This is a genomic window from Streptacidiphilus sp. EB129, assembly GCF_041262645.1.
GTDB lineage: Bacteria > Actinomycetota > Actinomycetes > Streptomycetales > Streptomycetaceae > Streptacidiphilus.
The window spans coordinates 451,883-509,553 of the sequence record NZ_JBGCCS010000001.1 but is presented as its reverse complement, the minus strand read 5'-3'; the positions used below and the strand labels follow the sequence as shown (position 1 = coordinate 509,553).

The following is a 57,671-nucleotide window of genomic DNA, read 5'->3' as shown; positions in this document are numbered from 1 at the left end:
CGTGGTCACCGAGGGGCCCTTCCCGGAGACCAAGGAGTGGGTGGCCGGCTGGTGGATCGTCGACTGCGAGGCACCCGAGCGGGCAGTGGAGATCGCCGCCGCCGTGTCGGCGGCGCCCGGTCCCGGCGGGGCGCCGCTGAACATGCCGATCGAGGTGCGCCAGGTGATGTCGGCCCCGACCGAGGAGCTGTGACCCCTGACTGATCCGGAGGCGCCCGTCGAGACCGCGCCCGTCGAGACCGCGCCCGTCGAAGACCTGCTGCGCGAGCTGGCGCCGCAGGTCGTCGGCGTGCTCACCCGGCGGTTCGGGGACTTCACCGCCGCCGAGGACGCCGTCCAGGAGGCGCTGCTGGCCGCCGCCGTCCAGTGGCCCGGAGAGGGGATCCCCGGCAACCCGCGCGGCTGGCTGATCCAGGTCGCCCAGCGCCGGATGACCGAGGAGGTGCGCAGCGAGCAGGCCCGCCGCCGCCGGGAGGACCGGGTGGCCCGGCAGGTACCGGCCGACCGGCGGGCGGCGCCCGCGGCGGACACCGTCGACACGGCGGGGCAGGACGACACGCTGACCCTGCTCTTCCTGTGCTGCCATCCGGTGCTGGCCCCTGCCTCGGCCCTCGCGCTCGCCCTGCGCTGCGTCGGCGGGCTGACCACGGCCGAGATCGCCCGCGCGTTCATGGTGCCCGAGGCGACCATGGGACAGCGGATCAGCCGGGCCAAGCAGCGCATCAAGGCGTCCGGCGTGCCGTTCCGGCTGCCGGAGACGGACGGCTGGGCGGAGCGGCTCGACGCGGTGCTGCACGTCCTCTACCTGATCTTCAACGAGGGCTACGCCACCAGCGTGGGCGACCATCTGCAACGGGTCGAGCTGTCCCGGGAGGCGATCCGGCTGACCCGGGCCGTCCACGCGCTGCTGCCCGACGACAGCGAGGTCACCGGGCTGCTGGCGCTGATGCTGCTCACCCACGCCCGCAGCCCGGCCCGGACCGGACCCGGCGGCGAGCTGATCCCGCTGGCCGAGCAGGACCGCGGACGGTGGGACGGCGCGGCCGTCACCGAGGGGATCGCGCTGATCACCGCCGCGCTGCCGAGGGGCCCGGTGGGTCCGTACCAGGTCCAGGCGGCCGTCGCCGCCGTCCACGACGAGGCCGCCACCGCCGCGGACACCGACTGGCCGCAGATCCTCGCCCTCTACGGGGTGCTGGAAGGCATCTCGAAAAACCCGGTGGTCTCGCTCAACCGGGTGGTCGCCACCGCCATGGTGCACGGCCCGCAGGCCGGCCTGGACGCGCTGGAAGCCCTCGCGCCGGACCCTCGCCTGACGGGCCATCACCGGGTCACCGTGGTGCGGGCCCATCTCCTGGAGATGGCCGGTGACCGGACGGCGGCGGCCGAACTGTTCCGCGCCGCCTCCCGGGCCACCGCCAGCCTGCCCGAGCGGCACCATCTCGCCATACGGGCCGCCAGACTGACCGACCCCGGCCCGTCTGCCTGAACATCCGGCCGCGAGGATCGCCCAACTCGCGTGGTTCCCACATGACTTCGCAGAGGATAGGCTCTGGCCGCCTTCACCGAGCCCGCACAGGGGGAACAGTTGCTTCCGGTTCCACATCCACGCATCGCCCGCTTACTGGTGACATCCGCCCTCGCGGCGGCGTCCATCGGCGGCGCCGCGTTACCGGCCCACGGTGCCGTCGCAGCACCCGGCTTCGTCCAGCAGGTGTCCGTTCATCACCACGACGGGGCCGCCTCGGTCTCGGCGACGCCCAGCGCGCCCGTCACCGCCGGAGACCGGCTGGTCGTCGCCGTGACGGTGTGGAGTGCGACCTCGGCAACAGCCGCCAGGGTCTCCGACACGGCCGGAAACACATACACCGAGCTTGCCCACGTGGTCGGGTCCGACAACACCGAACTGAGCGTGTGGAGCGCGCCGGTCACCGCGGGCGGCGGCACCCGACCGACCGTCACGGCGAGCACCACCTCGGGGGGCGACCTGGGCCTGACCGCCCTGGAGTACTCAGGCCTCTCGGCCGCCACCGACGCCTCGGTGCTGGACGTGCACGCCCAGGCCACCGGGACCACCTCGGGTGCGGACCAGGTCGCCTCGGGCGCCACCCCCGCGGCGACCGGGAGCAACGAGCTGGCGCTCGGCTTCTACGCCGACTCCGGCTTCGGTGACACCCTGGGCGCCGGGAGCGGCTTCACCCAGCGGGTGAACGTGTCCCCCACTTCCGACGTGGAGTTCCTCGGCGAGGACCAGACCGTCCAGGCCGGTGCCACCCCCGACGCGGGCTTCGGCACCGGCGGCGGCACCGTCTGGCTCGCGACGACCGTGGTGCTCAAGTCCCAGGCCGGCGGCGCGCCCTCGGCCCCCGGAGCCCCGACGATCACCGGCGTGAGTCCGGGTGACACCAGGGCGACGCTCTCCTGGACCGCGCCCCCGGACGACGGCTCGCCGATCACCTCCTACACCGTCACCCCGTACGCGGGCGGCGTCGCCCAGCCCGCCACCCTGCTGACCGGGTCGCCGCCCGCGACGTCGACCGTGGTGACCGGCCTCACCGACGGAACCGGCTACACGTTCACGGTCGGCGCCGCCAACGCGGTGGGCAGCGGGCCGGCGTCGGCACCGTCCCAACCGGTCACCCCGAGCGCCACAGCCAACGGTGTGTGGGGACCGCTGCAGAACTGGCCGGTGGTGGCGGTGCACTCGATCGTGCTGGACAGCGGCAAACTGCTGCAGTGGGACGGCTGGGAGACCCCGGAGCCGACCGAGGTCTACGACCCGGTGGCGAAGACCTTCACCACCGTCACCGCACCGTCGAGCATCTTCTGCGCCGGCAACGCGAAACTGCCGGACGGGCGGGTGCTCGTGGCCGGCGGCTACGGCCAGACCAGCACCGGCAAGCTGGGCATCGTCGACACCAACATCTTCGACCCGGCCAGCCAGACCTGGTCCAAGGTGGCCGACATGCACCAGCCGCGCTGGTATCCGGACCTCACCGAGCTGGCGGACGGCCGCTACGTGGCGATCAGCGGCAACTCGTCCGACTCGTCCACCTGGTCCGACACCCCCGAGGTCTACGACCCGGTCAGGAACACCTGGACCCAGCTCACCTCGATCAGCACCTCGCAGGTGCACGAGGAGGAGTATCCCTTCTCCTACCTGGCGCCGAACGGCAAGGTCTTCACCATCGGCCCGTCCGAGGACGTCTCCTACTGGCTCGACGCCAACGCCCAGACCTGGACCCCCGTCGGGCAGAGCGGCCTCAGGAACGGCTCGTCGGTGATGTACCAGCCCGGCAAAATCCTCTACAGCGGCGGCGCACCCAGCGTCACCGCCACCACCCCGTCGGTGGCCGGAGCCGCGACGATCGACCTGAACGCCCCCAACCCGGTGTGGAAACCGATCGCGCCGATGAACTACGCGCGGGTCTACCACACCCTGACCATGCTGCCCGACGGCCGGGTGCTCGCGGTCGGCGGCGAGCCGACCTCGTCCCAGACGCAGGTCACCAGCGGTGTGCTGCCGGCCGAGATCTGGGACCCGGCCACCGGACAGTGGACCACCATCGGCCCGATCGCGACGGCCCGCAACTACCACTCCACCGCCGTCCTCCAGCCCGACGGCACGGTCCTGATCGCGGGTGGCGGCCACGAGGAGTCGAGCAGCGACCCCGGCCAGTACTCCGCCCAGGTCTACTCGCCCTCGTACCTCTTCAACGGCCCGCGTCCGACCATCAGTTCGGCAGCCGCCTCGGCCCACTACGGTGACGTCCAGACCGTGGTCACCCCGGACGCCGCGTCGGTCTCGGCGGTGAACCTGGTCTCCTTCGGGGCGGACACCCACCAGGCGGACATGGACCAGCACTTCGTGCCGCTCTCGTTCACCGCCGGCCAGGCCCCGGGCACGCTGAACGTGACGATGCCGCAGTCCGGCGCCTACGCTCCGCCCGGCGACTACATGCTCTTCATCGTCACCAGGAACGGCGTGCCGTCCGTCGCGCACACCATCCATGTGAGCGCCCCGGCGTCGGGGACCGGCCCGAGCACTCCCACCGGCGTCACCGCCACGCCCGGCGACGGGTCCGCCACCGTCGCCTGGACCGCGTCCAGCGACGGCGGCGTGCCGATCACGTCCTACACCGTGACGCCCTCCGCGGGCGGCGTCGCCCTGCCGGCCACCACGGTGACCGGCAACCCGGCGGCGACCTCCACCAGGGTGACCGGGCTGAGCGACGGCACGAGCTACACCTTCACCGTCACGGCCACCGACGCGAACGGAACATCCCCGCCGTCCACGGCCTCGAACACCGTGACACCGTCCGCCACGGCGCCGACACCGGCCTTCGTCCAGCAGGCGACGACCCACCTCGGCTCCGCGTCCTCGGCAGCGGTCTCGCTGGGCAAGCCCGTCACCGTGGGCGACCGGATGGTCGTCGAGGTGGGCGTCTGGAGTTCCACCTCCGCCACCACCAGCGCGGTCACGGACTCCGCGGGCAACACCTACACGGAGTTCGCGCACTCCACCGCGTCCGACGGAACCGAGACCAGCGTCTGGAGCGCCCCGCTCTCCGCGGCCACGGGCACGCCGCTGACCGTCTCGGCCACCGCCAGCGCACCGGCCGACATCGGCGTCGCAGCCCTGGAGTACTCCGGTCTGTCGACGGCGCCCGGCACCGGCGCCCTCGACGTGCAGGCTCACGCCACCGGCACCACGGGGTCGGCGGCCGTGAACGTCTCATCGGGGGCACCGGCGGCGGCCACGGCCGCCGACGGGGAACTCGCGCTGGGCTTCTACGCCGATTCCGGATTCGGTGACACGCTCGGTCACGGCTCCGGATTCACCGCCCGGGCCGGCGTCTTCCCCACCGGCGACATGGAGCTCTACGTCGAGGACGCCATCGCCGCCGCGGGGACCAGGCCGAACGCCGCCTTCCTGACCGGTGCCGGAACCGTCTGGCTCGCCGGGGTGCTGGTCTTCAGACACGCCTGACCGGGTTCAGAGCCGTGGGGGGGGGCCCCCCCCCCGGGGGGGGGGGGGGGGGGCCGGCCCGGGGGGGGGGGGGGCCCGCCGCGCCGCCCCCCCGCCGGCCGCCCGCGGGGGGGGGGGGCGGGGGGGGGCGGGGGGGGGGGGCCCCCCCCCCCCCCCCGCCGGGGGGGGCCCGGGGGCCCCCCCCCCCGGGGGGGGGGGGGGGCCCCCCCCCCGCCCCGGCGATGCACGGAACGCGCCGTCCTGCCGCGCCCGGCCTATCATCTGACTGTGGCCACCTGGACCGATGTGCGCCGGATCGCGCTGGCGCTCCCCGAGACGACGGAGCAGTCCTCACGCGGAACCACGCACTGGCGTGTCAGGGACCGGAACTTCGTCTGGGAACGACCGCTCCACCGGGTGGACCGCGAGGCCCTCGGCGAGGCCGCACCCGACGGTCCGGTGATCGGCGTGCGGGTCGCGGACCTCGGGGTGAAGGAAGCCGTACTGGCCGAGGACTCGGACGTCTTCTTCACGATCCCGCACTTCGACGGCTTCCCGGCCGTCCTCGTCCTGCTGGACCTGATCGAGGTCGCGGAACTGGACGAGCTCATCGTCGAGGCCTGGCTCACCCGCGCCCCGGCCCGTCTGGCCAAGGAGTACCTCGCCTCGTCGCAGCCGACGTAGCCGGCTCCGCCGTAGCCCGCTCAGTCGTCGGCCGGCTCCGCCGCCGACCTGGCCCGACGCAGTGACGGACGACGCCGTCGCCGGCGCCGTCCGCGTCATCAGCCGATCAGCGGGCCTCCGCCGCTGTCAGCGTGCGCCCTCCACCGTCCCACCCTGTCGCCGCGGCAGCTTCCAGCCGGGGCGGACGAAGTGGCAGGTGTAGCCGTTGGGGTAACGCTCCAGGTAGTCCTGGTGCTCGGGCTCGGCCTCCCAGAAGGGCCCGGCGGGAGACACCTCGGTGACCACCGTGCCGGGCCACAGCCCCGAGGCGTCGACGTCCGCGATCGTGTCGTACGCGACCCGCTTCTGCTCGTCGTCCTGGTAGAAGATCGCCGACCGGTAGCTGCTGCCGACGTCGTTGCCCTGGCGATTCTTCGTGCTGGGGTCGTGGATCTGGAAGAAGAACTCCAGGATCCCGCGGAAGTCGGTGACGGCGGGGTCGTAGGTGATCTCGATCGACTCGGCGTGCGTGCCGTGGTTACGGTACGTGGCATTGGGCACGTCGCCGCCGCTGTAGCCGACCCGGGTCGCGGTCACCCCCGGCTGCCTGCGGACCAGATCCTGCATCCCCCAAAAGCAGCCACCCGCCAGAACAGCCTTCTGCGTCTGCACGGCCACTACCTCCTCAAACCGATGGTGTCTGGTACTGCCAACACGGACGTACGGGCGATCATTCCACGCCCGCGGCAGGCTCCCCGCCGTCCCCGGTGCCGCCCGGGCCGCCGGGACGAGAGCGACGCCGGGGTCGTTCCGCGCTGAAATCAGTGCGAAGTGTCTTGACAGAGTGACGCGTTGGGTTCAGCTTGTTGGCATGTCCTGAACGTAGACAACGTTGTCAGGAAGGTAGCATGATCCCCCAACCGCGTGGAACCCACCGCTTCGTCTTACCCCTGCTGACAGCCGGTGCCCTGCTCGTCACCGGCGCCACCACAGCTCCCGCCCTCGCCGCGGCACCCGCCAGGGCCTCGGCGAAGCCGGCAGCACTGGTCACCGCACCCGCCTCGCTGGTGAACCCGTTCATCGGCACCTCCAACTCCGCCGACGACTTCCCCGGTGCGGACCTGCCGTTCGGCATGGTGCAGTGGAGCCCCGACACCCCGTCCCGTCCCGACGGCGGCGGCTACGAGTACAACGACTCCTCGATCACCGGCTTCAGCCTCACCCACCTCGCCGGGCCCGGCTGCGGCGCCGGCGGCGACATCCCCGTGCTGCCCACCGTCGGCGCCATCGACACCGGCGCCACGGACGCCTTCTCGCACACCGGCGAGTCGGCCGCCCCCGGCTCGTACACGGTGTCGCTCGGCAACGGGGTGAAGACGGAACTCGCCGCCACCACCCGCAGCGGCATGGCCCGGTTCACCTTCCCCTCCTCCACCCAGTCCAATCTCGTCTTCAAACTGGCGGGCAGTCAGAACGGTGACTCCAACACCCAGTTCACGACGGTGAACAGCAGCGAGGTCAGCGGCCAGGTCACCAGCGGCAAGTTCTGCGGCGCGGGCAACTCCTACACGGTCTACTTCGACATGGTCTTCGACCACCCCTTCGCCGGCCACGGCACAGCGGCCGTGCGGGCCACGCCCAGCAGCACCCCGCCCCAGACCGGGGTCTCGCCCCACGTCCCCGAGGCGAAGAACAAGCCGGTGCTGCACGGCGCCCGGCCCCGCAGCTCCAGGCCCGCCGCCCCGCAGGCCGCGGCGAACGACGGCTATGTCACCTTCGACACCACGGCCGACGCGGTCGTCCAGGCCAAGGTCGGCATCTCCTACGTCTCCACGGCCGACGCGGTCGCCAACCGCACCGCCGAGAACCCGAACTGGGACTTCGACGGCGTCAGGAGCGCCGGACTCGCCTCCTGGAACTCCCTGCTCGGCCGGGTCAGCACGGCCGGTGGCAGCGCCGCCCAGCAGGCGGTCTTCTACACCGCGCTCTACCACTCCCTGCTGCACCCCAACGTGGTCAGTGACAGCAACGGCCAGTACCCCGGCTTCGACGCGAAGACCCACACCGTCGACGCGGGCCACAGTGCCGCCTACGCCAACTACTCGGGCTGGGACATCTACCGGTCCCAGGCCCAGCTCGAAGCCCTGGTCGACCCGCAGGCCGCCTCGGACACGGCCCAGTCCATGATCGACGACTATGCGCAGACCGGCCAGTTCCCCAAGTGGTCCGAGAACAACGGCGAGAGCTATGTGATGGTCGGGGATCCGGCCGACGAGATCATCGCCGACTACCACGCGTTCGGGGCGACGAACTTCGACACCGCCACCGCGCTGACCGACATGGTCGCCGAGGGCACCGGCGCCAACAACAACCGCCCCGGCCTCAACTACCTGGAGCAGCTGGGCTACCTGCCCAGCGACGGCAGCTACGGCTGCTGCAACTTCTACGGCCCGGCCTCCACCACCCTGGAGTACAACTCGGCGGACTTCGCGATCTCGGCGCTGGCCGGCGCCCTGGGCGACACCGCCCACCAGAGCTCCTTCGCCGACCGCGCGCAGGACTGGCGCAACCTCTTCGACTACGGCAGCGGTTTCGTCCAGCCGCGCGACCAGCGCGGCCCGTGGACCTCCGGGTTCTCGGCGACCTCCGGCAACAACTTCGTCGAGGGCGACTCCTGGCAGTACACCGCGATGGTGCCGTTCAACCTGCACGGCCTGGTCGGCGCCATGGGCGGCGACGCCGCGTTCGGCACCTTCCTCGACACCGACCTCTCCTCGTTCACCGGCGGCGGTGGACACACCGATCTGGGCAACGAGCCGAGCCTCGACATCCCCTGGGAGTACGACTACATCGGCCGCCCGTACCGCACCCAGCAGGTGGTGCGCCAGGTCCAGGACCAGATCTGGACCGACAGCGCCGGCGGCCTGGCCGGGAACGACGACCTCGGCGAGATGAGCTCCTGGTACGTGTGGTCCGCGCTGGGCATGTACCCGGAGACCCCCGGAACCGCCGACCTGGCGCTCGGGTCACCGCAGTTCACCCAGGCCGTGGTCACCCTGCCCTCCGGCGGCACCCTGACCGTCAACGGGAACGGCGCGGCCGACAACGCACCCTATGTCCAGTCCGCCACCTGGAACGGCGCGGCCTGGAACAACGCCTACGCCCCGACCGGCGCGATCAGCGACGGCGGCACGCTCGGCTTCACCCTGGGCACCACCGCCAACACCTCCTGGGCCTCGGCCGCCTCGGCCGCACCGCCCTCCTACCCGGGCGCACCGACCTACACCGACGCCGGGGTCTCGGCCGACGCCGCGTCCGCCACGGCGAACTTCGACGGCGGCGGCTGGAGTTACTCCGCCACCGCGCTGTCCGACGCCGGTATCAGCCCCGGCAGCACGGTCAGCGCGGGCGGGACCTCCTTCACCTGGCCGGCGCCCGCCCCCGGCCAGCCCGACAACTACCTCGCCAACGGGCAGAGCGTTCCGGCGTCCGGGTCGGGCTCGATCTCCTTCCTGGGCGCCGCGAGCAACGGCCCGTCCTCCGGGACCGCGACCGTCGTCTACACCGACGGCAGCAGCCAGTCCGTGCCGCTGGCCTTCTCCGACTGGACCCTGAACGGCGGCTCGGCAACGGCCCTGCCCGGCAGCACGGTCGCGGCGACCCTGGCCTATCGCAACCAGGCCGGCGCCGGCTCCGACGCCGTCAAGACCTACCTGTTCGCCTCCGCGCCGGTCGGTCTGACGGCGGGAAAGACCGTCGCGAGCGTACGGCTGCCCTCGGACGTCGGCACGGGTGGGCTGCATGTCTTCGCGATCGGCTTCGGCGCCGCCGTCACCGCGCACGTCGGACCGATCGTCTCCGGCGTCTCCGCCGGCCTCTGCGTGGACGACCTGCACAGCGCGACCAGCAACGGCAACCCGGTCGACCTCTACACCTGCAACGGAACCGGCGCCCAGCAGTGGACCGTCGGGACCGACGGCACGCTGCGGGCCCTCGGCGGCTGCCTGGACGTCACCAGCAGCGGAACCGGCAACGGCACCAAGGTCCAGTGGTACGGCTGCAACGGGACCGGCGCCCAGACCTGGCAGCCCGGCGCGGCCGGATCACTGGTCAACCCGGCCTCCGGCAAGTGCCTCGACGACCCGGGATCCAGCACCGTCCCCGGCACCCAGCTCCAGATCTACACCTGCAACGCCACCAACGCGCAGAACTGGACCCTGCCCTGACCACCAGGTGAGGGCGGATCCCGCGGTCGATGCGGCCGCGTCGTTCCAGGCAGAGTCCGGCCCGCTGGTCAGCGTGCTGAGGCGCTTCCTGCGAGCAGCGCGGCCGTCTCCTCGTCCGCCGGAAGGAAGGCCTCAAGTCTGAGTTCGGCCACCGTCACGTCGACGGCGGTGGCGAAGGTGCTGATCGTGGTCATCAGCCTGAGCTCCCCGCCCGGGGAGCTCAGGCGCAGTGGTACCGCGAAGCCGAGGTGGTCGCCGCCCGGCTCCTGGTCGGGGACGTAGGACTGAAGCTCCGTCAGCAGTTCGGCCAGCGCGGCGTCGGGGTTGCGCAGCGTCTCCCGCCGCAGGCCGTCCAGGACGTGGCGGGCCCATTCGGCGAAGTTCGCGATGCGCGGAGCCAGGCCCTGCGGATGCAGGGCGAGCCGGTAGACGTTCAGGGGTGGCCGCAGCAGGTCTGCTGAGGCACCCGCGGTGAGCAGTCCGAAGGCGTCGTTGGCCGCGACCAGGTCGCCGCGGCGGTCGATGACGAGGGCCGGATAGGGCTGATGCCCCGTCAGGATGTGGGTCAGGGCGGTGAGCACCGGGGCGAGGCGCCCGCTGTCCAGGCCGCTCTGCGGATAGGCCGGGGCATAGCCCGCCGTGAGCAGCAGGTCGTTGCGCTCGCGCAGCGGCAGTTCCAGGGACTCCGCCAGCCGCACGACCATGTCGCGGCCGGGGACCGACCGGCCGCTCTCGATGAAGCTCAGATGGCGCTGGGTGGTCCCGGCGCGCAGGGCCAGGTCGAGCTGGCTGAGCCGCCTGCGGGACCGGTGCCCGCGCAGGGCCGTGGGGAAGTCCATGCCTTCGTTCTAGTCCCTGCTGGGCGTGTCCGCGATTCCTTCCAGGGAATTGTCGGTGTGAGCGGCACGAAGCAGGCTGACGGCATGGACAACGAGATGCGTACAGGTGTGCTCCTTCCGACCGGCAGGGCCCAGTGGGGCGCGGGGGCGGATCCGCGAGAGCTGATCGGCTTCGCGCGCCGGGTCGAGGAGCTCGGCTTCGACTCGATCTGGGTCAACGACTCCCTGCTGAGCCCCCGCATCGAGGCGCTGACGATGCTCTCCGCCCTGGCCACGGTGACCGAGCGGGTCACCCTGGGCACCGCGGCCCTGATGCCGGTGCTGCGCCGGCCGGTGCAGGCCGCGCAGGCGCTCGCCTCGATCGACCTGCTCTCCGGCGGGCGGCTGGTGGTGACGGTGGGCGCGGGCTTCCCGGGTCGGCTCGGACAGCCGCTGCACGAGCTGTCCGAGGTCCCCTGGGAACGGCGCTTCACGCGGCTGGACGAGACCGTGGAGCTGTGGCGCGGGCTGTGGTCCCCCCAGGGGCCGGGCCTTCCCGGGGAGCGGGCGTTCCACGGGAAGATCCTGAACTTCGACGCCCTCCCCGAGGGCATCGCACCGTTCCGGGCCGGCGGTCCGCCGATCTGGCTGGGCGGCGCGACGCCCGCCGCGCTGGCCCGTACCGGTCGCCACTACGACGGCTGGCTGCCCTACCCGCCGGACCCGGAGGACTACCGCACCGGCCTGGCCGCGGTCCGGCAGGCCGCCACGGAGGCCGGCCGGACCTCCGAGGCGGTCACCTCGGCGCTGTTCGCGACCGTGCTGGTCACCGACGCGGCCGACGGCGGCCGGGGCGCGCTGGCGGAGTACAGCAGGGTCAACTACGGCATGCCGCTGGAGACCCTGGAGACCATCCAGACACTGATCGCGGGTACCCCCGACCACGTGGCGGCCGCGCTGGGCCGCTACCGGGCCGCCGGGGCCCGGCATGTCGTGTGCCGGATCGCCGGTCTCGACCTCGCCACGCAGCGCGACCAGGTCGAGCGGCTGGCCGAACTCCTGGAGCCGGCCCCCACGGGCGGGGCCGGCGCACCCCAGCCGGCGGGTGCGCTCGGCTGACGGGCCGTCAGTAGACCTCAGAACGTGGCGGACTGGCCCTGCTGGGCGGCCTGCGCCTGCGCGGGAATCATGCCGTCCACGAACGCGGCGGCCGGGAAGGTGGCGATCAGCTGGTCGAACTCGCCGCGCCAGAAGGCGTGCACATTGAGGCGGGTCGCCTTGCTCTCGTTCGGGAAGACGACGTACAGCTTGCTCCACACCCGCGCCCGGTTGACCTGGCTGACCGGGAACATCTCGCGGGGGAAGACCGCGACCACGTCGCCGGGGCGATTGGTGAAGCGGCTCGCGGAGTTGACCACGACCGAGGTGTTGGTCAGCGTCAGGAAGTACATCCTGCGGGTCAGCGCGATGATCAGCCCGAGGAGCGGGATCTCGTCGAACACCGCGTTCAGCCACGGGCTCGGGCCGGTCTCCACGTGCACGCAGGCGATGAAAACCTCTCCGGGAGGCGCGACCTGCGAGAGCTTCTCGATGACCTGCTGCTTCTGCTTGGCCCGACGAATGGCCATGTCCCCACCCCATCTGATGAACTGCTGAAATGCCCCGCGGCTGTCGTCAGCGCGCTCAGGGTCGGCAGAGGTTACCAGCTCATCGGCGGGTTCGGCTGCGGCGGTGTCGGACAACTCCGGGAACCGGGGAACACGGTCGGCGGGGCGGCCATCGGCCGCCCACGAACGGCCCGGACCGCTCGGCTCAGACCCTGCGGGACACCGGCCGGGTGGCCGTGCTGGACCCGGCCGGCCAGGGGCGGTCGGCGTGGCGTGCGATCTCCCCGGCGATCGCCGCCCACAGATGCTGCGGGATCTCGTGGCCCATCCCGGCGTAGAGCACGGACTGCGCGTCGGGCACCTGGCGGACCAGGGCCGCCGCGGCCGAGGGCCGGATCAGCGGATCGTCCGCGCCCTGGACGGCCAGCAGCGGTGCGGTGACCTCACCGGCACGCCGCAGCAGCCCGGCGCCCCGGCCCATGGCGGCCAGTTGTCGCCGGGCCGCGCCCGGATCGCCGGGCGCGGCCGCCCGTACCGCCCGCGCGGTGGCGAACGCCCACTGCTCGTCGAACGGGTGCGCGGGCGAGGCCAGCATCCTGGCCATCCCGGCCTGGAGTCGCAGATCCTCCTGGGCGGTGGCCGGATGCCGCGCGGTCAGGAGCGCGAGCCGGAGCAGGCCGAACGGACGGACCTGGCGTGCGACGGCGCCGAACCCGGCGGGCAGACCCATGAGGGTGACGATCGTCCGGACCCGCTCCGGATAGCGGACCGCCAGACCCAGTGCCAGGCTCGCGCCGAGAGAAGCCCCGACGACGTGCGCGCTGGGCCAGCCCAGGGCATCGAGTACGGCGGCCTCGTCGTCCACCATGTCCATCGCCGTGTACCGCGAAAGGCACCGACCGGACAGGCCGCTGTCGCGGTTGTCGAAGCGGGCGACCAGGAATCCGTGCTCGGCCAGCAGGGTGCAGAATCCGTCGGGCCACCACTGCATCGGCGAGTCCAGGCCCATCACCAGCAGCAGCGGGCGGCCGTCCCGGGGCCCGAGCGTCTCGAAGGCGATCCGTACCGCTCCGTTGCGCGTGGTGCCCACGGTCACGGCCGGCTCCGGCGCGTCGCGGTGGTCCCGGACGCGGCGACCTCCGCCGCGATGGTCCCGACCGCGGTGGTCTTGACGGTGACCCAGTGCCCCATGCGACCACGCTAACCGCTGGGGACGTGCCGGTCGCCGCGGGCTGAGCCACCCGTGCCACCCCCTCAGCCGCCGGCCGGGTGATCGGCCGCCACGGGAAGGCCTTCGGGCATGATGGGCGCATGAGCGTAGTGAAGATCAATGTGCTGACCGTCCCCGTCGAGCAGCGCGAGGTGCTGGAGCAGCGCTTCGGTGCGCGGGCCGGGGCGGTGGAGTCCAGTGACGGCTTCGAATGGTTCGAGCTGCTCCGCCCGGTGGAGGGTACCGACTCGTACCTCGTCTACACCCGGTGGCGCAGCGAGGAGGACTTCCAGGCGTGGATGTCCGGGCCCATGCAGGCCGCGCACCGGGGCGGCGGCGCGGCCGGCGGGGCCGAGCAGCCCAGGCCGGCCGCTTCGGGCTCGACCCTGTGGTCCTTCGAGGTGGTCCAGCAGGCCGCGCCGAAGGCGGGCTGACCCAGCGGCCGCAATTTGGTCTAGTCCTATTGACGCATGCTCATGAACGCTGTTTGGTAGTGGTCACGCCAGGCCTGAGCCGGAACGACCCCCACACCCCCACTGCCCGACGACAGCGAAGTCGAGCGGCGCCGACGGCACCTGTCACCGTCGACACCGTCGGCCCGTTCGACGTGCCCACCCCCATGCCGCGTCGGGCACCCCCGAAGGGATCTATGTCATGCATATGGCGAGATTCGCGGCTGCGGCCGGCGCTCTGGCGCTGGCGGTCACCGGCGCCGTCGGGGCGTTCGCGCCCACCAGCAGTTCCGCAGCATCGAGCGTCTACTCCGTGGCCCCCTACACCGACATGTCGAACGGTCAGGAGGGGCTCCTCGACACCGCCATCACCCAGCACGGCCTGAAGGCCTACACCGCGGCCTTCGTGCTCGGCGAGGGCTGCAACCAGATCTGGGGCGACACCCTGCCGATCGGTGCCGACTCCTACACCGACCCCGAGATCGCCAGGGCGAAGTCCGAGGGCGCGTCGGTGATCATCTCCTCGGGTGGTGCCAGCGGTGAGCCGCTGGCCTGGACCTGCTCCACGCAGAGCAGCATCGACGCCGGCTACCAGGCCGTCATCAACGACTACGGCGTCAACCGGCTCGACTTCGACGTCGAGGGCGCGGCGGTCGCGGACACGGCGGCCGCGGCGCGCCAGATGACGGCGATGAAGGACCTCAAGGCGGCCAACCCCAGCCTGCAGTTCTCGATGACCCTGCCGGTGCTGACCAGCGGTCTCACCCAGGACGGCGTCAACATCCTGCAGGCCGCGAAGAACGCCGGGATCCGCATCGACGTGGTCAACATCATGACCATGGACTACTACGCGGGCACCTCGACCGAGATGGGCTCCGCGGCGGTCTCCGCGGCCCAGGCCACGCTCGCACAGATGCGGGCGGTGGACCCCGGGTACGGCTACGCCAACCTCGGTATCACGCCGATGATCGGCAAGAACGACGACGGCTCGACCTTCACCGTGGCCGACGCCCAGACCGTCGAGAACTTCGCCGCCCAGCAGGGCGTGGGCCGTCTGGCGTTCTGGTCGGCCAACCGTGACCAGCCGTGCAGCGGCAGCGCCAACTCCCTGTCCACCTGCAGCGAGATCAGCCAGAACGCGCTGGCGTTCACCGACGCGTTCGTCCCGTACGAGGGCACCTCGGGCGGTGGCGGCGGAGGTGGCGGCGGCGCGAGCGACTTTTCGCTGTCGCTCGCCCCGGGTTCCGGGTCGGTCGCGCAGGGCGGGTCGGGCAGCGCCACCGTCAGCACGGCGGTGACCGCCGGCACCGCCGAGTCGGTGAGCCTGTCCGCCGGCGGTGCGCCCTCCGGCGTCACCGTCTCGTTCAGCCCGGGCTCGGTCACCTCCGGCGGCAGCGCGACGCTGACCGCGACCGTCGGCTCCTCGGTGGCCCCGGGCACCTACCCGATCAGCGTCACCGGCACGGCGGCCTCCGGCAGCCACACCGCGACGTACTCCCTGAGCGTCACCGCGAGCGGCGGGGGCGGCGGCGGGGGCGGCGGCTCGCTGAGCAACGGGGGCTTCGAGTCGGGCAGCCTCAGTCCGTGGACCTGCCAGAGCGGCAGCACCGTGGTCTCCGGCCCGGTCCACTCCGGCAGCCACGCGCTCCAGGTCACCCCGGGCTCCAGCACCACCGGTGAGTGCGACCAGACGGTCACCCTGCAGCCCAACCACAGCTACACGCTCAGCGGCTGGGTCCAGGGCTCGTACGCCTACCTGGGCGTCAGCGGTGGTGCGAGTGCCAGCACCTGGTCCAGCAACGCCGACTGGAACCAGCTGACGGTCAACTTCAGCACCGGCAGCGGCGGGACCGTGACCGTCTTCGTTCACGGCTGGTACGCCCAGGGGAACGTCTACGCGGACGACCTCACCCTGAGCTAGCGCATGAGCAGGACGGGGCCCGTCGGACGCCGAGGTGGCATCCAACGGGCCCCTGCCCGGGCGGTCTTGACGCTGCGACAGCCCCGGTGCTTCACTCCCTCATCAGAGAGAGCGCTCTCTCGCACCCTCCGAACTGCCTTCAGAACTGCTGTCCGCACCGCCCTCCCCGCCCACCACCTCCCGGGAGTGCCATGTCCCTCACCCCCAACCGCCGTACTCTGCTGCGCGGTTCGGCCGCTCTGGCCGCCGCGCTGCCGCTGGCCGGCGTCCTCTCCCCCGGCACCGCCGTCGCCGCCTCACCCGCCCGCGGCGGCGACTCCCTCGGCCCCAACGTCCTGGTGTTCGACCCAGCGATGGGCGACGCCGCGATCCAGGCCCAGGTCGACGCCGTGTTCCAGACCCAGCAGTCCAACCAGTTCGGCACCGAGCGGTACGCGCTGGCCTTCCGGCCCGGCGTCTACCACGTCGACGTCAACGTCGGCTTCTACACCCATGTGCTCGGGCTCGGCGCCTCCCCCGACGATGTCGTGATCAACGGTCATGTCACCGTCGACGCCCAGTGGCTGGGCGGCAACGGCACCCAGAACTTCTGGCGCGCCGCCGAGAACCTGTGCATCGTCCCGCCGGACGGCCTGGAGCGCTGGGCGGTCGCCCAGGCAGGGCCGATGCGCCGCACCCACGTCCGGGGCAGTCTGACCCTGTGGCCCAGCCCGCCCGGCAACCGCTGGTCCAGCGGCGGATTCCTGGCCGACAGCGTGGTGGACGGCCAGGTGGACTCGGGATCGCAGCAGCAGTGGCTGTCGCGCAACGACAGCTTCGGCAGCTGGACCGGCTCGAACTGGAACATGGTCTTCGTCGGCACCCAGGGCGCTCCCGCCCAGAGCTTCCCCACCCCGGCCTGGACGACGGTCGACCGGACCCCGGCCGTCCGCGAGAAGCCCTTCCTCACCCTCGGCGCCGACGGCTCGTACCGCGTCTTCGTCCCGGCGCTGCGCCGCGACTGCGCCGGAACGACCTGGGCGTCCGGCCCGGCCGCCGGGCACAGCATCCCGCTGTCCCGCTTCCACGTGGCCCGGCCCGGCGACTCCGCCGACAGCATCAACCACGCCCTCGCCCAGGGCCGCCACCTCCTGCTCACCCCCGGCGTCTACCCCCTCTCCGCCCCGATCCGGGTGTCCCGCCCGGGCACCGTCGTACTCGGCCTGGGTCTGGCCACCCTCCAGGCCACGCACGGCACTTCACTCATCGAGGTGGCCGACGTCGACGGCGTCTCGGTCGCCGGCGTGCTCCTCGAAGCCGCCTCCGCCGACTCGCCCTGCCTGCTCCGCGTCGGTCACGGCCGCAGCCGCACCAGCCACGCCGCCGACCCCACCGTGCTGTTCGACGTCTACGCCCGTATCGGCGGGGCGGTCGCCGGCGGCGCCACGGTCAGCGTCCAGCTCGACAGCAACGACGTGATCTGTGACAACCTCTGGCTCTGGCGCGCCGACCACGGCCTGGACGGCACCGTCGGCTGGGCGGTCAACCCGGCCGACACCGGCTTCCTGGTCAACGGCGACCGGGTGACCGCCTACGGCCTCGCCGTCGAGCACTACCAGAAGTACGAGGTACTCTGGCGCGGCAACCACGGCCGCACCTACTTCTTCCAGAACGAGCACCCGTACGACGTGCCCACCCAGTCCGCCTGGGTCCACGGCAGTACCAACGGCTACGCCGCCTACAAGGTCGCCGACTCCGTCACCGACCACCGGGCCTGGGGACTGGGCAGCTACTGCTACTTCGACCTGCAGGCCGGCATCTACACCGACCGCGCCTACGAGGTCCCCGACACCCCCGGCGTCGTCTTCACCGACCTGATGACCGTCTGCCTCAACGGCCCGGGCGGCGGCGGCATCCTGCACTGCATCAACAACAGCGGCGACCCGGTGCAGAACGGCTTCGGCACCTACGACATGAAGGGCTACACGAACGGCGTCGCCGGCTGACGGGACCGGCCACGTCCGCCGCCGACAGTCGCCGGACGTGGCCGGCCTCTCGTGCTCCGCCGGGCTGGTTTAACGGCCGTCAGACGCGGTCGACTTCCGCCCGCAGGGCGTTGTAGTCGGCGAACGCCGACTCGACGTCGGCGCGGGTCAGGCCGTAGCGGGACAGGTCGTAGCGGTGCGGGTGGGTGCCCCTGGGGCGGGCGGTGACCCCGGGGAGCCGGGCCGCGTCGGCGTCGGTCCACCGGGCACCGATGGAGGCGTAGAGCTTCGGGGCGCCCGAAGCCGGGTCGGACCCGAGCCAGGAGTACGGGACGTCCACCAGCGCCTCGCCGGGGATCGCGGCACGGGCCGCCAGGCCCCGCGCGGTGGAGCGGCTCAGCAGTTCGAGCCAGGTGGCGCCGATGCCGTGCAGGTCGACGGGGTGGACGGTGATGGCCATGCCGTGCTCGACCAGGCTGCAGAACGACGCCACGACGGCGACCGGGTCGCGGTGGGTCCACACGATCGTCGCGTCGGGGAAGACGGTGCGCAGCGCGTCGAGGTTCTCGGTGTGCATGGGCGACTTCAGCATCCACCGGCGGCGGGGACGGCCGTACTGCAGGACCTGGAAGACCTGCTTGAGGTAGCGGTAGTCGGGGACGAAGTCCCGTTCGTAGTGCCGTGCCCGGTAGGCGGGGATGCGGGCCTGGGACAGCGGCATCACCGTGTGCGGAAGCGCGAACGTGCACTCGTCCGGGCCCTCGGCGCGCAGGGGGTGGATGTCGCGGAAGCCCGGGGCGAAGCGGTCGATGTCGCCGACCATCCGGCGCGCGGTGGTGACCGCCTTCTGCCGTTGCCTGGGCGGTAGTTCGAGGTCGGGGGTGAGCAGTTCCCAGAGCAGGGGACATCGGTGCTGCTCCGAGAGGGACAGCACGCCATGGGTGAGCGTGGTGGCGGTGCGCGGCAGGCCCACGACGAACACCGGCCTCTCGACGGGTTCCTGCTCGATCGCGGGCTGCTCGGCGATCAGCCGCCGGATCCGGGCCCGGCCGGCGAGATGCCTGCGGACGTGCGTCTGCGCGGACATCCAGCCGACCGGGGTGAGGTGCTCGTCCCCCGCCCAGTGGCGCAGCAGGAACCGGAAGTCATCGACGAACCGCTGGTCCCCGTCCGCCTGCCCGGTCGTGGCGACCAGCCGGTCGAAGGTCCGGTCCGGCGTACGGCGGGAGGCGAAGCCCGGCCTGAGCAGCAGATTGGCCAGGGTGAGGGCGAGAGGGGCGGAGGGCACGGGGGCGTGTTCCCTTCGGAGGCGAGGCGCGTGGGAGAGCGTCTTTCATCGCAACTGACCCGCTGTGCTCATGACACGTATGCATGGCACATACTGCCCTCCCGGCCGACCCCCGGCAACCGTGCCAGGGCCGCCCGGTCACCGGACCGGGCGGCCCATCGGTCGTCACCACCGTCGGCCGAAGCCGTCAGCGCTCCGCCGCCAGCACTCTGCCGTCAGCGGTGTGCCGTGTACTGCACGACCTGCTGGTAGGTCGGCCGGTTCTGCCAGTTCGCGTTGGGATCGGTCACGCCGCCCAGCGGACGCTGGACGATGGAGTCGGCGCACCACTGGTCGCCCGCGGAGCAGGTGCTGTCAGCGGGGTAGACCTGGGCGGGTGTCTCCGCCGCGGCCTGCTGCAGCGTGCTCAGCAGGATCTGCCGGCACTGGGCGAGGTTGCCGCCGCCGCAGTACGACTGGGCGAGACCGTCCGTCGGGTTCTGCCCCAGCACGCCGCGCAGGTCCAGGTCGACGTAGGACCACCAGCCGAACTGGAAGGACGAACCCTTGTGCGGGATCGACTCGTTGGCGTCGACCGGGCCCGCGCTCGGGCCCGTCTGCCCGCCCGACGGCGACTCGTTGATCTGCAGGGCCCCGACCATGGCGGTGAACAGGTCCGTCCCCATACCGGGCTGGAACTCCGCCTGCACCAGCAGCGGCCACCAGGCGTCGAAGGTCTGGATGGTGGCGGCGTCGGCATAGCTGTGGCTGCCGGGCGAGGTCTCCCTGCGCTGTGCTCCGCTGCCGAGCCAGCCCTGCAGCTCCGCGACCAGCGCCTGCTGGGCGGGGTCGGTCACCGGGGAGCTGGTGATGACGGCGAGCAGGTCCGGCAGCACGTCCTGGCCGCGCAGGTCGGTGACGGCCGCGTTCTCCATCGCCTGCACCAGCGTGGCCCGGGTGATCTTCTGGCCGTTGCCGGCGCCGGCGACCAGGGCCTTGACCCTGTCGTCGAGCAGGTTGGCGCGGTGCACCGGCCCGTCACCGAAGTTGGCCGAGGCGTAGTCGGTGGCCTGCTTGTTGTTCCAGGAGACGTAGTAGTCCTGGTCGACGCTCTGCGGATGCTGCTCGGGCGGGGTGTAGTCCGCGGTGTACGCCGCCGGGTCGAAGTTCTGCCAGGTGTACTGCGGGTCGGCCCAGGCCGGCAGGTCCGGCGCGACGGTGGCGGGGCGCACCGGGTTGAGGCCGGAGTTGTAGTAGGCAGTGTGCGCGGAGTCGGCGTAGAACCAGTTGAAGGTGAAGTCGATGTGCTGGGCCGCCTGCTGGAAGGTCTGTGGGGAGTTCACCGCGCCCGGGTCGTTGAGCATCTGGAAGCCGATGATCGAGTCGGCCTCGTGCATGTAGGTCGAGCGCAGCGAGGTGTAGGCCACGGGAGCGCCGCCGATCGTGGCGCGGGCGGTGACCAGACCGTAGGCGGTGCGGTACATGATGAGCTTGTACGAGCCCGCGGGCGTGCTGTCGGCCGTGGTCGGGCTCCACGCGTCGTCCCGCTCCAGCGCTGTCATCGGCGTGCAGACGCCGTTGTCCAGATAGGCGTTGGAGTCCTTGGTGGCCGGAGAGCCGTCGGTGTTGCACAGCCGCACCGCGTAGGTGTCGGTGATGTCCTGGCCGGCGCTGGTGGCGCTCCAGGAGTAGTCCTGCCCGCGGCCGAGTTCGACGTAGAAGCTGAGTCCGGCGAAGGCGGCGCCGCGGGCACTGATGCCCGGGCCCTGGATCTCCTCCAGCATCAGCAGCTGCGGGGCGAAGTAGCCGGTCTGCGGGCCGAACACGGCGATGGGGTGGCCGTCGTCGGTGTACTGGCCGGAGACCACCAGGGCGTTCGACATGCCGTGCTTGGCGGTCAGCAGGTTGCCGGGCAGGACGCCCTGGTCGAAGACCCCGGCCAGCGGCCGCAGCCGGGCCGGCGCCTTGGCGGCGACGGCGGCGTCAGTGGCCCGGCTCGCGGTGGCGCTGCTCGCGGTGGCGCTGCTCGCGGTGGTCCGTGCCGAGGCCGTGGTGCCGGCGGCAGCGGATCCGGTCGGGTCGAAGACGAGTTGCTGCGGGGTGAGCGAGCCCGGGTCGGGCAGCGCGACGCCCTGGGGGTTCGCCGGATCCTGGCCGTAGGGGAAGCTCTGGCCGTCGTGGAGCGTGGTCACCGCGCTCCCGGCCTCGCGCTCGCGGAAGGACTCCCACACCTGGTCGCCCACGGTCGTCCCGTACTTGGCGTCCGCGGCCTCCTTCACCAGGGCCGACTGGACCTGGTTGCCGCCGCCGGAGCCGAAGAGCGCGCCGATCACGGAGGAGAGCGCCACCATGTCGGTCAGCGTGAAGGGCTGGATCGATCCCTGGTTGGTGATCGCGTTGATCTGACCGGTGAGGTCGTACTCGCCGGGGAAGGTGCGGGAGTTGTAGGCCTTGGTGATGTAGTTGTTGATGCCGTCGACGTAGGCCTGCGCGTCGGCGAGGGCCTGCTGCCCGCGTGCGCCGCCCTCGGCGGCCACGCTGTTGATCTGCTGCTGCAACTCCGCCTCGGTATAGGGGGCGGCCTGCCAGAAGCTCTGCTCCAGCTGGCGGTTGGCCGCGGCGCCGCCGGCGAAGCTGCTCAGCTCACCGCGGCCGACGTGCCGAAAGAGGTCCATGACCCACAGCCGGTCCTGCGCGGCCGCGTAGCCGGCGCCGAACTCGGTGCCGTAGCGGGTGGTCCCGGTGATGTGCGGGGTGCCGGTGGCCTTGTCGCGCACGATGGTGACGTCACCGCGCGGGCTGATGCTGCTCTCCACCTGGGAGGGCGGGACGCCGAACGAGGCGTCGTCGAAGTACGCGCCGATGCCGGCGTCGGTCAGCCCGGTGTAACCGTCCACGAGCGAGCTGTACGGGCCGAGTTGGTCGTCGGTGTGGGCCGGTCTGGTGCCGAACACCCGGTTCGCCAGGATGTCCGCCAGGGTGGCGTTGCCGTTCTCACCGGGCGGCAGGATGTCGTTGCACTGGCCGCCGCAGTAGTCGTTGGCCGCGGCGGCGCCGGACCGGGCCGCGCCGCTGGCCATGCTTCCCGGTAACGCCAAGCCGATCGCGGTCACCAGGGCGGTGGCACCGGCCACCGCCCTGAGCCATGCAGTGAGTCGCCGCATGCCGGTTCCTTCCTTCTACCCGAACGCACGTTGAACTGACGGTACGTTAGTTACCCTCGGGTTCGAAGGGCTGGATCCGGTTTATTTCTCCGTTCATGCCAACAGCGGACGGCCGGCGCCGACCGGCGCTGCGCCTTGTACGAGCAGGGCTCAGGTGGTGACCGGCACCGGCGTGGCGGGGGCCCCGCCGCTCAGCCGGCGGCGCAGGCGCCAGTAGCGCTCCTGCAGGCGCTGGACGAGTACCAGAGTGCCGATGCGGTTGTTCAGGGTCAGCCGGTACTTCAGTCGCATCGGCGCGCCCAGCGCGTTGATCTCGTCGTCGCCGATCTGCTGGAGCAGCCGGCTGACGTGCTGCTGGTAGGCCCGACGGAAGGCGCGGTCGCCCCGGCAGACCCAGGAGAAGAACATCGGGAGCTCTTCGCGCAGCGTGTTGCTGTCGTAGGCGTGCAGGTAGCCCTGGCCCCCGGGCTGCGGATGGGCCAGCAGCCACTCACGCACCAGTTCGATCGACCGGACCCGGTCGATGAGGCCCTTGGGGTCCGTGCGCATCTGCGTGATCGAAAGGTCCCCGGCCTCGCGGATCCGCCAGTAGTAGATCGGCTCGTGGAGTACGTCGACGCTGGTGGCGTGGAAGTGCAGCGGGATGCTGACCGGCGCGTCCTCGTAGAGCATGCCCTCCGGGTAGAGCAGGCCTGCGTCCTGGAAGAAGCTGCGGCGGTACACCTTGTTCCACGCGGTGCGGTCCCGCACCAGGGCCGGATGCCGGGAAATGTGCGTGGCCGGGCGGTCCTGGCGGAACGGCTCCTCGTGCACGCGCGAGGGAACCAGGCCTTCGACGCGCAGGCGCAGTGCGTTGCCGGCGGCGAAGTCCGAGCCGGTCGCATCCAGCGATGCGATCATCAGTTCGTAGGCCTTGGGCGGCAGCACATCGTCGCTGTCCACGAAGGCCAGGTACTCGGTGCCCTCGCCGACGTGTCGCCATCCCGTGTTCCTGGCCGCGCCCAGGCCCTGGTTCTCCTGCCGGACCAGGCGGAAGCGCGGGTCCGCCTCGGCGTACGCCTCCGCGATCGCCGCTGACCCGTCGGTGGAGCCGTCGTCGACCATGACGCATTCGAGGGCGTCGAAGGTCTGAGCGGCTATCGAGTCCAGGCACTCCTGCAGATAGGACTCGACATTGTAGATCGGGACGACGACGGACAGTCGCGGAGCCATGGTTCCGGCCTTTTCCTCGTGGTGGTGCCAGTCGGCCCGTGACCGACCATTATGGGCGGTCAGAGTATATGCGGAGTGCGTGACACCGCTACGAACACGAGCCGACCGTCAGGGCGACACCGGGTGACGCACCAGCGGCGACGGCCTGCCGACGCCGTGCCGCCATTCTGCGGCGTCCGCTGCCCCGGCGCTGACCACCGGGACGGCTGGGCGAAGGCATGGCGTTGTGGGGCTGCGGTTGGCAGCATGGGCGCGGAACGCCACCGTCGGCCGGGCTGTGACGCCCGGCCGAGCCACACGACGCACTGCGAGGGTCACGCATGACGCAGCTCCGGATCGGTCTCCTCGGCGCCGCCCGCATCGCACCCTCCGCGCTGGTGCGGCCGGCGGCGAAGGTGCCGGAGGCGGTGGTCACCGCCGTCGCCGCCCGGGATCCCGAACGGGCCCGGCGGTTCGCCGCCAAACACGGCATACCGACCGTCCACGCCGGTTACCAGGAACTGCTCGACGACAAGGACGTCGACGCCGTCTACAACCCGCTGCCCAACGCCCTGCACGCCCGATGGACGCTGAGCGCGCTCGCGGCGGGCAAGCACGTGCTGTGCGAGAAGCCCTTCACCTCCAACGCCGCCGAGGCCCGTACCGTGGCGGACGCGGCGAACGCCTCGGGACTGGTCGTGATGGAGGCGTTCCACTACCGCTACCACCCGATGGCCGCCCGGATGCGGGAGATCATGGACAGCGGCGAGCTGGGCACGGTCCGCTCCGTCGAGACCTCCATGTGCTTCCCGCTGCCGGTGTTCGGCGACATCCGGTACAGCTATCCGCTGGGCGGCGGCGCGCTGATGGACGGCGGCTGCTACGCCCTGCACCTGCTGCGGCTGCTCGGAGAGGGCACCCCCGAGGTGGTCGGGGCGGTGGCGACCCGGCGTGACCCGGACATCGACCGTGCGATGACCGCCGACCTGCGCTTCCCCGGCGGGGCCAGCGGCCGGATCACCGCCTCCCTGTGGTCGCGCCGGCTGCTGGACTTCACCGCCAGGGTCCGCGGCGACCGCGGCGAACTCAAGGTCACCAACTACCTTGCCCCGCACGTCTTCAACCGGCTCACCGTCACGACCGCGGCCGGGACCCGCAGGGAGCGGGTGCACGGCGGGCACACCTACACCTACCAACTGCGCGCCTTCACCGAGGCGGTCCTGCACGGCGGGCCGGTGCTCACCTCCGCGGAGGACGCCGTGGTCACCATGGGCCTGATCGACGACATCTACCGGGCCGCCGGCATGCGCCCGCGCGGCGACCTCGACTGACCACCCGCCCCGCTGCCGACACCCGCCCCGCTGCCGGAACCGCCCGGCACACCCCACGGAAACCGGCCCAGGCGGGGGCGGCCTCCGCGTTCAGCACCCGTCACGCGGCTTCGGGGCGGCGCCCTCCGCCACCGTGGACAGCTCCGCCGCGGCGGCGGACAGCAGCAGGTCCAGCGCGGCCGGGTAGGCGCTGGAGTTCATCCGGGCCATCAACAGGCCTGCCGTGGCCGAGATATGAGGGTGCGTCTGCTGGGGCAGGGTGGCGTAGGTGGCCTGCCACATCTCCTCGTCCGACTGCCGTGCCGCCTCGGGGAGCGCCAGCGAGGCGGCGTCCAGCGCGGCGAAGGCCAGGGTCTGGTCGATGAACACGTGGTAGATCCGCACCGCCGCGGCGTCCGGGAACCCCGCCTCGCGCAGCAGCCCGAGGACCGCCTCGTCGGCCGCGATCTCCTCGGGACGCCCGCTGACCCGGCTCGCCGTCAGCACGGCCGCCTGCGGGTGGGCCAGATAGGCGGAGTGGATGCTCAGACCGAGCGCCCGCAGGTCCGCGCGCCAGGCGCCGACCGGCCGCCAGTGCTCCATCGCGCGACGCATCAGCTCGCCGGCGATGGCCAGGGTCAGCTCGTCCATCCCGGCGAAGTAGCGGTAGACCGTGCTCGCGTCCGCGCCGAGTGCCAGGCCCAGCCGGCGCGCGGTGAAGCCCTGGGCTCCGTGCTCGCGCAGCATCCGCAGGGCCGTCTCGACGATCTGCGCATGGGTGAGCACCGCGCCCTGCTTGGTCCGTCTGCGGCGCTGCCGCGCCTCGTCCCTTACCACCGTCTTGGCCATGCGCCGAGCTTACGCCTACGGCGTTGGCGTCCTTATGCCAACGCGGTTGACCTTGAGTGCCGGGCGGGCGTTCGATGGAGACATCCCCTCAAGCGAACGGAGCTCCCCATGCGCATCCTGCTCGTCGGCGCCGGAGGCGTCGGCACCGCGATCACCCGGATCGCGGCCCGGCGCGCCTTCTTCGACCACATGGTCGTCGCCGACTACGACCTGGCCCGCGCCCACGCCGCCGTCGCCGCCCTGGGCGGGCCGGAGAGCCGGTTCAGCGCGGTGCGGATCGACGCCGCCGACCAGGACGCGGTCACCGCGCTGCTCACCGAGCAGCGCTGCGACGTGCTGCTCAACGCCACCGACCCGCGCTTCGTGCTGCCGCTGTTCGAGGCCGCCCTCGCGGCCGGGGCGCACTACCTGGACATGGCGATGTCGCTGTCCAAACCGCATCCCGAGCGTCCGCACGAGCTGTGCGGCGTCAAGCTCGGGGACGACCAGTTCGCCCGTGCCGAGCACTGGGAGAAGGCGGGTCTGCTGGCTCTGGTGGGCATGGGCGTGGAGCCCGGCCTCTCGGACGTCTTCGCCCGCTACGCCGCCGACGAGCTCTTCGACGAGATCGAGGAGGTCGGCATCCGCGACGGCGCCAACCTCACCGTCGAGGGCTACGACTTTGCGCCCTCCTTCAGCATCTGGACCACGATCGAGGAGTGCCTCAACCCGCCGGTGGTCTACGAGGCCGGGCGCGGCTGGTACACCACCGAGCCGTTCAGCGAGCCCGAGGTCTTCGACTTCCCCGAGGGCATCGGCCCGGTGGAGTGCGTCAACGTGGAGCACGAGGAGGTGCTGCTGGTCCCGCGCTGGGTCGAGGCCAAGCGGGTCACCTTCAAGTACGGCCTGGGCGACGACTTCATCTCCAAGCTCAAGACGCTCCACGCCCTGGGCCTGGACCGTACCGCCCCGCTGACCGTTCCCTCGGACCTGGGCCCGGCCCGGGTCTCCCCGCGTGACGTGGTCGCCGCCGCGCTGCCCGACCCGGCCGGCCTGGGCGACCGGATGCACGGCAAGACCTGCGCGGGCACCTGGGTCAAGGGCGTGAAGGACGGCCTGCCGCGCGAGGTCTACCTGTACCACGTGGTGGACAACCAGTGGTCGATGCGGGAGTACGGCTCCCAGGCGGTCGTCTGGCAGACCGCGATCAACCCGGTGATCGCTCTCGAACTGCTCGCCTCCGGCACCTGGTCCGGCAGCGGTGTCATCGGACCGGAGGGCTTCCCGCCCCAGCCGTTCCTGGACCTGCTGGTCGCGTACGACTCCCCGTGGGGCCTCCGCGAGCAGTAGGACTCCCCCGGGTCCCGTCCGGATCAGCCGGGTTCCGGACGGGCCCTCAGTTCCCGGATCACGGCCCAGAGCACCGACACCGCCGGGACGGCCACCACCGCGCCGACGACGCCGGCCACGGTGGTGCCGGCCAGCACCGAGACGGCGACGACGACCGGGTGCAGCCGCACCGCCCAGCTCATCACCAGCGGGTGCAGCAGATGGCCCTCGATCTGGCCGATGACGACGATCAGCCCGAGCACCACCGCGGCGGTCAGCGGCCCGCGGCTGGCCAGGGCGACCACGGTGGCCACCGCCAGCGCGATGGGTGAACCCACCAGCGGGACGAAGCTGGCCAGGAACACCAGCAGGGTCAGCGGGAGGGCGAGCGGGACCTGCAGGAAGTGCAGGGCGATGCCGACCATGACCGCGTTGGTCGCGGCCACGATGATGAGACCGCGGGTGTAGCCGGCGAAGGCCCGCCAGCCCGCGCGCCCGGCCCGGTCCCACCTGTCCCTCGCCGCCGCCGGCAGCTGGCCGCCGACGAAACGCCACATCGCCTCGCCCGAGTGGATGAAGAACACCGAGCAGAACAGCGCCAGCGCGACGCCGGTGATCACCTCGACCGCCTGGCTGGCACTGCTGAGCGCATGGCTGATCAGCACGGAGCGGTGGGCGGACAGGAATGCGGTGATCTTCCCCTGCAGGCCGGTCAGCGTGCCCGGGCTGACGTGGAACGGGGCCCGTTCCAGCCAGGTCTCGATCTGGTGCACGCCACCGCGGAACTGCGCCGACAGCCGCCCGGACTCGCCCGCGACCGAGTTCCCGACCAGGGACAGCAGTCCGGCCAGCAGCACCAGGGCGATCACGAACGCGCACAGCACCGCGAGTGTTCGCGGCACGGCCCGCGCGAGCAGGCCCACCAGGGGCCGCAGCAGCGCGGTGAGCACCAGTGCCGCGAAGACCGCCACCGCGATGAGCACGAAGCGCCGGGCGACCAGGAAGACGAACCAGAACAGGGCGCCGACCACCAGCACCCGCCAGGCGTACGCGGCGGCGATCCGCAGCCCCGGCTGCACCCCCGCTCCCGGGCCCGTTCCCGGGCCCCGTGCCGACCACCCCGGCGCGTCCGGTCCTCCGGCCGGGGGCCTGCCGGCGGCACGCAGGGGTGCGGACCAGCTGCGGGGTCGGGGGCGGGGCCGGCCCGGCCGCGATCCCCGGCCTCGCCGCACCTGCCCGTCGCGGGGCTGCCCCGACCCGATCACCTGGCCACCGGCCCTCCTGTGCGCCGTTATGCCACCGCCCCGTGCCCGGTGCCGGGGGGCAGTCGCCTCTGCCCACGATCGTCACCCACGACGCCCGCGTCGGCGCGCCGGACCGGCGGAGGTCCGGCCCGCGCGGGCGTCGGTGGCGGACGCGTCAGCGCCGGAGGCGCCTGCGGGGCTGGCGGGTGTCGGGGGCGGCCTGCGGCAGGTTGTCCAGGTGGCCGACCAGTTCGGCGAGTTCCCCGAGCGGGCGGCAGGCGGCCGCGGCGTGCAGTGCGGCCGCGGGCCCGGAGTCACCGAGCAGCGGGACCATCGCGGCGACCTCCTGCACCGGACGCAGGGTGGCCGCCGTGGTGAGGATCTCCTGCGCGTGGGACAACTGGTCCGCCCCGGTGAACAGCGTCACCAGGTGCGCGAGTTCCTCGACCGGGCGACGGGCGGCTGCGACGTGCAGCACCTGCAGGGCCTGCGACTCGGGGAGCAGCGGGACCATCTCGGCGACGTCCTGCACCGGACGCAGGACCGCCGCCGTGTCGAGGATCTCCTGCGCGTGCGCGAGCTGCCGGCTCTCGTTCAGGATCGAGACCAGCTGGATCAGCTCGCTCGTCGGCCGCTGGACGGCCACCGCGTAGAGCAGGGGGCCCGTGCAGCCGCCCCCGCCGACGTCCGCAGGCCCGGCCATCGCCTGACCATCGCTGGGAACGGGTGTGGTGCTTGCGGACATGGCGCGGGCCATCGGGTGCCTCCGGGTGCTGACTACTGGTGCGAGATACGCCCTGACGGGCGGCCGTCTGCGGCGGCCTGTTCACCAGCGTGCGGGGTTCTGGCCGCTCCGCCACTCGTACGGCGCATCCGGGCGACGGCCGCGCCCCATCGTTCCCACGAGTCACACAGCTCCCAAGAGCCCCACGCCCCAGGCCTCTTCCACGGAGTCGATCGCCTGAGGCTGAGCAACAGGGAGAGAGTTGAACATGTTCAAGAAATAAGTTGAACACGTTCAAGGGTGTGCGCCATGATGGTGCCCGCGCGGGGAAACAGGCTCTGACTCGAGTTCGCCGTCTTCTCCCCCAGGCTCTGGCGCGGCGACCCCTTCCGCACCGCCGCCCACGTCGGTCTCTCGGTCCTGTGGACCTGGGTGACAGCCGTCTTCGCCGCCGCGCTGTGGCGAGTGGCCTAGGCGGCGCCATCGGCGGCACCTCGCCGGCGACGGCGCGGTCACGGCGTCGGGGCGGCGAGGTGGTCGCTGAGCCAGGTGAGTGAGGCCGGCAGCAGCCGCACCCAGGTGGTGAAGTTGTGCCCGCCGGTGTCGACCGTCGCCTCGGCGACCGTGGTCGGCGGGGTGACCAGCGCGGCGAAGGCGCGGGCCTGCGCGAAGGAATCGCCGTCCTGCTTGCTGCTGGCGAGCATCAGCGAGACGGGCGGCGCCGGCAGGTGGAGCAGGCGCCAGCTCAGGTCGGCCTCGTCGCGGCGCAGCGCGCTGCCGCCGAAGAGGTCGCCCGTGGTGATGTCCTGCGCGGCCTTGAAGTACCCCGACAGCGACGCGGCCGTGGTGTACGCGGCCGGGTCGCTCATCGCGAGCTTGAGCGCGCAGTAGCCGCCGGTCGAGTCGCCGATCGCGCCCCAGCCGCGGCCGCCGGCCTGCACCCGGTAGGAGGCCTCGACGTCCAACGGCACATCGGCGGTGAAGTAGGTCTCCGCCTGCGGACCACCGGGGATGTCCTCGCACTCGCTGTCCCTCGGCATCGACGGCGAGGGACGCATCAGCACCTGTACCAGCGGCTTGAGCCGACCCTGCTGGATCAGCTGCAGCTCGGTCGACGGGTACTGCAGCTTGGTGATCAGGCTCTTGGCGTCGCCGGGGAAACCCGTGGTGACGACCACCACCGGGAAGCGGTCCCCCGCGAAGGCCGGCTGGAAGTACTGCGGCGGCAGGTAGACATAGCCGTCGGTGGTCAGCCCGGTCACCGTGCCGGGGATCCGTACCCGGTCCAGCCGCCCGACCTGCGCGGGATCGCGGACGCCGATGCCCGCGCCGCCGAAGGTGACCGTCCCCAGCGCCTGGACGCCCGCTCCGGCGTGGACGCGGGCGCTGCCGCCGGGCGCCGGGGCACCGACGGTAACGGGGCCCTTCGCTCCGGTGCCCAGCAGGTCGGACCAGGTGCTGTAGAACGAGAAGTAGTCGTTGGCGAGCAGCCCGAGGGTGCAGAGCAGTGCCAGCTGGGTGACCACGATGGTGCCCAGCCGGGCGAGCACCGCGAGCCGGCTGCGCGCGGCCAGACGCGGCCAGAGCCAGACGGTCGCGATCACCGAAGCCACGGTGATCACCACCGCGAGGATCAGCACGCCGCGTCCGGTCAGCCCCATCGCCAGGTCGTCCTCGTTCCCGCAGCACTGAGCGCCGCCCCTCCAGAGTGCCCCCTGCAGCGACCGCCCGAGCGGTCGGGCCGGGACGGTCGAGCCGGGACGGTCGGGCCGGGCGGACCGGCTGGGCGATCGGCCGACCGGCCGGGTCCCCGCGCGCGCGTCAGCCCAGGCGCTCGGCGTTCGCAGCCGGTTCGGCGATCGCCGACGGCCGTCGCCGGGGCACGACCGGCCGCAGCGGCAACCGGGCCAGCCCCGCACGGACGGTACCGGTGACGCGGGCGGTCGGGCCGGAGCGCCCGGGGCGCACGGCGACCGGGGCCCGGCGCGGGTCCAGGCGGCGCTCCTCGCGCCAACGGTGCGCCAGGTCGGCCACGACGCAGGCCGCCTGCTGCTCGGCCGGCAGCGGCGGAAGGTGGACGCGGCCGCGCGCGGCCTGCTGGGCGACCGCCTCGGCCAGGCGCTCCGGGTCGCGCGGCCAGGGCGCGAGCCCGGACCTGGCCAGGGTGGCGGCATTGGCGCGCCCGTGGCCGGACAGCACCTCGTAGCTGACCGCGGGCAGCCCCGCGACCATCGCCTCGGTCAGCGACAGTCCGCCCGCGTTGTGCACCAGGACGTCGGCGGCGGCCATCAACGCGGGCACGTCCGTACGCCAGCCGAGCGCCACCACGCCCGGCAGCGCGGCGATCCTCAGCCGCAGCCGCTCGTTCCTGCCGCAGAGCACGACGGGCACCGTGTGCTGCACCTCCCGCAGCGCGCGGACTCCGGCCATCACGTCGCCCAGGCCCATCGAGCCGGTCATCATCAGCGCCATCCGCCGGTCCGCCGGGACCCCGAGTTCGGCCCGCAGCGCCAGCCGGTCCGCGGCGTCGGTCGGCTCGGCGAACGCGGCCGGGGCCAGCGGCCCGGCTGCCGCCATCGGCACGCCGTACCGTTCGCTCCCCTCCGTCGCGGTGGCCTGAGTGACCGTCAGGTGCGCGTCGAGGCTCGGGTGCACCCAGAGCGCGTGCGGCGCGGGGTCGGTGAGGTAGCACACGGTCGGCGCGGCGAGGGTGCCGTCGTCCTTCAGCATCCCCAGGCTCTGGGCGGCGAAGGGGAAGGTGGTCACCACCACGTCGTACCCCTCGCCGACCCACCGCGCCATCTCGCGGGCGGCCAGCCGGCACAGGTACAGGGTGAGCGAACGCACCACCGAGTCGTGCTCCTCGCTGCGGAACAGCCACTCGAACACCCGCGGGGTGCGCCCCGCGCTGAACTCGTAGCCGTCCTGGAGCAGCCGCTGGTACCGGCGCGGCAGAGCGTCGAGGTAGTCGCGGTAGGTGGCTTCCATGCCGAGCGCGTCCAGTCGCCGCACGAGTTCGGCGGCGGCGCCGTTGTGGCCCGCGCCGACGCTGCCCGTGATAACCAGCGCGCGCAACGGCCGTTCCGCCGCCGGCGCTGCGGCACCATGGTCGGCACCGCGCGCGGCACCATGTCGTCCGACAGTGCTGTCGACGGTGCGTTCGACGGAGCGTTCGGAGCTGCTCCGGGAGGTGTCGTGAGGGGCCTGCTGCAGAGCGTGCATCATCTTCCGCTCGACGAGGAGCGCCCGCCTCGGTACGGCCGGGGACGCTGTCGCTTATGGGGGGTAGGGGGTGCGGGACACCATGCGGCGGCCTGCGCGAGCGGGCGGCTGCCGGCCGGCGCCGCACCGCCTTGGCCGTACCGTAGGGGCCGCGGACCGTGGGCCGACACTCTCCCGACTGAGCGGCAGGCGGCTACTCGGTGAACTTCAGCGCCGAGCCGGTGCCGGCGAGGCTTCCACCCGACGACTACGCGCAGGTAGGGTGCGACGATCCCGATCCGCCCGAACGGCGCCCGACGAGAACGACATGGTGAACGCGATGAATGTGCCGGGTCAGCCCGAGCCGGCCGAGGCACTCGACGCCGGGGAGGCCTCGGCCGCGCCGATGTCGATGCTGGACGCGGTGGGCCGCCTCAGCCCGGAGCAGGCCGGTCTGCTCGGCGTGCTGATGGGCCTGCGGCGGCTGGGGGACGATCCCCCCGCGCCCGCACGGAAGCCCTGATCCCACTCGGCGGACCTGGTTCGGGGGTCCGCGAGGGATCGGCGGTCGAGGGCCGCGAAACGGGTGCGCGGACCGGTCACGAATCGAGAAGCGCGGTCAGCGGGCCACCCCTAGTGTGACGGTCATGGACGACACGGATCCGCGTGATCGTCCGCAACCCCGGCAGTCCCACCGGGTCGACGCGACCCATGACGTCAGGAGTGACCATGACCGGCTCTTCCACCCAGGGGATCAAGACCGTCCTGCATCCCGTCTCCGACCTGGCGAAGGCCAAGGCGGTGTACGCGGCGCTGCTCGGCGTGGAGCCGCAGGCCGACTCGCCGTACTACGTCGGCTTCGAGGCCGAGGGCCAGCAGATCGGGCTGGTGCCGGGCGGCGGACCGCAGGGCATGACCTCGCCGGTGACCTACTGGCATGTGCCGGACATCGAGGCGAAGCTGGCCGAGGTGACCGCCGCCGGTGCCATCGTGAAGGAGTCCCCGCACGACGTCGGCGGCGGCCGGCTGGTGGCCACCTTCGCCGACCCCGACGGGAACATCCTCGGGCTGCTTCAGGACAGGTGAGTCCCGGCCGGACAGGTGAGCCCCGGCCCTCCTCCCGCGCACGCCGGCTGCGGTCACACAACGACGTGGCCCGCGTGCGCGGGCCACGTCGTACCGACCGCGAATCGACCGCACGAACGCGACCCCTCCCAACCAGATGGAGAGACGATAAGCATGGCCACGAGGACGGACACGCAGTCGCCCGCGCTGCACGGTGCCGACAGCCACGATCTGATCCGTGTGCACGGCGCGCGCGAGAACAACCTCAAGGACGTCAGCATCGAGATCCCCAAGCGCCGGCTGACGGTGTTCACCGGGGTCTCCGGCTCGGGCAAGAGCTCGCTGGTGTTCGACACGATCGCCGCGGAGTCGCAACGGCTGATCAACGAGACCTACAGCGCCTTCGTGCAGGGCTTCATGCCGACGCTCGCTCGTCCCGAGGTCGACGTCCTGGAGGGGCTGACCACCGCGATCATCGTCGACCAGCAGCGGATGGGCGGCGATCCCCGGTCCACGGTCGGCACCGCCACCGACGCCAACGCGATGCTGCGCATCCTCTTCAGCCGGCTCGGGAAGCCGCACATCGGCTCGCCCAAGGCGTTCTCCTTCAACGTCCCCTCGATCAGCGGCGCCGGTGCGGTCACCGTCGAACGCAGCGGGAGGACGGTGAAGGAGCGTCGCAGTTTCAGCATCACCGGCGGCATGTGTCCGCGCTGCGAAGGCCGGGGCACGGTCTCCGACATCGACCTGACCCAGCTCTTCGACGCCTCCAAGTCGCTCGCCGAGGGCGCGATCACCATCCCCGGCTACACCGCGGGCGGCTGGAACTACCGGCTCTACGCCAGTTCGGGCTTCTACGACCCGGACAAGCCGATCCGGAAGTTCACCAAGAAGGAGATGCACGACTTCCTCCACAGCGAGCCGGTGCGGATGAAGATCGAGGGCATCAACATGACCTACGAGGGGCTGATCCCGCGGATCCAGAAGTCGATGCTCTCCAAGGACAAGGAGGCGATGCAGCCGCACATCCGGGCGTTCGTGGACCGGGCGGTCACCTTCACCACCTGCCCCGACTGCGACGGCACCCGGCTGGCCGAGGCGGCCCGCTCGTCGCGGATCGGCAGCATCAACATCGCCGAGGCCTGCGCGATGCAGATCAGCGACCTGGCCGCCTGGGTCCGCGGCCTGGACGAACCCTCGGTCGCGCCGCTGCTCGCCACACTGCTGCAGACGCTCGACTCGTTCGTGGAGATCGGGCTGGGCTACCTCTCGCTGGACCGGCCGTCGGGCACGCTGTCGGGCGGCGAGGCGCAGCGCGTCAAGATGATCCGCCACCTCGGCTCGTCACTCACCGACGTGACCTACGTCTTCGACGAGCCCACCGTCGGCCTGCATCCCCATGACATCCACCGGATGAACGACCTGCTGCTGCGGCTGCGGGACAAGGGCAACACGGTGCTGGTCGTGGAGCACAAGCCGCTGACGATCGCGATCGCCGACCATGTCGTCGACCTCGGACCCGGCGCCGGTACGGCGGGCGGCACCGTCTGCTTCGAGGGCACCGTCCCGGGGCTGCGGGCCAGCGGCACCCTCACCGGCCGTCACCTTGACGACCGGGCCGCCGTGAAGGAGACGGTGCGGAAGTCCACCGGCACGCTGGAGATCCGCGGCGCGACGGCGCACAACCTGCGGGACGTCGACGTCGACATCCCGCTCGGGGTGCTGGTCGTGGTCACCGGGGTCGCCGGCTCCGGCAAGAGCTCGCTGGTGCACGGGTCGCTGGTGCACGGGTCCGGGGGCGCCGACGCGGGCGTGGTCGCGATCGACCAGGCGGCGATCCGCGGTTCGCGGCGGAGCAACCCGGCCACGTACAGCGGGCTGCTCGACCCGATCCGCAAGGCCTTCGCAAAGGCCAACGGCGTCAAGCCGGCCCTGTTCAGCGCCAACTCCGAGGGCGCCTGCCCGAACTGCAACGGCGCCGGTGTCGTCTACACCGACCTGGCGATGATGGCCGGCGTCGCCACCACCTGCGAGGAGTGCGAGGGGAAGCGCTTCGAGGCATCGGTGCTGGACTACCACCTCGGCGGCCGCGACATCAGCGAGGTGCTGGCGATGTCGGTGACCGAGGCCGAGGAGTTCTTCGGCGCCGGCGAGGCGAGCACTCCGGCCGCGCACGCCATCCTGGTCCGGCTCGCCGACGTCGGGCTCGGCTACCTGAGCCTGGGCCAGCCGCTCACGACGCTGTCGGGCGGCGAGCGGCAGCGGCTCAAGCTGGCCACCCACCTGGGCGAGAAGGGCGGCGTCTACGTCCTGGACGAGCCGACGACCGGCCTGCACCTGGCCGACGTCGAGCAGTTGCTCGGCCTGCTCGACCGGCTGGTCGAGTCCGGCAAGTCGGTCATCGTCATCGAGCACCACCAGGCGGTCATGGCGCACGCGGACTGGATCATCGACCTCGGTCCCGGCGCCGGCCACGACGGCGGCCGGATCGTCTTCGAGGGCACCCCGGCCGAGCTCGTCGCCGACCGCTCCACCCTCACCGGCGAGCACCTGGCGACCTACGTCGGCGCCTGACCGGCCGCGGGTCGCGGTGCTAGGCGCAGGCCGGGCAGAGACCGCGGTAGGTGACCTCGACCTCGGACACCGTGAAACCGAACCGCTCGGCCGCCGGGAGGTCGGCCAGCGGATTGCCGGTCGGGTGCACATCGCGGATGGTGCCGCAGTTGGAGCAGACCAGATGCTGGTGCGGGTGGTGCGCGTTGGGGTCGTAGCGCCTGGCGCGGCCGTCGGTGGGGACCTCTATCACCTCGCCGAGCGCGACCAGCTCGCCCAGGGTGTTGTAGACGGTCGCCCGGGAGATCTCGGGCAGCCGCTCGGCCGCGCGGGCGTGCACCTCGTCGGCCGTGAGGTGCACGTGGTCGCCGTCGAGGACCTCCGCAACGACACGCCGCTGGGAGGTCATCCGCCAGCCACGCCCTCGCAGTCGCTCCAGCAGGTCACTCATATCGGTTCACCTATTCAGGCCTCGGGTGGTCATTCGAAAGATTACCAGCGGAAGTCCGGGTTCCGAATCGATACGGGGCTGGTGCCCTTCTTGACTTGGACTCTGTCCATCGTAGGATCGGTTCCGGCGATAGCCAAGGGACAGGAAGACTCCAGTACGCGGCAGCAGGCGGAGGCCGACCACCGCGGCTTCTCGATCGCCGGGGCCGGGGTATCTACTGGGGTTGTGCCCCGACTGTTCCACCGCCCGCAGTTCCTGTGCACAGTGATCCGCCTGGTCCGGAAGGATTCCCATGTCTGACAACCACGATGCAATCGCCGTAGACGCGAAGACTGAGGGTGGAGGCTGCCCGGTCGTACACGGGCGCGCCCCGCACCCGACCCAGGGTGGTGGAAACCGCCAGTGGTGGCCGGAGCGGCTCAACCTGAAGATCCTCGCCAAGAACCCCGCCGTGGCCAACCCGCTCGGCGAGGACTTCGACTACGCCGAGGCGTTCACGACCCTCGACCTCGCCGCCGTGAAGCAGGACATCGCCGAGGTCCTGACCACGTCGCAGGACTGGTGGCCGGCCGACTACGGCAACTACGGCCCCTTCATGATCCGCATGGCCTGGCACAGCGCCGGCACCTACCGCATCAGCGACGGCCGCGGCGGCGGCGGCGCCGGCCAGCAGCGCTTCGCGCCGCTCAACAGCTGGCCGGACAACGTCAACCTGGACAAGGCCCGCCGGCTGCTCTGGCCGGTCAAGAAGAAGTACGGCCAGAGCCTCTCCTGGGCCGACCTGATGATCCTGGCCGGTAACGTCGCCCTGGAGTCGATGGGCTTCGAGACCTTCGGCTTCGGCGGCGGCCGCGCGGACGTCTGGGAGCCCGACGAGGACGTCTACTGGGGTCCCGAGACCACCTGGCTCGACGACGAGCGCTACACCGGCGACCGCGAGCTGGAGAGCCCCCTCGGCGCGGTCCAGATGGGCCTCATCTACGTCAACCCCGAGGGCCCGAACGGCAACCCGGACCCGCTCGCCGCGGCCCGCGACATCCGTGAGACCTTCCGCCGGATGGCGATGAACGACGAGGAGACCGTCGCCCTGATCGCGGGCGGCCACACCTTCGGCAAGACCCACGGCGCGGGCGACGCCGACCTCGTCGGCGCGGACCCGGAGGCCGCCCCGCTGGAGCAGCAGGGCCTCGGCTGGAAGAGCTCCTTCGGCACCGGCAAGGGCGTCGACACGATCTCCAGCGGTCTTGAGGGCGCCTGGACCAACACCCCGACCGCCTGGGACAACAGCTTCTTCGAGATCCTCTTCGGCAACGAGTGGGAGCTGACCAAGAGCCCCGCCGGCGCCCACCAGTGGAAGCCGAAGGACGGCGCCGGCGCGGGCACCGTCCCCGACGCCCACGACCCGTCGAGGAGCCACGCCCCGACGATGCTGACGACCGACCTCTCGCTCCGGTTCGACCCGGTCTACGAGCCGATCTCGCGCCGCTTCCTGGAGAACCCCGCCGCGTTCGCGGATGCCTTCGCCCGCGCCTGGTTCAAGCTGACCCACCGTGACATGGGCCCGGTCGTGCGCTACCTCGGCCCGGAGGTCCCGTCCGAGCCGCTGCTGTGGCAGGACCCGCTCCCCGCGGTGACGCACCCGCTTGTCGACGCCAAGGACATCGCCGCCCTCAAGGGCCAGATCCTCGGCTCCGGCCTGTCGGTGTCCCAGCTCGTCTCCACCGCCTGGGCCTCGGCCTCGTCCTTCCGCGGCAGCGACAAGCGCGGCGGCGCCAACGGTGCGCGCGTGCGCCTGCAGCCGCAGAGCGGGTGGGAGGTCAACGAGCCCGACGAGCTGGCGACGGTGCTGCGCACCCTGGAGGGTGTCCAGCAGGCGTTCAACGCGGCCCAGTCCGGCGGCAAGCAGATCTCCCTCGCCGACCTGATCGTGCTCGCCGGCGGTGCCGGCGTCGAGAAGGCGGCCGAGGAGGCCGGCTTCCAGGTCACCGTCCCCTTCACGCCGGGCCGCGCGGACGCGACCCAGGAGCAGACCGACGTGGAGTCGTTCACCGCGCTGGAGCCGACCGCCGACGGGTTCCGCAACTACCTGGGCAAGGGCAACCGGCTGCCGGCCGAGTTCCTGCTGATCGACCGGGCGAACCTGCTGAACCTGAGCGCCCCCGAGATGACCGTCCTGGTCGGTGGCCTCCGCGTGCTCGGCGCGAACCACCAGCAGTCGCCGCTCGGCGCCCTCACCACCACCCCCGGCTCGCTGACCAACGACTTCTTCGTCAACCTGCTGGACCTGGGCACCACCTGGCAGGCGACGTCGGCGGACGCCGGCACGTTCGAGGGCCGCGACGCGGCCACCGGCGAGGTCAAGTGGACCGGCAGCCGCGCCGACCTGGTCTTCGGCTCGAACTCCGAGCTGCGCGCGCTGGCCGAGGTCTACGCGAGCGACGACGCGAAGGAGAAGTTCGTCAAGGACTTCGTCGCGGCGTGGGACAAGGTGATGAACCTCGACCGGTTCGACCTCGTCTGACCCGTCACGTCCGGGCCGGCCGCACCGGCCGGCCCGGACGTTGCCACCCGTCCACCCGCCCGTCCCCGGCCGTCAGCGGGCGTCAGCGGGCGTAGACGGCGACGAAGTCCCGGGTGGCCTGGCTGTAGTAGCGGTCGGCCGCCTCGCCGAAGTCGAGGATGTTCGCCGGCTTGGGGTTGGCGGGATCGGCGCTCGCGTCGTAGCTCATGAACGAGGGCCAGGCGCCGTTCATGTCCAGCGGCATCGCGCGGACCGCGCCCGCGTGCTGCATGAGCTCCGCCAGGGTACGGGCGGACAGGGCCTGGCCGACCACCATGATGATGTCGCCCTTCGCGGTGATGCCCACCCCGGACCGCTCCACGTACTTCTTGCCCTGGTAGGCCCAGCCGTAGGCGTAGGGCACGTCGATGTTGTCGGCGATCCGGCCGCCGTCGACCATCAGGGTCAGGCACTGGCGCACCCCGACGACGTCCGCCGTCATGCTCACGTCCCGGCCCCAGGTGCCGATCCGGATGGAGCCGTCGCGGTAGAAGACCTCCGAGGCGGCGCCGTCGCGAAGCGTGGAGTCGGTGCGCCCGTCCAGGTAGAAGCCACCGTGCGAGGTGCCGTCGGTGATGCGGAAGCCACCGTTCCAGGTCGCGATCAGACCGGTGCGCTGACCGACCGGAATCGTCGGCGGCACCGCGAAGGTCCCGCCCGGCTCGCGGAAGCCGGGATGCAGCTCGAACCGCGCGTGGCCGGCGCTGATCCACGCCACCGCGGCCTCGTAGGAGGAGTGTTCGGTGTCGGGGCGGACATAGGTGCCCTGGACCAGCGGCAGCCCGTGGTAGCTGACCAGCGCGCGCCAGACACCCTCGCCCGGGAGCCGGGGGGTGATACTGGCGGGCATCGGGGCGAGCAGCGGCACCGCCGTGCCGACGCCGCTGGTTCCCTCCGTCGCCTTCATCCGGGCCAGGGCCGCGGTCGACAGCGAGCCGCCCACCCTGGGCGGGTTCAGCTGGTACTGCCAGTCCTCCAGCTGGTTGATCACCAGACCCATGTGGTGGTCCCGGCCCCACTCGGCGAGCCGGGCCTCGACGCCGTCCCTGCCCGGATAGGTCAGGGCCTGGCCGATCGACCAGCCCAGCCAGCCGGTGCAGAGGAGTCCCACCGCGAGCGTGCTCCGGGTCGCGATACGCCTCCGGCGCCGCTGAGCAGGAGTCAGGTCGCGTGCGCGCTTCCACGGCAGCAGCCGACGGCGTCGCGGAGCATCGGCGGCGGCGATGGCGTCGTTGTCGATCATGGCGTTTCCTCGTCCGGCGCTGAGCGGGTGAACGGGCGGATGAAGGGGTGGATGAAGGGGCGGATGAAGGGGCGGATGGGCTGGCGGATGGACGGACGGCGTGGATGCGTCCCCGGGTGCATGCATCCCGTATCCGATGCCGCGTCAATCACGGCCGCGCGGCTGATCACCCGCACGACTCGGGGGCCGGGCCCGGCGTCGTCGACGGCTGGGCCCGGGACGACGGCCGGCCCGGGGTCGGGGAGGCCGTCGGGGAGGCCGTCGCGCAGGCGGTCGGCAGCGGGCTCGGCTGCAGGACCGGATCCGGCATCTGGGTGACCGGCCGGCGGGTGTTCAGCTGGATGCGGGCCGCCTCGACCCGGATCATCGGCAGCGCCGAGTACAGCGAGGAGCCCGGGCAGAAGGTGCAGTCGGCGTCGGTGTGGCCGGAGACGACGGACAGGGTGGCCCGATCACCCGCGTGGTAGCGGCTGAGCGAGTCGGTGCAGGTCAGAGTGGTGGAGGAGCGGGGGTCGACACCGTGCAGGCTCAGCTTCCAGGCGATCAGGCCGCTGATCGCCTGGAGCATCGGCTGCGAGACCTCCGCCCCGGCGGTGAAGGTGCCGATCGCGGCGATGCCGACGGTGCCGAGGTTGAAGCCGCTGCAGTGGGCGCCGATCACCGGCTTGTCGATCCCGCCGTGCCTGCCCTCGTACACCGTGCCGAAGCGGTCGACCAGAAAGTTGTAGCCGATGTCGTCCCAGCCGCGCCGGCCCGTCTGGTCGTAGGAGATGCTGCCGATGATGTCCGGCACCTCGTGGGCGCTGTACGAGTTGCCGCTGTCCGTGTGATGGATGATGGCGGCCTTCACCGCGTCCGCGTAGCGCGGCGCGGGCAGATGGCTGAGATTCGCCGCAGTCCCGGCGTTCGCCGAGGTGTCCCAGTCCCTGCGGGCGACGATCCCGGGCTGGGCCGCGATCCAGTGCACGGCGACCGGCGCGGGCCGCTCCGGACTGCGGGCGTGCGGATGAACCGCGGTCGGCGCGGCGGAGGCCCTCGCCGTCACGGCCGTGACACCGCCCACCAGGGCGACCTGGGCCACCCTTCGCAACATCAGACGCCGTTCTGCACGCATGAATCCGACGATAGACAGACCTCGGGGCCCATGCACTCTTAGCGATCATTCGGGTGCGTCGGATTCCGCCGACGGAGTGTCAGACGTGAGGTCGACACCCGTGACCTCGGAAAACGGCGTACCGAAGGGTGGGCCGGGTCATCCGTCGGCGCGGTCGGCCAGCACCCGGACCAGGGTTGCCGGGTCGTTGGTGATGATGACGTCCACACCGAGGGCGGTGAGCCGGGCCATGCGCCGGGCGCGGTCGACCGTCCAGGCGCTGACGCCCAGGCCCAGCCGGTGGGCGCGCTGGACCAGGCCGCGGGAGAGCCGGTGGTGCTCGACGTTGAGGTAGTCGGGGCGGGTCCGGTCCAGCACCCGCGCGCCCGGCAGGAGGGGCGACTCCCAGCTGAGCGCGATCCGGGCCCGCGGGGCCTCGGCACGGACCAGACCCAGGGCGGTGCGGTTGCCCGCGAAGACGACCTCACCGAGCAGGCCGAACTCGCGGACGAGTGCCAGAGCCGGGTACGCCTCGGCGGGTGTGGGGAGGTCGATCATCAGCGTCCGGCCCGCGTCCCGCGCGAGTTCCAGGCCCTGGCACAGCGTCGGGATCCGCTCCCGGCCCGGGCCGCCGGCCTGGGCGGTCCTGGTGATCTGGGCGATCTGGTCCACCGTCAGCGACGCGGCGGTCCGCCGGTCGCCCCACAGGCGGTGCAGGGTGGCGTCGTGGAGCAGGACGGGCGTCCCGCAACGGGTGAGGCGGACGTCGACTTCGAGCCAGTGCGCACCGGCGTCGATGCCGGCCCGCAGCGCCGGCAGGGTGTTCTCGCGGGCCACGCGCGGAGCGCCCCGATGTCCGACGACAAGGGTGGCCCGCGCGGCCCCGCCGGCGGCGCCGTTGTCGGTTCCCGTCTGCGTTCCCCAGCTGTCCACGTCCCGAAGCGTAGCCGCGACGGGACCGGAGTCGGCCGTTCCGAATCGGGCATGACAGCAAGCCGATCCCGTTCACAGTTCGGCCACACCCTCTCCGGCAAATAGCCTCAATCACCATTGTGGCAACGCAAGTTCGAAGGTAGAGTCCCGGCTTGCCGAGCACGGACGGGGCGCTCGCGCGCATTATTTGAGGCGGGCATGTCAGAGAACCCCAGCATCAGCGATGCCACTTCCGACCTGTTTGACGTGTTCACGAAAAATGCTCTCTCCGAGCATCCGGCGATTGTCCATCATGGACACGCCATAAGCTATCGTCGGCTCAACGAGTTGACGAAGTCCCTGGCCACAGGCCTGGGTGCCGATCCGGGCGTGGTCGCCGTGCAGGCGACGCACTCCCCTGAAACGGTGGTCGGACTCCTCGGTGTACTCGCGGCCGGGGGCGTCTATCTGCCGCTCGATCCGGCATTCCCGCTCGAACGCCGGCAGGCGATGCTTTCGGCGGTGGACTGTCGCGCAATGGTCGGCACGGACACCGGTCCGGCATCCCGGCCCGGGCTGGATTTACCCGAGCTATACCCTCTCGCGGAACTCTCCGTGAGCGCGCCGAATACCGCGCCGAAGAGCCTTTCCCGGACGGCGACGCCAGGCCCCGACGACCCGGCCTACATCCTCTTCACCTCCGGATCCACCGGGCGTCCCAAGCCTGTGGTCACACCGCGCCGGGCCATCTCCGCCGCGGTGCGCGCACTGCGCGACCTCTTCGGCCTGACCGCCCAGGACCGGGTGCTGCAGTTCGCCTCGCTGAACTGGGACACCTGCCTGGAGGAGATCCTCCCGACGCTCAGCGCCGGAGCCACCCTCGTCCTCGACGACGAGGCCCACTCCGGCTCGTTCCCCCGCTTCCTGCGGATGGTCGGGCGCGAGCGGATCACCGTCCTCGACCTGCCCACCGCCTTCTGGCACGAGCTGGTGCTGCACCTCACCGAGGACCGGCTGACCCTGCCCGACTGCGTCCGGCTGCTGGTGATCGGCGGCGAGCCGGCGAGCCCGGCCCGGCTGGCCGACTGGAGCAGCCTGGACACCGGGCGGATCCGCCTGGTCAACACCTACGGCTGCACCGAGACCACCCTGGTCACCCATGCCGTCGACCTGCACGGCCCCCGGACGCCCGGCCCCAGCCGGAACTGGGACGGCACGACCCGGGCGCCGATCGGCCGGGCCCTGCCGCACGTCGTCCAACGGATCAGCGAGCAGGGCGAGTTGCTGATCGGCGGGCCCGGTGTCGCGCTGGGCTACCTCGGACTGCCCGAGGCCACCGAGGCCAGGTTCACCGTCCTCGACGGCGAACGCTGGTTCCGTACCGGCGACCGGGTGAGCAGTGCACCGGACGGCGTCCTCACCCACCGGGGCCGGCTGGACCACGAGGTCAAGGTGCGCGGCATCCGGGTGGACCCCGCCGAGGTCGAGGCCCATATCGCGGGCCACCCCGACGTGTGCGCGGTGGCCGTGGCCGGGGCGACCGTCGCCGGCCGGTCCGCCCTGGTCGCCTACGTGGTGCCGCGCCCGCACGCGACCGTCCCGGCCCTGGACGCCGACGTCCGGTCCTACCTGCGCGGACGGGTGCCCGGCCATCTGGTACCCAGCCGGATCACCGTCGTCCCCCGGCTCGTGCTCACCGCCGGCGGCAAAGTCGACCGCGCGGCCTCACACCGCCTTCACGCGTCCCACGACCAGGTCAAAGGAGACCTCGATGAGCGTTGACACCCCTTCCGCCGCCGCTACCGGCAGACCCGGCGCCGGCCCGGCCTCCGGTGCCGGTGCCGAGGTCGAGGGCGTGGTGGTGATCTTCCGTCGCGTGCTGGAGGCCGCCGACGTCGCGCCGGACTCCGACTTCTTCCTGCTCGGCGGCGACTCGCTGATCGCCACCCGGGTGCTGAGCGCGATCGCGCGCGGCTACGGAGTGGAGCTGTCCTTCGAGGACTTCCTGCTCGCCCCCACCCCCGAGGGCCTCGCCGAGAAGATAACGGCCGGCCGATGAACGGCCGCGACGACTCCCCCGCTGCCCCCGTCACCGCCGCACTCACACCCGCCGCCCTGCACCCCGCCGACGGCGCGGCCACCACCGCCGTCGTGGTCGGGGCCGGGCTGGCCGGCCTCACCGCCGCGACCGGCCTGGCGGCCCGCGGGATCGAGGTCACCGTCCTGGAGGCCCGTGACCGGGTCGGCGGCCGCACCCACGGCCTGCGGGTCGCGCCCTGCAGCCAGGTCGACGCCGGCGCCGCCTACCTGGGCGAGCGACACACCGAACTGCTGTCGCTGTTAGGCGAGTTGGGTCTCAAGACCACCCCGACCACGATGCTCGGCGCCAGCCGCTTCGCGCTCGGCGGCGAGGACGCCACCCGGGACGGGCGGTTCCCGCCGCTCAACGCCGTGGCGCTGGGCGACATGTTCGAGCAGCTGGACGAACTCACCAGGGCCGTACGGCCCGAGGCGCCATGGCTCACCCCGGACGCCGCGCGACTGGACACCCTGACCGCCGCGGCGTGGGCCGAACAGCGGCTGACCCATCCGGACGCGCTGCTCTTCTTCCCGCTCTTCCTGGGCGAGATGATGGCCGCCGACCCGGCTGACGTGTCGGTCCTGCACCTGGCGTTCTACCTGCGCTCGGGTGGCGGCATCCGCTACCTCAACGCCTTCGAGGGCGGCGCGCAGCAGGACCGGATCGCCGGCGGCGCCCACCAGGTGTGCGAGCGGCTGGCGCAGCGGCTGGGCGCGCGGGTCCGGCTGGGCGAGCCGGTCCTCGCGGTGCGCCAGGACGCCGACGGGGTCACCGTCCACTCGGACCTCGGCGAATACCGGGCGGACGTGGCGGTGATGGCGCTGCCGCCGCTGCTGGCCGACGCCGTCGAGTACCGGCCGGGGCTGCCGGTGCGCCGGGCGAGCGGGCGCACCGCCCGGGGCTGCGCGGTCAAGGCGACACTCGTCTACCCCGAGCCGGTCTGGCGCGACCACGGGCTCTCCGGCTGGTCGGTCAACGCCGAGGGTCCGCTGCTGTCCACGGTGGACGACTCGCCGGCCGAGGGCGGAGTCGGCGTACTGACCGGCTTCGTCACCGGCGCCGAGGCGCACCGCTTCGCGGCGCTCGACCCGGAGCACCAGCGCGCGGCGGCGGTCGGGCAGGCCGCCCGGCTGTTCCCGATGCTCCCGGCGCCGATCGGCTTCCATGTCACCGACTGGGTCAACGAGCGGTACAGCCGCGGCTGTTACGCGGCGCTGTTCGGGCCCGGCGACTGGCTCCGGCACGGCCCGACGCTGACCACGCCGCACCAGCGGGTGCACTGGGCCGGAACCGAGACGAGCACCGAGTACTTCGGGCTGATGGAGGGCGCGATCCGCTCCGGGCAGCGCGTGGTCGCGGAGATCCTCGCCCGGACCTAGAGCCGGTCCCCGCCAAACCCGGTCCGCTCCAACCCAGTTCGCTCCAACCGAGTCCGCTCCAAGCCGGTCCGCCGCGGACTGGCCTTCTTCGACCGAGTTCACCGGCACCGGTTCCACGAGAACGCGGGCCGGGCGACCCGTCCCCCCGGGAGAGCGCCATGAGCGACCAGAGTCCCATCGCACCCCTCGCCGCCAGAGAGCGGCTGATGACCGAGCCCACCCTCGGCGCCGGCAACTTCCTGGACCACGCCATCGCGGTCAACCCGCACCGCGCGGTCCCGTTCGCCTACAGCCACCACACCGACCACCGCGGCGCCGTAGTCCTCCGCGGCCACAGCCTGCTCGACCTCGCCGCCCTGCGGGACCGCTACGCCGCCTGGTACTGGGCGAACGGCGTGCGCCCCGGCGAGCCGGTCGGCGTGGTCGTCGGCGAGGGCCTGGAGCCGATCCTGCACTTCCTCGCGCTGGCCGCGCTGGGCGCCGTCCCCGCCCTGGTCAACGACGCGATGCGGCACGACGTCATGGTCCGCTACCTCGACCACGTGGGCGTGGTCGGCATCGTCGCGGACGACCCCACCCGGCTCGCCGCCGCCTACCGCGAGGACCCCCGCCGCCGCCCGCGCTTCATCGCCCTGGCGGCCGAACTCCAGGCCTTCGACACCGGGGCCTTCGACGGCGGGGCCTTCGACGCCGCGCACGCCCGGCCCGAGGTCTACCCGTACCGGCACGCCGCGGACGACGTGGTCGCGCTGATCCACTCCTCGGGGACCACCGGCACACCGAAGTCCACCATGCTGGCACACCGTCAGTTCTGGGACGGCAAGCAGCCACGCATGGTGCGCTTCCCCGCCGAGCCCTACGACCGGCTGATGTCGCTGATGCCGCACACCCACGCGGGCGGCCTCAGCTACTTCCTCACCGCGACCCTGCTCGGGCTGCCGACCGTGGTGATGTCCGACTGGCGGCGCGCGGTCGTGGAACCGGTGATGGAGGCCTTCCAGCCCACCATGATCGCCTCCTTCCCGCGTACCTTCGTGGAACTGGCCACCGGCGAACTGCCGGTCCGGGGCGCGGCGAAGGTGCACTCCTGGTTCAACACCGGTGACAGCGCGCACTACGGGCACATCCGCCGGCTGGTGACGCTCGGCGAGCGGCCGGCCGGCCTGATCAAGCCGTGGCTGCTGCCGCAGCAGCAGGCCGAACAACCGGCCCTGCCCGGTTCGCAGTTCATCGACGGCCTGGGCTCGTCCGAGATGGGCATGGCCCTGTTCGGCCAGGTCACCACGCCGGAGACCACCCGCGACGACCGCTGCGTCGGCAAGCCGCTGGAGGTGGTGCTCAAGGCCGCGGTGCTGGACGAGAACGGCGCCGAGGTCCCCGACGGCACGGTCGGGATGCTCGGCGTGGTCACCCCGTCGCGGACCCCCGGCTACTGGAACAACCCCCGGCTCACCGCCAGTTTCGAACTGGCCGGCTACTGGCTCACCGGTGACGTGGCCCGCCGCGACGCCGAGGGCGCCTTCTACCACCTGGACCGCACGGTGGACGTCATCGACACCGCCGCCGGGCCGGTCTACAGCCTGCCGATCGAGGAGGTGCTGCTGGCCGACTGCGCCGACCTGGTGCAGGACTGCTCGGTGCTCGGCGTGCCCGGGGCTCCCGGCGAGGGCCAACGGCCGGTCGCCGTGGTGCGGTTGCAGGCCGACGCCGCGCAGGCCGGCGCCGAGGAGGTCCAGGAGGCCGCCAACAAGGCGCTGGCGCAGGCCGGACTGGCCGCGCTCGCGGCGGTGAGCATCGCCCGGACGCCGGAGGACTACCCGCTCGGGCCCACCGGCAAGGTGCTCAAGCGTGAACTGCGGACCCGCTTCGCCACCCTCTTCACCGGCCAGTAGCACCCGATGGACCAGCACCTGACCCGGCAGCCGTACCAGTACGTACGGACCCCTCTGGCCGAGCCGGACTGGCGGCGGCTGCCGGGCTGGCGCGACGTCACCGAGCTCCAGTGGCGGGACGCCCAGTGGCAGCGCGCGCACTGCGTCAAGAACCCGCGGCAGCTACGGGCCGTGGCCGGCGAGCTGCTCACCGACCGGTTCTTCGAGGAACTCGCAGCCGATCAGGCGCAGTTCGCCACCATGTCGATGCTGCTGCCACCGCAGATGCTCAACACCCTGGCTCCGCACGCCCCGACCGTCCCGCAGGCGTTCACCGAGGCGTTCCTGGCCGACCCGGTCCGCCGCTACATGCTGCCCGTACGCGCGGACCGGCACCCGCGCTGGCCGAGCCACCCCAGGGCCGAGCGCGACTCGCTGCGCGAGGCCGAGATGTGGGTGGTGGAGGGCCTGACCCACCGCTATCCCACCAAGGTGCTGGCCGAGTTGGTCGCCACCTGCCCGCAGTACTGCGGCCACTGCACCCGGATGGACCTGGTCGGCAACTCCACGCCGCAGTTCACCAAAGCCCGGCTGGTGCTGCGGCCGGCCGACCGGCAGGAGCAGATGCTCGACTACCTCAAACGCCATCCCACCGTGCGCGACGTGGTGGTCTCCGGCGGCGACCTGGCCAACGTGTCCTGGCCGCAACTGGAGGCCTTCCTGCTGCGGCTGCTGGAGCTGGGCTCGGTGCGGGACATCCGGCTCGCCAGCAAGGCGGTGGTGGGCCTGCCGCAGCACTGGCTGCAGCCGAAGGTGCTGGAAGGGCTGGGCCGGGTGGCCGCGGTGGCGGCCCGGCGCTCGGTCAACCTCGCGGTGCACACCCACGCCAACCATGTGCAGTCGGTGACGCCGCTGGTCGCCGAGGCGGCCAGGGCACTGCTGGACGTCGGGGTCCGGGACGTCCGCAACCAGGGCGTGCTGATGCGCGGCGTCAACGCCACTCCCCAGGACCTGCTGGACCTGTGCTTCGCCCTCCAGGGCGAAGCGAACATCCTGCCCTACTACTTCTACCTCTGCGACATGATCCCCAACGCCGAGCACTGGCGCACCCCCGTGCACCAGGCCCAGCTGCTCCAGGAGGCGATCATGGGCTACCTGCCCGGTTACGCCACCCCCCGGATCGTCTGCGACGTGCCCCAGGTCGGCAAGCGCTGGGTGCACCAGGCGGTGGCCTACGACCGCGAACGCGGCATCTCGTACTGGACGAAGAACTACCGCACCGAACCCGAGGCCCGCGAGGCCGGCGGCGCCGATCTCGACGCCCTGCTCGACCGGCGCCACCCGTACTACGACCCGGTGGACACCCTTCCGGAGCCGGGCCGCCGCTGGTGGTCCGAGCAGTCCGCTTCCCTGTGAGGAGCACGATGACCCTTCCCACCACGATGCGCGAACCCGTCGGTTCGACGACGCTCCCCACCGGCCCGCTGCGCCGCATGTGCTGGATCTTCCCCGACCGGGAGTCGACCCGGACCACCGCGATGTGGCGGCACTACTTCTGGGACCTGTACGCGGAGGTCGCCCAGGACGCGGGGATGAGCTGGACCAGGCACTCCCCCGACGCGGTGACGGTGGACGGCTCGGTCCGCGGCCGGCCCCGGATCTACGTGGACGACGAGCCGGTCACCCCGCAGGACACGCTCTTCGTCACCGCGCTCTACTCGCTGCCCTACCAGTCGATGGACATCTTCAACCAGTACGCGCTGTACGCGGTGCTCGAACAGGCAGGCTTCTACCTGCCTTTCCCGGCGCAGGTGTCGCTGATCGGCAACGACAAACTGGCCACCCTCCTCTTCCTCGACGGTTCCCCGGTGCCGCCGATCCCGTCCATCCGGATCGGCACCGGCCGGGACACCGCCAAGCACCTCTACGAGGTGGCGCTGGAGAACCTGACCTACCCGGCCATCGTCAAACCGTCCGGGTGGTGCGGCGGCGGCGGGATCAACCTGGCCCGCAGCTCCGAGGACATCCGCGGCCTGGCCAGCCTGGCCCAGGGCGGCGACACCACGCTGGTGATCCAGCCCTACCTCGGCGACGGCACGGTCGACTACCGGGTGTACGTGATCGACGGCAAGCCGTACGGCGTGCTGAAGCGGACCCCGGAGCCCGGCGGGCTGGTGGCCAACGGCAGCCGCGGCGGCACCATGGAGTTCGCGCCGGTACCCGACGAACTGGCCGAGGCCACCGCCTACTTCGCCGAGCGGCTGCCGATCCCCTTCTTCTGCGTGGACTTCCTCTTCGACGGGGAGCGGTTCTGGTTCTCCGAGATCGAGCCGGACGGGGTGATCCCCCCGGACCTCCACGATCCGCACCGCACGGTCCAGCGGGACATCACCCGCGCCCGGTTCACCGCCTACCGCGACGCCCACGCCAAGTGGCTGGCCAACGGCGGCGCCCACACCGCCCTTCCCGCCGCGACCGCGGCGACCACCGCAGCCACCGCAGCCACCGCAGAGACGGAATCGAGATGACGGAGTTGTTCTCGCTGACGCCCCGGGCGGCCGAGCCGCTGCTGCGCGTCGCCCGGCGATCGCTCGAACGGCTGACGACCGTACCGGAGTTGGCACCGCGCTATGCCGGCCACGCCCCGGTGCTCACCCTCGACGACGTCGCCGCACTGCCACCCCTGCTCAAGGACGACCTCAACACCGCCCTGGCGCACCTGGAGCCCAAGGCCGAGCACGGCGCCACCTGGCTGTTCCAGAGCGGCGGCAGCACCGGCGCACCCAAGCTCGGCTACGCACCCACCGGCTTCTACATGGCCGGTGTCCACGCGCGGTGGCAGCCGCTGGACCGCGACGACGTCTTCGTCAACGCCTGGGGCGCCGGGCGCATGTGGGGCGCGCACTTCCTCGCCGCCGCGCTGGCCGACCTGTCCGGCTGCCAGGTCATCGCCGTGGGCTCGGTCACCGGCGAGGAGTACCCGGACTGGCTGGCGTTCTTCGCCGCGCGCGGGGTGACCGCGATCGGCGGGACGCCGAGCGTGCTCCGGCTGTGGTTCGCGCACGCGCGGGCCGCCGGGCTGACGCTGCCGGCGCTGCGCCGGGTGCTCTGGCTCGGCGAGGCGTGGCAGCCGCAACTGGAGTCCGACCTGGCCGTGGTCGCGCCGCAGGCCCGCCGTTGGGGCATGTTCGGCAGCACCGAGACCTGGGTGGTCGGCACCAACACCCCGGAGTGTCCGGCCGACACCTTCCACCCGCTCCCCGAGCAACTGGTGCACGTCGGCCCGGACGAGCTGCTGGACTTCACCACGCTCGACCCGGAGATGCTGAACCCGGTGCTGCGTTACCGGACCGGCGACGCCGGACGGCTGGTCGCATGCCCGTGCGGACGGCCGGGCCGGGCGATGCGGGTGCTGGGCCGCCGGGACAACGTGGTGCAGGTGCGCGGCCTGGGCCTGCACGTGGACGAGGTCGTCGCGCAGGTGGAACGGGAGCCGGGCGTCTCCGGGGCACAGGTCCTGATCACCGAGAGGCAGGGCCGCGCCACCCGGGTGGAGGTCCTGCTGCTGACGGCCGGTCAGGACGCCGCGCCGGACCTGGAGCGGCTGCGCAAGGAGCTGCTGGCGGCGACGTTCACGCTCAGCACCGGTTTCCAGCACGATCCGGAGGCCTTCCAGGTGCGCGCGGTCGACGCGCTGATCAGCAATGACCGGACCGGCAAGACCGCGAACTTCGTCGTGCGGGAGGACTCGTGAAGCCTCGACTGCCGGTCTCCCTGGGGCGCGGGTTCACCCTGTTCTGGATCGGCCAGACGGTCAGCATGGTCGGCGACCGGGTCACCGTGTTCGTGGTGCCGACACTGATGATCTTCGTGCTGCACGAGTCCGCCCTCCAGGTGGGCATCGTGGCGATGGCCCAGTACCTGGGCATCCCCCTGCTCGGTCCGGTCGCCGGTGTGCTGGTCGACCGGTGGAACAAGCGCTGGACCATGCTGGCCTGCGACCTCGTCCGGCTGGTGGCGGTCTCGGTGATCCCGCTGGCGTACTGGCAGGGCTGGCTGTCCACGCCGCTGCTGTTCGGCTGCGTGGCGGTGGTGAGCGGCGCGACGATCTTCTTCACCGTCGGCTACCTGGTCGCCGTCCCCGCCGTGGTGTCGGAACAGGAGCACCTGGTCCGCGCCTACTCCCGGCTGGAGGGCAGCGGCTCGGTGGCCGAGGTGGCCGGTCCTTCGATCGCGGCCGGCCTCTACAGCGCGTTCGGGGTGGCCGCCCTGCTGGTGGACGCGGCCAGCTACCTGGTCTCGGCCGTGTGCTTCCGCTCCATGCGGCCCTGGGGCGAGCGAACGATCGTTCCGGGTTCGGTCTGGGAGCGGCTGACCGTGGGCTTCCGGCTGAACTGGGCCGACCCGGTGCTGCGGCGGGTGGTGGTGGCCGCCGTGACGCTCAACTGCGGCGGCCCGGTCTTCGTCACCGTGCTGCCGATCCTCGCCTACCGGGGACTCGGCCTGTCGGTCGGGATCTTCGGCGCGGCCATGTCGGTCGCGGCGGTGGGCGCGCTGATCGGCGCCGTGGTCGCCCCGAAGATCAGCGAACGGCTGGGCATCGGGCGGGCGCTGGCCTGGGCGCTGCTGCTGCACTGCCTGGTCGGGCTCGGCGTGCTCGCGGCGCCGGCGCTGTCGTCCGGGCCGGTGATCGCCGTGACGATGGGCTGCTACGGCTTCTTCATGTCCTGCATCAACGTGTGCAGCGCACCCATCCGGCAGTCGCGGATCTCCGCCCAGAACCAGGGCGTGATCCATGCGGCGTTCCGCAGCGTGACCTGGGGCGTGATCCCGGTGGCCGCGCTCGTCGGCGGTCTGGCCGTCACCCTGCTGACCGGATCGCTGGGGATCCTCGACGCCGCGCGGGTGACGATGACCGGCGGCACCCTGCTGGCGGCGTTCTCCTTCCTCTCGGCGGTGCGGGTCCAGCCGCTGCTCGACGCCGCCGAGCGGCAGTCGGCGCAGGCCGAGGGCACCGAGCCGCCCACCGGTACCGAGCCGGAACTGGCGGACAGCGCGTCATGACCACAGGACAGACGACGGACCACGGGACGGTACTGGTCACCGGGACCTCCTCGGGCATCGGGCTGGCCACCGCGGTCGCCGCGGCGCGGGCCGGGTTCACCACGGTGGCGACCATGCGTGATCCCGGTCGCGCCCAGGCACTGCGTGACGCGGCGGACCGCGCCGGAGTGACCGTGGACGTCCGCCGACTCGACGTCACCGACGCCGAGTCCGTCGCGACCTGCGTCGAAGCGGTGCGGCAGGAGTACGGGCGGCTGGACGCGGTGGTCAACAACGCCGGCATCTCCAACTTCGACCCCACCCTGGAGATGTCGACGATGGCGGCGCTGCGGGCGAACCTGGAGGTGAACTTCTTCGGCGTGATCGCGGTCAGCCGGGCCGCGATGCCGCTGCTGCGGGCGAGCCACGGGCGCCTGGTCACCATCGGCAGCGTGCACGGAGTGGTCGGCCAGCCGTTCAACGAGGCCTACTGCGCGGCGAAGTTCGCCGTCGAGGGGTTCATGGAGAGCCTGGCCCCGGTGGCCGGGGCGCACGGCGTGAAGGTGTCCGTGGTGGTGCCCGGCTTTGTCCCGGACACCTCCTTCGGGATCTTCCCGGACGTCAACCGCGCCACCGTCCAGGCCGCGTCCGGACCCTACGCGGCCACCTTCGCCGACTACCTCGACTGGGTGGGCAGTCAGGGCTGGGAAGCGGCCGGGCAACTGTCGCAGGAGGTCGCCGAGGTCGTGGTGCGGACCCTGCGGGCCGAGCACCCGGCCTTCCGGGTCCCGGCCAACCAGTGGGCCGCCGAGTACCTGGACCACAAGCTGACCGACCGGGACGGCTCGACCGTCCAGACCCTCGCCCGTACCTGGATCGGGCGACCCGCAGACTATGAGACACCAGGCGACGAGACATCAGGCCCTGAGGATTCAGGCCGCTAGAGCATGGGAGAAGCAGTGCCCGCGAAACCGCTTCAGGAACTGGTCGACCACGCCCGGACCCACTCGCCCTTCTACGCGGAGGCGTACCGCGACGTACCGCGGACGATCTCGCACATCACCGAACTCCCCATCATCGACCAGGCAGCCTTCTGGGCCGCGAACACCTGGCCGGACAACCGCCTGCTGACCGGACCGCTCACCGACGCGGGTGTCTACAAGACCGGTGGCACCACCGGCGCCCCGAAGTTCTCCCCCTGGACGCGCACCGAGCACGCCGACTCGGTGACCGCGTTCGGCGCCGGCATGGTGCAGGCCGGCCTGAAGCCGGGGCACCGGGTGGCCAACCTGTTCTGCGCCGGCGAGCTCTACGGCGGGTTCCTCTACATCGAGAACGCCCTGCACCACGCGCCGGTGGACAACGTCCGGCTCCCGGTCGGCGGCGCCGCGTCCGACGCGTACATCGCCGACCTGATCGGCAGCTTCGGCGTGCACGTGCTGGCGGGCGAGCCGATGAAGCTGAGCAAGGTGGCCGAGTGCCTGGTCCAGCGCGGGCAGGTCGCCGACTGCGTGGAACTGCTGCTCTTCGGCGGCGACCTGCTCTTCGACGACCTGCGGCCGATCCTGTCGCGGGCCTTCCCCAAGGCGGCCGTCTCGTCGATCGGCTACGCCTCGGTCGACGCCGGACTCGTCGCCGGACCCGTCCCCGGCGACGACGTCCGGGTGCACGAGGCGTTCCCCAACCGCACGCTGGTGGAGCTGGTCGACGACGTGACCGGTGAGCCGATCACGGCCGTGGGCGTGCCCGGCCGGGTCGTGGTCACCAACCTGTTCCGCACCCTGATGCCGATCCTGCGCTACCCGGCCGGCGACCGCGCCGAGTGGGTCGACCCCGAGCGCCGGCGCTTCCGGCTGGTCGGCCGGTCGGCCGAGGGTGCCCGGGTGGGGACGGTGGCGATGCCGACCGAGGACATCCGCGCGGTGCTCCTGGCCGCCGACCCGGACCGGTTCATCTCCGGCATGCAGCTGGTGCAACGCCGCTGGGACGGACGCGACGGCCTCATCCTGCGTCTGGGACGCACCGAGGAACCTCCGCCGGACCTGAGCGGCCGGCTCGTCGAGGCCGTGTACGCGGCCCGCCCGCTCTACCCGGCCGAGGTGGCGTCCGGCGCCATCCACCACCTCGTCATCGAGTGGGTGCCCCGGTCCGAGCTGGTCACCAACCCGCGGACCGGCAAGCTCCAGCAGGTGGTCGACGAGCGCCCCGCGCAGTGACCCAAAAGGCATGACCCAACAGGCATGACCCAACAGGCATGACCCGCCGGGCATGACCCGCCTTCCACCGGGCACATACGAGGACGGTCGCCATGCCCATGCCCTCCGGTACCGACGGTACGACCTCACATCCGCTCCAACTCCCGCACCCAACGCAGATCAAGGAGAGAGCCATGTCGCGCTACAACTGGGAGATCGACAACCCGGGCATCGCCACCCTGGAGCAGGCCGTCGACGCCGCCCGCGGTCGAGTGGTGTCGCACCCGGTGTACCACAGCCTGGACACGCTCACCTCGGTGACGACCTTCATGGAGCACCACGTCTTCGCGGTGTGGGACTTCATGTCCCTGCTCAAGTCCCTCCAGCAGCAGCTCACCTGCACCACCGTGCCCTGGATCCCCACCGGTCCGACCTCAAGTCGCCGTCTCATCAACGACATCGTGCTGGTCGAGGAGAGCGACGAGATGGGCGACGGCTTCATCAGCCATTTCGAGCTGTACCTGCGCGGCATGACCGAGGCCGGCGCCGACACCGGACCGATCCTGGCCCTGATGGAGCTGCTGCGCGCCGGGAACCCGGTGCTGCCGTCGCTGAAGCAGTCGGGCGCGCCGGCGCCCGCCGTCGAGTTCACCACGACCACCTGGGACTTCATCGAGAACGCGCCGGTGCACTGCCAGGCCGCCGCGTTCGCCTTCGGCCGCGAGGACCTGATCCCCGACATGTTCGACAAGGTCGTCGCGGTCAACAAGAACGAGGGGGGCCAACTGCGGTCCTTCATCGACTACCTGGAGCGGCACATCGAGGTCGACGGCGAGGTGCACACGCCGATGGCCATGCAGATGCTGGCCGACCTGTGCGGCACCGACCAGGGGAAGTGGCGTGAGTGCGAGGAGACCGTCAACGCGGCGCTCGACGCCCGGGTCCGCCTGTGGGACGGAATCCTGACGGCGGTACGCGGCTGACACAGCCGCGGTGAACCACCGGAACGGGGCTCGCGCCGCTCCCCATGGCAGGAGTGGCGCGGCCTCGTTCCGGCCGTCGAAGCCGACACACGGCGCGGCCGCCCTCCCGGGCCGCTCACGAGGAAGAACAGGATGTCATGGGCACGGACAGCGGTACGGCCGGCGCGGCCGGCGCGGGAGACCCCAGGATCGCGGCGCTGTACCAGCGCGACCGGACCTGCCGGACCCTGGGCATATCCCTGGACGAGGTGTCCGCCGGGCGCGCGCTGATGCGCATGCGGGTGAGCGCGAGCATGGTGAACGGCCACGGTATCGCGCACGGGGGCTACCTCTTCCTGCTGGCCGACGCGGCGTTCTCGTATGCGTGCAACAGCCACGGCCCGGTCACCGTGGCACAGGCGGCACAGGTCACCTTCCTGGCCCCGGCCGCGGTCGACGACGAGCTGGTCGCCGAGGCGGTGGAGCGGGTGCGCTCGGGCCGCAACGGAATCTACGACGTGACCGTCCGTCAGTCCGCGGGAATGATCGTCGCCGAGTTCCGGGGCCAGAGCGTCATGCTGGCGGGAAGGCCGCCGAGCAACCGATCGGACCCCGCCCGGTGAACCTGGACGCCTGAGGACCCGGACTACAGCTCGTACGCCTTGGCGTGGCGGGGCTGGTACAGCCGGACCACGCCGCCGCCGGGAAGCCGGAACGCGGTCAGCAGCCCCCACCCGGCGTCGCTGACCGGCTCGGTGAACTCCACGCCCTTGGCCGTCAGTTCGTCCACCGTCGCGTTGACGTCGTCGCACATGAGGAACAGCTCGTGCCGCTCCGCCCCGTCGGCCTCGGCCGGGTGCACCGCGACCTCGGCGGGAGGCAGCTTGAAGATCAGCCATCCGTGGCCGGCGTCGACGTGGGGGTAGCCGAGAACGTCACGGAAGAAGAGCCGGTCCGCCTCCGCGTCACGACTGTAGATGATCAGGTGAGCGCCGTTGATCATGCCCGTCACCCTACGCCTCGCGGCGCCGCGCGTCCGGAGACCGGCCGGACCGCCCTGACCCGGTCCACCGTCCGGCCCAACGCGCGAACGGGGCCGGGGTTCCCCCCGGCCCCGCACGCCGGCCCCCCGCGCTAGCCCCGCGCGAGCTGCTCGCCGAGGACGGCGGGAAGGCCGGTCCAGTCGCAGGAGACGAACGAGGCGTGGGCCCCGGCCAGCTGGGCGACGCGGGCCGTCGCGTCGGCCTGGCTCGGGGCGGTGTCCGACAGGGCCGGGCTGACGTTCTGCGCGTCGGTCATGACGAGCAGGTAGTGGTTGGCGTCGTACCAGGAGGTGTCGATCCCGCCGTCGACGTACGCGTGGGCGTCACCGTCGAACACCACGAACCACTGGCGCAGCGTCGGGTCCGGGTAGCGCGTCCGCGGGTCACCGGAGGCCGCGCCCAGCACCGAGGGAAAGATCTGGGCCGCGCCGAGGTTCCCGGCGGCCTGCAGACCGTTCAGGTACCGCGCGTACTCCGTGTCGGTCCAGAGGTGGTCGAAGGGGTTGTTCATCTCGAAGGTGCCGGGGATCGCCTCCAGGATCACCTTTCCCGCCAGCGACGCGCGCGAGGGCCAGTTGCCCGCCCGCGCCGCCGCGTCCAGCGACGGGTAGCCGCCCAGCAGGTCGGCCGGGCGGTACACGTCGGAGCCCAGATGCGCCTGGACCAGCGCGTCCAGCTGCGCCGGGCCCAGACCCACCGTCGCGTCGAAGCCCGCCTTCATCTCCAGCTTCACCATCACCGGCGGGTGTCCGGGATGGGCGCCGAGCCAGATCCTGATGTCGTCCAGGCAGCTGCCCAGGTCCTTGTTGGCCCCGCCCCGGTACAGGTCGGCCGGTGTGGCGGCGTCGACGCAGTTGTTCTTGTTCCCCAGCGGGTTCGAGTGGCTCACCTTCCACTCGTGGGTGAACGGGTCCACCCAGGTGTCGAGTTCGATGAGCGACGCCCCGGTGTCGAGCGCGTTGGCCAGGAAGGGGAACTGGCTGGTGTCGTCGTAGGTGTTGTGGATCCCGACCGACGTGCCCTGCGTCAGCGACAGCCCGCCGGTGTCGGCGGAGGCCGCGGTCGACCACGGCAGTACGCAGGCGACCGCGGCCAGAGCGACGGCGAGGACACGACGGGGACGGATCACGGCG

The 57,671-nt window shown here is 72.0% G+C and carries 45 protein-coding genes (2 of these 45 running past the window's edge); 27 read left to right on the top strand and 18 right to left on the bottom strand.

Annotated features, from left to right (window positions below):
- The 4 genes from ABH925_RS02220 to ABH925_RS02205 all read left to right on the top strand — a co-directional run.
- Positions 1-193: the final stretch of a YciI family protein gene (locus ABH925_RS02220; protein ID WP_370144913.1), read on the top strand. The gene continues 209 nt to the left of window position 1, outside the view; the window shows 193 of its 402 coding nt (coding positions 210-402); the start codon falls outside the window, past its left edge; the stop codon is at positions 191-193.
- Between the two features lie 3 nt (positions 194-196).
- Entirely contained in the window at positions 197-1,489 is a 1,293-nt protein-coding gene (locus tag ABH925_RS02215; RefSeq protein WP_370144940.1) for an RNA polymerase sigma factor, read from the top strand.
- 138 nt (positions 1,490-1,627) lie between these two features.
- The gene (locus ABH925_RS02210) at positions 1,628-4,990 is read left to right on the top strand and encodes a fibronectin type III domain-containing protein (RefSeq protein WP_370144912.1); all 3,363 of its coding nucleotides are present in this window, start codon (positions 1,628-1,630) and stop codon (positions 4,988-4,990) included.
- A gap of 267 nt (positions 4,991-5,257) precedes the next feature.
- Positions 5,258-5,653, top strand: coding sequence for an MmcQ/YjbR family DNA-binding protein (locus ABH925_RS02205; RefSeq protein ID WP_370144911.1), 396 nt, complete (start codon positions 5,258-5,260; stop codon positions 5,651-5,653).
- A 126-nt stretch (positions 5,654-5,779) separates the two neighbouring features.
- Here the strand turns inward: ABH925_RS02205 and msrA are convergent, their stop codons facing one another.
- Positions 5,780-6,310 (bottom strand): peptide-methionine (S)-S-oxide reductase MsrA, encoded by a 531-nt coding sequence (msrA, locus tag ABH925_RS02200; protein WP_370144910.1) that lies wholly within the window; start codon positions 6,308-6,310, stop codon positions 5,780-5,782.
- Positions 6,311-6,540: 230 nt separating this feature from the next.
- On the opposite strand from msrA, the gene ABH925_RS02195 reads away from it, so the two are divergent.
- A complete protein-coding gene (locus tag ABH925_RS02195; RefSeq protein WP_370144909.1) occupies positions 6,541-9,858 on the top strand; it encodes a lectin in 3,318 nt (1,105 codons plus the stop codon).
- Between the two features lie 68 nt (positions 9,859-9,926).
- Here ABH925_RS02195 and ABH925_RS02190 read toward each other — a convergent pair whose 3' ends face one another.
- Positions 9,927-10,697, bottom strand: coding sequence for a helix-turn-helix domain-containing protein (locus tag ABH925_RS02190; protein WP_370144908.1), 771 nt, complete (start codon positions 10,695-10,697; stop codon positions 9,927-9,929).
- Between the two features lie 57 nt (positions 10,698-10,754).
- On the opposite strand from ABH925_RS02190, the gene ABH925_RS02185 reads away from it, so the two are divergent.
- Positions 10,755-11,795 carry an LLM class flavin-dependent oxidoreductase gene (locus ABH925_RS02185; RefSeq protein ID WP_370144907.1) on the top strand — a complete coding sequence of 347 codons (1,041 nt, stop codon included), beginning with the start codon at positions 10,755-10,757 and terminating at the stop codon, positions 11,793-11,795.
- A 17-nt stretch (positions 11,796-11,812) separates the two neighbouring features.
- On the opposite strand, the gene ABH925_RS02180 is transcribed toward ABH925_RS02185, so the two are convergent.
- On the bottom strand, positions 11,813-12,304 hold the full coding sequence (locus tag ABH925_RS02180) for a hypothetical protein (RefSeq protein ID WP_370144906.1): 492 nt from the start codon (positions 12,302-12,304) through the stop codon (positions 11,813-11,815).
- Positions 12,305-12,488: 184 nt separating this feature from the next.
- Positions 12,489-13,379, bottom strand: a complete 891-nt coding sequence (locus tag ABH925_RS02175) for an alpha/beta fold hydrolase (RefSeq protein ID WP_370144905.1) — start codon at positions 13,377-13,379, stop codon at positions 12,489-12,491.
- A 215-nt stretch (positions 13,380-13,594) separates the two neighbouring features.
- Here ABH925_RS02175 and ABH925_RS02170 point away from each other — a divergent pair, with 215 nt between their 5' ends.
- The 3 genes from ABH925_RS02170 to ABH925_RS02160 all read left to right on the top strand — a co-directional run bounded on the left by ABH925_RS02170 (position 13,595) and on the right by ABH925_RS02160 (position 17,851).
- Entirely contained in the window at positions 13,595-13,927 is a 333-nt protein-coding gene (locus tag ABH925_RS02170; RefSeq protein WP_370144904.1) for an antibiotic biosynthesis monooxygenase, read from the top strand.
- Between the two features lie 220 nt (positions 13,928-14,147).
- Positions 14,148-15,866 carry a carbohydrate binding domain-containing protein gene (locus ABH925_RS02165; RefSeq protein ID WP_370144903.1) on the top strand — a complete coding sequence of 573 codons (1,719 nt, stop codon included), beginning with the start codon at positions 14,148-14,150 and terminating at the stop codon, positions 15,864-15,866.
- A 191-nt stretch (positions 15,867-16,057) separates the two neighbouring features.
- Positions 16,058-17,851 carry an adenylyl cyclase gene (locus tag ABH925_RS02160; protein WP_370144901.1) on the top strand — a complete coding sequence of 598 codons (1,794 nt, stop codon included), beginning with the start codon at positions 16,058-16,060 and terminating at the stop codon, positions 17,849-17,851.
- Between the two features lie 79 nt (positions 17,852-17,930).
- On the opposite strand, the gene ABH925_RS02155 is transcribed toward ABH925_RS02160, so the two are convergent.
- The 3 genes from ABH925_RS02155 to ABH925_RS02145 all read right to left on the bottom strand — a co-directional run bounded on the left by ABH925_RS02155 (position 17,931) and on the right by ABH925_RS02145 (position 23,473).
- Entirely contained in the window at positions 17,931-19,118 is a 1,188-nt protein-coding gene (locus ABH925_RS02155) for a sulfotransferase (protein WP_370144900.1), read from the bottom strand.
- A gap of 215 nt (positions 19,119-19,333) precedes the next feature.
- Positions 19,334-22,261, bottom strand: a complete 2,928-nt coding sequence (locus ABH925_RS02150; protein ID WP_370144899.1) for a penicillin acylase family protein — start codon at positions 22,259-22,261, stop codon at positions 19,334-19,336.
- Between the two features lie 150 nt (positions 22,262-22,411).
- On the bottom strand, positions 22,412-23,473 hold the full coding sequence (locus tag ABH925_RS02145) for a glycosyltransferase family 2 protein (protein ID WP_370144898.1): 1,062 nt from the start codon (positions 23,471-23,473) through the stop codon (positions 22,412-22,414).
- 320 nt (positions 23,474-23,793) lie between these two features.
- On the opposite strand from ABH925_RS02145, the gene ABH925_RS02140 reads away from it, so the two are divergent.
- Positions 23,794-24,783 (top strand): Gfo/Idh/MocA family protein, encoded by a 990-nt coding sequence (locus tag ABH925_RS02140; protein ID WP_370144897.1) that lies wholly within the window; start codon positions 23,794-23,796, stop codon positions 24,781-24,783.
- A 90-nt stretch (positions 24,784-24,873) separates the two neighbouring features.
- Here ABH925_RS02140 and ABH925_RS02135 read toward each other — a convergent pair whose 3' ends face one another.
- Positions 24,874-25,611 carry a TetR/AcrR family transcriptional regulator gene (locus tag ABH925_RS02135; RefSeq protein ID WP_370144895.1) on the bottom strand — a complete coding sequence of 246 codons (738 nt, stop codon included), beginning with the start codon at positions 25,609-25,611 and terminating at the stop codon, positions 24,874-24,876.
- A 108-nt stretch (positions 25,612-25,719) separates the two neighbouring features.
- Here ABH925_RS02135 and ABH925_RS02130 point away from each other — a divergent pair, with 108 nt between their 5' ends.
- Entirely contained in the window at positions 25,720-26,940 is a 1,221-nt protein-coding gene (locus ABH925_RS02130; protein WP_370144894.1) for a saccharopine dehydrogenase family protein, read from the top strand.
- A gap of 23 nt (positions 26,941-26,963) precedes the next feature.
- Here the strand turns inward: ABH925_RS02130 and ABH925_RS02125 are convergent, their stop codons facing one another.
- The 4 genes from ABH925_RS02125 to ABH925_RS02110 form a co-directional block, all read right to left on the bottom strand.
- The gene (locus ABH925_RS02125) at positions 26,964-27,998 is read right to left on the bottom strand and encodes an AI-2E family transporter (RefSeq protein ID WP_370144893.1); all 1,035 of its coding nucleotides are present in this window, start codon (positions 27,996-27,998) and stop codon (positions 26,964-26,966) included.
- Positions 27,999-28,338: 340 nt separating this feature from the next.
- Positions 28,339-28,866 (bottom strand): hypothetical protein, encoded by a 528-nt coding sequence (locus ABH925_RS02120; protein ID WP_370144892.1) that lies wholly within the window; start codon positions 28,864-28,866, stop codon positions 28,339-28,341.
- Positions 28,867-29,399: 533 nt separating this feature from the next.
- Positions 29,400-30,548, bottom strand: a complete 1,149-nt coding sequence (locus ABH925_RS02115; protein ID WP_370144891.1) for an alpha/beta hydrolase — start codon at positions 30,546-30,548, stop codon at positions 29,400-29,402.
- A 160-nt stretch (positions 30,549-30,708) separates the two neighbouring features.
- The gene (locus ABH925_RS02110) at positions 30,709-31,962 is read right to left on the bottom strand and encodes a glycosyltransferase (protein WP_370144889.1); all 1,254 of its coding nucleotides are present in this window, start codon (positions 31,960-31,962) and stop codon (positions 30,709-30,711) included.
- A 454-nt stretch (positions 31,963-32,416) separates the two neighbouring features.
- Between ABH925_RS02110 and ABH925_RS02105 the strand changes: the two genes are divergently transcribed.
- The 3 genes from ABH925_RS02105 to ABH925_RS02095 all read left to right on the top strand — a co-directional run bounded on the left by ABH925_RS02105 (position 32,417) and on the right by ABH925_RS02095 (position 35,727).
- Entirely contained in the window at positions 32,417-32,611 is a 195-nt protein-coding gene (locus ABH925_RS02105) for a hypothetical protein (RefSeq protein ID WP_370144887.1), read from the top strand.
- Between the two features lie 206 nt (positions 32,612-32,817).
- Positions 32,818-33,174 carry a VOC family protein gene (locus ABH925_RS02100; protein WP_370144886.1) on the top strand — a complete coding sequence of 119 codons (357 nt, stop codon included), beginning with the start codon at positions 32,818-32,820 and terminating at the stop codon, positions 33,172-33,174.
- A 153-nt stretch (positions 33,175-33,327) separates the two neighbouring features.
- Positions 33,328-35,727 (top strand): ATP-binding cassette domain-containing protein, encoded by a 2,400-nt coding sequence (locus tag ABH925_RS02095; protein ID WP_370144885.1) that lies wholly within the window; start codon positions 33,328-33,330, stop codon positions 35,725-35,727.
- A gap of 19 nt (positions 35,728-35,746) precedes the next feature.
- Here the strand turns inward: ABH925_RS02095 and ABH925_RS02090 are convergent, their stop codons facing one another.
- Positions 35,747-36,157 carry a Fur family transcriptional regulator gene (locus ABH925_RS02090; protein WP_370144884.1) on the bottom strand — a complete coding sequence of 137 codons (411 nt, stop codon included), beginning with the start codon at positions 36,155-36,157 and terminating at the stop codon, positions 35,747-35,749.
- Positions 36,158-36,449: 292 nt separating this feature from the next.
- On the opposite strand from ABH925_RS02090, the gene katG reads away from it, so the two are divergent.
- On the top strand, positions 36,450-38,678 hold the full coding sequence (katG, locus tag ABH925_RS02085) for a catalase/peroxidase HPI (protein ID WP_370144883.1): 2,229 nt from the start codon (positions 36,450-36,452) through the stop codon (positions 38,676-38,678).
- Positions 38,679-38,760: 82 nt separating this feature from the next.
- On the opposite strand, the gene ABH925_RS02080 is transcribed toward katG, so the two are convergent.
- The 3 genes from ABH925_RS02080 to ABH925_RS02070 form a co-directional block, all read right to left on the bottom strand.
- The gene (locus tag ABH925_RS02080; protein WP_370144882.1) at positions 38,761-39,960 is read right to left on the bottom strand and encodes a phosphodiester glycosidase family protein; all 1,200 of its coding nucleotides are present in this window, start codon (positions 39,958-39,960) and stop codon (positions 38,761-38,763) included.
- A gap of 166 nt (positions 39,961-40,126) precedes the next feature.
- Complete coding sequence (locus ABH925_RS02075; RefSeq protein ID WP_370144880.1) at positions 40,127-41,074, bottom strand: N-acetylmuramoyl-L-alanine amidase; 948 nt, start codon at positions 41,072-41,074, stop codon at positions 40,127-40,129.
- Positions 41,075-41,212: 138 nt separating this feature from the next.
- A complete protein-coding gene (locus ABH925_RS02070; RefSeq protein WP_370144879.1) occupies positions 41,213-41,986 on the bottom strand; it encodes a glycerophosphodiester phosphodiesterase in 774 nt (257 codons plus the stop codon).
- A 198-nt stretch (positions 41,987-42,184) separates the two neighbouring features.
- Between ABH925_RS02070 and ABH925_RS02065 the strand changes: the two genes are divergently transcribed.
- The 12 genes from ABH925_RS02065 (at position 42,185) to paaI (ending at position 56,118) form a co-directional block, all read left to right on the top strand.
- Positions 42,185-43,747, top strand: a complete 1,563-nt coding sequence (locus ABH925_RS02065) for an amino acid adenylation domain-containing protein (protein ID WP_370144878.1) — start codon at positions 42,185-42,187, stop codon at positions 43,745-43,747.
- Positions 43,737-44,024: an acyl carrier protein gene (locus ABH925_RS02060; protein ID WP_370144877.1), complete on the top strand. Its 288-nt coding sequence runs from the start codon at positions 43,737-43,739 to the stop codon at positions 44,022-44,024. The genes ABH925_RS02065 and ABH925_RS02060 overlap by 11 nt, the downstream gene beginning before the upstream one ends.
- Complete coding sequence (locus ABH925_RS02055; RefSeq protein WP_370144876.1) at positions 44,021-45,424, top strand: flavin monoamine oxidase family protein; 1,404 nt, start codon at positions 44,021-44,023, stop codon at positions 45,422-45,424. The genes ABH925_RS02060 and ABH925_RS02055 overlap by 4 nt, the downstream gene beginning before the upstream one ends.
- Positions 45,425-45,582: 158 nt before the next feature.
- Positions 45,583-47,316, top strand: coding sequence for a class I adenylate-forming enzyme family protein (locus ABH925_RS02050; protein WP_370144875.1), 1,734 nt, complete (start codon positions 45,583-45,585; stop codon positions 47,314-47,316).
- A gap of 6 nt (positions 47,317-47,322) precedes the next feature.
- Complete coding sequence (locus tag ABH925_RS02045) at positions 47,323-48,711, top strand: KamA family radical SAM protein (RefSeq protein ID WP_370144874.1); 1,389 nt, start codon at positions 47,323-47,325, stop codon at positions 48,709-48,711.
- 8 nt (positions 48,712-48,719) lie between these two features.
- Positions 48,720-49,823: a RimK family alpha-L-glutamate ligase gene (locus ABH925_RS02040; protein ID WP_370144873.1), complete on the top strand. Its 1,104-nt coding sequence runs from the start codon at positions 48,720-48,722 to the stop codon at positions 49,821-49,823.
- Complete coding sequence (locus ABH925_RS02035; protein ID WP_370144872.1) at positions 49,820-51,049, top strand: phenylacetate--CoA ligase family protein; 1,230 nt, start codon at positions 49,820-49,822, stop codon at positions 51,047-51,049. Before ABH925_RS02040 ends, ABH925_RS02035 begins: the two co-directional genes overlap by 4 nt.
- Entirely contained in the window at positions 51,046-52,359 is a 1,314-nt protein-coding gene (locus tag ABH925_RS02030) for an MFS transporter (protein WP_370144871.1), read from the top strand. The genes ABH925_RS02035 and ABH925_RS02030 overlap by 4 nt, the downstream gene beginning before the upstream one ends.
- Positions 52,356-53,282 (top strand): SDR family NAD(P)-dependent oxidoreductase, encoded by a 927-nt coding sequence (locus tag ABH925_RS02025; protein ID WP_370144870.1) that lies wholly within the window; start codon positions 52,356-52,358, stop codon positions 53,280-53,282. The genes ABH925_RS02030 and ABH925_RS02025 overlap by 4 nt, the downstream gene beginning before the upstream one ends.
- A gap of 15 nt (positions 53,283-53,297) precedes the next feature.
- Positions 53,298-54,554: a phenylacetate--CoA ligase family protein gene (locus ABH925_RS02020; protein ID WP_370144869.1), complete on the top strand. Its 1,257-nt coding sequence runs from the start codon at positions 53,298-53,300 to the stop codon at positions 54,552-54,554.
- 173 nt (positions 54,555-54,727) lie between these two features.
- Positions 54,728-55,516 (top strand): DUF3050 domain-containing protein, encoded by a 789-nt coding sequence (locus ABH925_RS02015; RefSeq protein ID WP_370144867.1) that lies wholly within the window; start codon positions 54,728-54,730, stop codon positions 55,514-55,516.
- 137 nt (positions 55,517-55,653) lie between these two features.
- Complete coding sequence (gene paaI, locus ABH925_RS02010; RefSeq protein WP_370144865.1) at positions 55,654-56,118, top strand: hydroxyphenylacetyl-CoA thioesterase PaaI; 465 nt, start codon at positions 55,654-55,656, stop codon at positions 56,116-56,118.
- A 23-nt stretch (positions 56,119-56,141) separates the two neighbouring features.
- On the opposite strand, the gene ABH925_RS02005 is transcribed toward paaI, so the two are convergent.
- Complete coding sequence (locus ABH925_RS02005) at positions 56,142-56,498, bottom strand: VOC family protein (protein WP_370144864.1); 357 nt, start codon at positions 56,496-56,498, stop codon at positions 56,142-56,144.
- A gap of 131 nt (positions 56,499-56,629) precedes the next feature.
- Positions 56,630-57,671: the 3' portion of a phosphatidylinositol-specific phospholipase C domain-containing protein gene (locus tag ABH925_RS02000; protein WP_370144863.1), read on the bottom strand. 17 nt of this gene lie beyond the right edge of the window; the window shows 1,042 of its 1,059 coding nt (coding positions 18-1,059); its start codon lies off the right edge, out of view; it ends in the stop codon at positions 56,630-56,632.

Coding starts and splice junctions, on each gene's coding strand:
- ABH925_RS02195 (WP_370144909.1), top strand. CDS start 6,541: ATGATCCCCCAACCGCGTGGAACCCACCGCTTCGTCTTACCCCTGCTG.
- ABH925_RS02190 (WP_370144908.1), bottom strand. CDS start 10,697: ATGGACTTCCCCACGGCCCTGCGCGGGCACCGGTCCCGCAGGCGGCTC.
- ABH925_RS02180 (WP_370144906.1), bottom strand. CDS start 12,304: ATGGCCATTCGTCGGGCCAAGCAGAAGCAGCAGGTCATCGAGAAGCTC.
- ABH925_RS02170 (WP_370144904.1), top strand. CDS start 13,595: ATGAGCGTAGTGAAGATCAATGTGCTGACCGTCCCCGTCGAGCAGCGC.
- ABH925_RS02165 (WP_370144903.1), top strand. CDS start 14,148: ATGCATATGGCGAGATTCGCGGCTGCGGCCGGCGCTCTGGCGCTGGCG.
- ABH925_RS02160 (WP_370144901.1), top strand. CDS start 16,058: ATGTCCCTCACCCCCAACCGCCGTACTCTGCTGCGCGGTTCGGCCGCT.
- ABH925_RS02150 (WP_370144899.1), bottom strand. CDS start 22,261: ATGCGGCGACTCACTGCATGGCTCAGGGCGGTGGCCGGTGCCACCGCC.
- ABH925_RS02145 (WP_370144898.1), bottom strand. CDS start 23,473: ATGGCTCCGCGACTGTCCGTCGTCGTCCCGATCTACAATGTCGAGTCC.
- ABH925_RS02140 (WP_370144897.1), top strand. CDS start 23,794: ATGACGCAGCTCCGGATCGGTCTCCTCGGCGCCGCCCGCATCGCACCC.
- ABH925_RS02135 (WP_370144895.1), bottom strand. CDS start 25,611: ATGGCCAAGACGGTGGTAAGGGACGAGGCGCGGCAGCGCCGCAGACGG.
- ABH925_RS02130 (WP_370144894.1), top strand. CDS start 25,720: ATGCGCATCCTGCTCGTCGGCGCCGGAGGCGTCGGCACCGCGATCACC.
- ABH925_RS02120 (WP_370144892.1), bottom strand. CDS start 28,866: ATGGCCGGGCCTGCGGACGTCGGCGGGGGCGGCTGCACGGGCCCCCTG.
- ABH925_RS02115 (WP_370144891.1), bottom strand. CDS start 30,548: ATGGGGCTGACCGGACGCGGCGTGCTGATCCTCGCGGTGGTGATCACC.
- ABH925_RS02105 (WP_370144887.1), top strand. CDS start 32,417: ATGGTGAACGCGATGAATGTGCCGGGTCAGCCCGAGCCGGCCGAGGCA.
- ABH925_RS02100 (WP_370144886.1), top strand. CDS start 32,818: ATGACCGGCTCTTCCACCCAGGGGATCAAGACCGTCCTGCATCCCGTC.
- ABH925_RS02095 (WP_370144885.1), top strand. CDS start 33,328: ATGGCCACGAGGACGGACACGCAGTCGCCCGCGCTGCACGGTGCCGAC.
- ABH925_RS02090 (WP_370144884.1), bottom strand. CDS start 36,157: ATGAGTGACCTGCTGGAGCGACTGCGAGGGCGTGGCTGGCGGATGACC.
- katG (WP_370144883.1), top strand. CDS start 36,450: ATGTCTGACAACCACGATGCAATCGCCGTAGACGCGAAGACTGAGGGT.
- ABH925_RS02080 (WP_370144882.1), bottom strand. CDS start 39,960: ATGATCGACAACGACGCCATCGCCGCCGCCGATGCTCCGCGACGCCGT.
- ABH925_RS02075 (WP_370144880.1), bottom strand. CDS start 41,074: ATGCGTGCAGAACGGCGTCTGATGTTGCGAAGGGTGGCCCAGGTCGCC.
- ABH925_RS02065 (WP_370144878.1), top strand. CDS start 42,185: ATGTCAGAGAACCCCAGCATCAGCGATGCCACTTCCGACCTGTTTGAC.
- ABH925_RS02060 (WP_370144877.1), top strand. CDS start 43,737: ATGAGCGTTGACACCCCTTCCGCCGCCGCTACCGGCAGACCCGGCGCC.
- ABH925_RS02055 (WP_370144876.1), top strand. CDS start 44,021: ATGAACGGCCGCGACGACTCCCCCGCTGCCCCCGTCACCGCCGCACTC.
- ABH925_RS02050 (WP_370144875.1), top strand. CDS start 45,583: ATGAGCGACCAGAGTCCCATCGCACCCCTCGCCGCCAGAGAGCGGCTG.
- ABH925_RS02045 (WP_370144874.1), top strand. CDS start 47,323: ATGGACCAGCACCTGACCCGGCAGCCGTACCAGTACGTACGGACCCCT.
- ABH925_RS02040 (WP_370144873.1), top strand. CDS start 48,720: ATGACCCTTCCCACCACGATGCGCGAACCCGTCGGTTCGACGACGCTC.
- ABH925_RS02035 (WP_370144872.1), top strand. CDS start 49,820: ATGACGGAGTTGTTCTCGCTGACGCCCCGGGCGGCCGAGCCGCTGCTG.
- ABH925_RS02025 (WP_370144870.1), top strand. CDS start 52,356: ATGACCACAGGACAGACGACGGACCACGGGACGGTACTGGTCACCGGG.
- ABH925_RS02015 (WP_370144867.1), top strand. CDS start 54,728: ATGTCGCGCTACAACTGGGAGATCGACAACCCGGGCATCGCCACCCTG.
- paaI (WP_370144865.1), top strand. CDS start 55,654: ATGGGCACGGACAGCGGTACGGCCGGCGCGGCCGGCGCGGGAGACCCC.
- ABH925_RS02005 (WP_370144864.1), bottom strand. CDS start 56,498: ATGATCAACGGCGCTCACCTGATCATCTACAGTCGTGACGCGGAGGCG.